Annotated in this window: 48 protein-coding genes (1 of these 48 running past the window's edge); 36 read left to right on the top strand and 12 right to left on the bottom strand. The window is 65.9% G+C overall.

Annotated features, from left to right (window positions below):
* The 4 genes from ppsA to KW835_RS23695 all read left to right on the top strand — a co-directional run.
* Positions 1 to 1251, top strand: the 3' portion of a protein-coding gene (gene ppsA, locus KW835_RS23710) for a phosphoenolpyruvate synthase (RefSeq protein WP_218386964.1). It extends 1143 nt beyond the left edge of the window; only the last 1251 of its 2394 coding nucleotides appear in the window; its start codon lies beyond the left edge, outside the window; the stop codon is at positions 1249 to 1251.
* A 93-nt stretch (positions 1252 to 1344) separates the two neighbouring features.
* The gene (locus KW835_RS23705; RefSeq protein ID WP_218386959.1) at positions 1345 to 1713 is read left to right on the top strand and encodes a DUF4212 domain-containing protein; all 369 of its coding nucleotides are present in this window, start codon (positions 1345 to 1347) and stop codon (positions 1711 to 1713) included.
* Complete coding sequence (locus tag KW835_RS23700) at positions 1706 to 3829, top strand: VC_2705 family sodium/solute symporter (RefSeq protein WP_255593877.1); 2124 nt, start codon at positions 1706 to 1708, stop codon at positions 3827 to 3829. The genes KW835_RS23705 and KW835_RS23700 overlap by 8 nt, the downstream gene beginning before the upstream one ends.
* Before the next feature lie 270 nt (positions 3830 to 4099).
* Positions 4100 to 4609 (top strand): hypothetical protein, encoded by a 510-nt coding sequence (locus KW835_RS23695; RefSeq protein ID WP_218386958.1) that lies wholly within the window; start codon positions 4100 to 4102, stop codon positions 4607 to 4609.
* 182 nt (positions 4610 to 4791) lie between these two features.
* Here KW835_RS23695 and KW835_RS23690 read toward each other — a convergent pair whose 3' ends face one another.
* The 3 genes from KW835_RS23690 to KW835_RS23680 all read right to left on the bottom strand — a co-directional run bounded on the left by KW835_RS23690 (position 4792) and on the right by KW835_RS23680 (position 6729).
* The gene (locus tag KW835_RS23690) at positions 4792 to 5151 is read right to left on the bottom strand and encodes an FKBP-type peptidyl-prolyl cis-trans isomerase (protein WP_218386956.1); all 360 of its coding nucleotides are present in this window, start codon (positions 5149 to 5151) and stop codon (positions 4792 to 4794) included.
* A gap of 155 nt (positions 5152 to 5306) precedes the next feature.
* Complete coding sequence (locus KW835_RS23685; RefSeq protein WP_056173851.1) at positions 5307 to 5621, bottom strand: helix-turn-helix domain-containing protein; 315 nt, start codon at positions 5619 to 5621, stop codon at positions 5307 to 5309.
* A gap of 160 nt (positions 5622 to 5781) precedes the next feature.
* Positions 5782 to 6729 carry a LysR family transcriptional regulator gene (locus KW835_RS23680; protein WP_218386954.1) on the bottom strand — a complete coding sequence of 316 codons (948 nt, stop codon included), beginning with the start codon at positions 6727 to 6729 and terminating at the stop codon, positions 5782 to 5784.
* A 112-nt stretch (positions 6730 to 6841) separates the two neighbouring features.
* Between KW835_RS23680 and KW835_RS23675 the strand changes: the two genes are divergently transcribed.
* From KW835_RS23675 to KW835_RS23665, 3 genes are all read left to right on the top strand, one after another.
* Positions 6842 to 7831, top strand: a complete 990-nt coding sequence (locus tag KW835_RS23675; protein ID WP_255593875.1) for a hydroxymethylglutaryl-CoA lyase — start codon at positions 6842 to 6844, stop codon at positions 7829 to 7831.
* Between the two features lie 22 nt (positions 7832 to 7853).
* Positions 7854 to 9068, top strand: coding sequence for a CaiB/BaiF CoA-transferase family protein (locus KW835_RS23670; protein ID WP_218386953.1), 1215 nt, complete (start codon positions 7854 to 7856; stop codon positions 9066 to 9068).
* A gap of 83 nt (positions 9069 to 9151) precedes the next feature.
* Positions 9152 to 10171: a tripartite tricarboxylate transporter substrate binding protein gene (locus tag KW835_RS23665; protein WP_218386951.1), complete on the top strand. Its 1020-nt coding sequence runs from the start codon at positions 9152 to 9154 to the stop codon at positions 10169 to 10171.
* A gap of 372 nt (positions 10172 to 10543) precedes the next feature.
* Here the strand turns inward: KW835_RS23665 and KW835_RS23660 are convergent, their stop codons facing one another.
* The 4 genes from KW835_RS23660 to dnaG form a co-directional block, all read right to left on the bottom strand.
* A complete protein-coding gene (locus tag KW835_RS23660) occupies positions 10544 to 12118 on the bottom strand; it encodes a methyl-accepting chemotaxis protein (RefSeq protein ID WP_218386950.1) in 1575 nt (524 codons plus the stop codon).
* Positions 12119 to 12169: 51 nt separating this feature from the next.
* Entirely contained in the window at positions 12170 to 13195 is a 1026-nt protein-coding gene (locus tag KW835_RS23655) for a tripartite tricarboxylate transporter substrate binding protein (RefSeq protein ID WP_218386948.1), read from the bottom strand.
* 300 nt (positions 13196 to 13495) lie between these two features.
* Positions 13496 to 15868, bottom strand: a complete 2373-nt coding sequence (gene rpoD, locus KW835_RS23650) for an RNA polymerase sigma factor RpoD (protein ID WP_218386946.1) — start codon at positions 15866 to 15868, stop codon at positions 13496 to 13498.
* Positions 15869 to 16136: 268 nt separating this feature from the next.
* Positions 16137 to 18176 (bottom strand): DNA primase, encoded by a 2040-nt coding sequence (dnaG, locus tag KW835_RS23645; RefSeq protein ID WP_218386944.1) that lies wholly within the window; start codon positions 18174 to 18176, stop codon positions 16137 to 16139.
* 87 nt (positions 18177 to 18263) lie between these two features.
* Between dnaG and KW835_RS23640 the strand changes: the two genes are divergently transcribed.
* Together KW835_RS23640 and KW835_RS23635 are read left to right on the top strand one after the other, a co-directional pair.
* Positions 18264 to 19337 carry a PotD/PotF family extracellular solute-binding protein gene (locus KW835_RS23640; RefSeq protein ID WP_255593874.1) on the top strand — a complete coding sequence of 358 codons (1074 nt, stop codon included), beginning with the start codon at positions 18264 to 18266 and terminating at the stop codon, positions 19335 to 19337.
* Positions 19337 to 21010 (top strand): diguanylate cyclase domain-containing protein, encoded by a 1674-nt coding sequence (locus KW835_RS23635; RefSeq protein ID WP_255593872.1) that lies wholly within the window; start codon positions 19337 to 19339, stop codon positions 21008 to 21010. Before KW835_RS23640 ends, KW835_RS23635 begins: the two co-directional genes overlap by 1 nt.
* A 160-nt stretch (positions 21011 to 21170) precedes the next feature.
* On the opposite strand, the gene KW835_RS23630 is transcribed toward KW835_RS23635, so the two are convergent.
* Positions 21171 to 22073 (bottom strand): AraC family transcriptional regulator, encoded by a 903-nt coding sequence (locus tag KW835_RS23630; RefSeq protein WP_218386941.1) that lies wholly within the window; start codon positions 22071 to 22073, stop codon positions 21171 to 21173.
* A gap of 147 nt (positions 22074 to 22220) precedes the next feature.
* Between KW835_RS23630 and KW835_RS23625 the strand changes: the two genes are divergently transcribed.
* The 4 genes from KW835_RS23625 (at position 22221) to KW835_RS23610 (ending at position 25785) form a co-directional block, all read left to right on the top strand.
* Complete coding sequence (locus KW835_RS23625; protein WP_218386939.1) at positions 22221 to 22820, top strand: carboxymuconolactone decarboxylase family protein; 600 nt, start codon at positions 22221 to 22223, stop codon at positions 22818 to 22820.
* Between the two features lie 220 nt (positions 22821 to 23040).
* A complete protein-coding gene (locus tag KW835_RS23620) occupies positions 23041 to 23700 on the top strand; it encodes a pyridoxamine 5'-phosphate oxidase family protein (protein ID WP_218386937.1) in 660 nt (219 codons plus the stop codon).
* Positions 23701 to 23924: 224 nt separating this feature from the next.
* Positions 23925 to 24761 (top strand): aldo/keto reductase, encoded by an 837-nt coding sequence (locus tag KW835_RS23615; protein ID WP_218386935.1) that lies wholly within the window; start codon positions 23925 to 23927, stop codon positions 24759 to 24761.
* A 268-nt stretch (positions 24762 to 25029) separates the two neighbouring features.
* A complete protein-coding gene (locus KW835_RS23610) occupies positions 25030 to 25785 on the top strand; it encodes a sulfite exporter TauE/SafE family protein (protein ID WP_218386933.1) in 756 nt (251 codons plus the stop codon).
* Positions 25786 to 27336: 1551 nt separating this feature from the next.
* Here the strand turns inward: KW835_RS23610 and KW835_RS23605 are convergent.
* The 4 genes from KW835_RS23605 to KW835_RS23590 all read right to left on the bottom strand — a co-directional run bounded on the left by KW835_RS23605 (position 27337) and on the right by KW835_RS23590 (position 33827).
* The gene (locus KW835_RS23605) at positions 27337 to 29181 is read right to left on the bottom strand and encodes a gamma-glutamyltransferase family protein (protein WP_218386931.1); all 1845 of its coding nucleotides are present in this window, start codon (positions 29179 to 29181) and stop codon (positions 27337 to 27339) included.
* 170 nt (positions 29182 to 29351) lie between these two features.
* Entirely contained in the window at positions 29352 to 30920 is a 1569-nt protein-coding gene (locus KW835_RS23600) for an alkaline phosphatase (RefSeq protein WP_218386929.1), read from the bottom strand.
* Between the two features lie 297 nt (positions 30921 to 31217).
* Positions 31218 to 32762, bottom strand: coding sequence for a GGDEF domain-containing protein (locus tag KW835_RS23595; protein ID WP_218386928.1), 1545 nt, complete (start codon positions 32760 to 32762; stop codon positions 31218 to 31220).
* Between the two features lie 90 nt (positions 32763 to 32852).
* The gene (locus KW835_RS23590; RefSeq protein WP_218386927.1) at positions 32853 to 33827 is read right to left on the bottom strand and encodes an NADPH:quinone oxidoreductase family protein; all 975 of its coding nucleotides are present in this window, start codon (positions 33825 to 33827) and stop codon (positions 32853 to 32855) included.
* A 140-nt stretch (positions 33828 to 33967) separates the two neighbouring features.
* Between KW835_RS23590 and surE the strand changes: the two genes are divergently transcribed.
* From surE to KW835_RS23475, 23 genes are all read left to right on the top strand, one after another.
* On the top strand, positions 33968 to 34756 hold the full coding sequence (gene surE, locus KW835_RS23585) for a 5'/3'-nucleotidase SurE (protein WP_218386925.1): 789 nt from the start codon (positions 33968 to 33970) through the stop codon (positions 34754 to 34756).
* A 2-nt stretch (positions 34757 to 34758) separates the two neighbouring features.
* Positions 34759 to 35535: a protein-L-isoaspartate(D-aspartate) O-methyltransferase gene (locus KW835_RS23580; protein ID WP_218386924.1), complete on the top strand. Its 777-nt coding sequence runs from the start codon at positions 34759 to 34761 to the stop codon at positions 35533 to 35535.
* 234 nt (positions 35536 to 35769) lie between these two features.
* Entirely contained in the window at positions 35770 to 36690 is a 921-nt protein-coding gene (locus tag KW835_RS23575; RefSeq protein WP_218386923.1) for a peptidoglycan DD-metalloendopeptidase family protein, read from the top strand.
* Positions 36691 to 36717: 27 nt separating this feature from the next.
* Entirely contained in the window at positions 36718 to 37734 is a 1017-nt protein-coding gene (locus KW835_RS23570) for an RluA family pseudouridine synthase (RefSeq protein ID WP_218386988.1), read from the top strand.
* A 153-nt stretch (positions 37735 to 37887) separates the two neighbouring features.
* Entirely contained in the window at positions 37888 to 38712 is an 825-nt protein-coding gene (gene scpB / locus KW835_RS23565) for an SMC-Scp complex subunit ScpB (RefSeq protein WP_218386921.1), read from the top strand.
* Positions 38712 to 40310 (top strand): pseudouridine synthase, encoded by a 1599-nt coding sequence (locus KW835_RS23560; protein ID WP_218386919.1) that lies wholly within the window; start codon positions 38712 to 38714, stop codon positions 40308 to 40310. Before scpB ends, KW835_RS23560 begins: the two co-directional genes overlap by 1 nt.
* Before the next feature lie 98 nt (positions 40311 to 40408).
* Positions 40409 to 40834 carry a nucleoside-diphosphate kinase gene (gene ndk / locus KW835_RS23555; RefSeq protein ID WP_218386917.1) on the top strand — a complete coding sequence of 142 codons (426 nt, stop codon included), beginning with the start codon at positions 40409 to 40411 and terminating at the stop codon, positions 40832 to 40834.
* 87 nt (positions 40835 to 40921) lie between these two features.
* The gene (gene rlmN / locus KW835_RS23550; RefSeq protein ID WP_218386915.1) at positions 40922 to 42043 is read left to right on the top strand and encodes a 23S rRNA (adenine(2503)-C(2))-methyltransferase RlmN; all 1122 of its coding nucleotides are present in this window, start codon (positions 40922 to 40924) and stop codon (positions 42041 to 42043) included.
* Positions 42044 to 42078: 35 nt separating this feature from the next.
* On the top strand, positions 42079 to 42912 hold the full coding sequence (pilW, locus tag KW835_RS23545; RefSeq protein ID WP_218386913.1) for a type IV pilus biogenesis/stability protein PilW: 834 nt from the start codon (positions 42079 to 42081) through the stop codon (positions 42910 to 42912).
* A complete protein-coding gene (locus KW835_RS23540; protein WP_218386906.1) occupies positions 42905 to 43855 on the top strand; it encodes a RodZ domain-containing protein in 951 nt (316 codons plus the stop codon). The genes pilW and KW835_RS23540 overlap by 8 nt, the downstream gene beginning before the upstream one ends.
* The gene (gene ispG / locus KW835_RS23535; protein ID WP_218386904.1) at positions 43855 to 45135 is read left to right on the top strand and encodes a flavodoxin-dependent (E)-4-hydroxy-3-methylbut-2-enyl-diphosphate synthase; all 1281 of its coding nucleotides are present in this window, start codon (positions 43855 to 43857) and stop codon (positions 45133 to 45135) included. Before KW835_RS23540 ends, ispG begins: the two co-directional genes overlap by 1 nt.
* A 155-nt stretch (positions 45136 to 45290) precedes the next feature.
* Positions 45291 to 46559: a histidine--tRNA ligase gene (gene hisS, locus KW835_RS23530; protein WP_218386986.1), complete on the top strand. Its 1269-nt coding sequence runs from the start codon at positions 45291 to 45293 to the stop codon at positions 46557 to 46559.
* Between the two features lie 14 nt (positions 46560 to 46573).
* Positions 46574 to 47263, top strand: coding sequence for a tetratricopeptide repeat protein (locus tag KW835_RS23525; RefSeq protein ID WP_218386903.1), 690 nt, complete (start codon positions 46574 to 46576; stop codon positions 47261 to 47263).
* Positions 47264 to 47265: 2 nt separating this feature from the next.
* On the top strand, positions 47266 to 48438 hold the full coding sequence (bamB, locus tag KW835_RS23520) for an outer membrane protein assembly factor BamB (protein WP_218386984.1): 1173 nt from the start codon (positions 47266 to 47268) through the stop codon (positions 48436 to 48438).
* A 17-nt stretch (positions 48439 to 48455) separates the two neighbouring features.
* Positions 48456 to 49799: a ribosome biogenesis GTPase Der gene (gene der / locus KW835_RS23515; RefSeq protein ID WP_218386901.1), complete on the top strand. Its 1344-nt coding sequence runs from the start codon at positions 48456 to 48458 to the stop codon at positions 49797 to 49799.
* A gap of 105 nt (positions 49800 to 49904) precedes the next feature.
* Positions 49905 to 50159: an RNA chaperone Hfq gene (gene hfq / locus KW835_RS23510; RefSeq protein ID WP_218386898.1), complete on the top strand. Its 255-nt coding sequence runs from the start codon at positions 49905 to 49907 to the stop codon at positions 50157 to 50159.
* A 60-nt stretch (positions 50160 to 50219) separates the two neighbouring features.
* Entirely contained in the window at positions 50220 to 51398 is a 1179-nt protein-coding gene (hflX, locus tag KW835_RS23505; protein WP_218386897.1) for a GTPase HflX, read from the top strand.
* Positions 51399 to 51451: 53 nt separating this feature from the next.
* Positions 51452 to 52822 carry an FtsH protease activity modulator HflK gene (gene hflK, locus KW835_RS23500; protein WP_218386896.1) on the top strand — a complete coding sequence of 457 codons (1371 nt, stop codon included), beginning with the start codon at positions 51452 to 51454 and terminating at the stop codon, positions 52820 to 52822.
* A gap of 9 nt (positions 52823 to 52831) precedes the next feature.
* Complete coding sequence (gene hflC, locus KW835_RS23495) at positions 52832 to 53740, top strand: protease modulator HflC (protein WP_218386895.1); 909 nt, start codon at positions 52832 to 52834, stop codon at positions 53738 to 53740.
* 51 nt (positions 53741 to 53791) lie between these two features.
* Positions 53792 to 53974 carry a DUF2065 domain-containing protein gene (locus tag KW835_RS23490; RefSeq protein WP_218386894.1) on the top strand — a complete coding sequence of 61 codons (183 nt, stop codon included), beginning with the start codon at positions 53792 to 53794 and terminating at the stop codon, positions 53972 to 53974.
* An 87-nt stretch (positions 53975 to 54061) separates the two neighbouring features.
* Positions 54062 to 55210: an ATP phosphoribosyltransferase regulatory subunit gene (locus tag KW835_RS23485; protein ID WP_218386892.1), complete on the top strand. Its 1149-nt coding sequence runs from the start codon at positions 54062 to 54064 to the stop codon at positions 55208 to 55210.
* 27 nt (positions 55211 to 55237) lie between these two features.
* Positions 55238 to 56614 (top strand): adenylosuccinate synthase, encoded by a 1377-nt coding sequence (locus KW835_RS23480; protein WP_218386890.1) that lies wholly within the window; start codon positions 55238 to 55240, stop codon positions 56612 to 56614.
* A gap of 59 nt (positions 56615 to 56673) precedes the next feature.
* Positions 56674 to 57198 (top strand): phosphoribosyltransferase, encoded by a 525-nt coding sequence (locus KW835_RS23475; protein WP_218386888.1) that lies wholly within the window; start codon positions 56674 to 56676, stop codon positions 57196 to 57198.
* Positions 57199 to 57488 lie beyond the last annotated feature (290 nt).

The raw sequence follows: 57488 nt of genomic DNA, 5'->3' as shown, positions 1-57488 counted from the left end.
GTGCACAGCATCAGCGAGATGGACAAGGTCCAGGCCGGCGATGTGCTTGTGACCGACATGACCGACCCGAATTGGGAGCCCGTGATGAAGCGCGCCAGCGCCATCGTCACAAACCGGGGCGGGCGCACCTGCCACGCCGCCATCATTGCGCGCGAGCTGGGCATTCCGGCCGTGGTGGGTTGCGGTGATGCCACCGAACTGCTGAAGGACGGCACGCTGGTCACCGTGAGCTGCGCCGAGGGCGATACCGGCCGTATCTACGACGGCCTCCTCGAGACCGAGGTCACCGAGGTGCAGCGCGGCGAGATGCCCCCCATCAAGACCAAGATCATGATGAATGTGGGCAACCCCCAGTTGGCCTTCGATTTCTGCCAACTGCCCAACGAAGGCGTGGGCTTGGCGCGCCTGGAGTTCATCATCAACAACAACATCGGCGTGCACCCCAAGGCCATCCTGGACTATCCCCAGATCGATGCCGACCTGAAGAAGGCGGTGGAGTCGGTGGCTCGTGGCCATGCCAGCCCGCGCGCCTTCTATGTGGACAAGGTGGCCGAAGGCGTGGCCACCATTGCCGCCGCGTTCTACCCCAAGCCCGTCATCGTGCGTCTGTCGGACTTCAAGTCCAATGAGTACCGCAAGCTCATCGGCGGCAGCCGCTACGAGCCCGAGGAAGAAAACCCGATGCTCGGCTTCCGGGGTGCGGCACGCTACATCAGCGAAGACTTCGGCGAAGCCTTCGCGATGGAGTGCGAGGCTTTGAAGCGCGTGCGCAACGACATGGGCCTGACCAACGTGCAGGTGATGGTCCCCTTTGTCCGCACGCTGGGCCAGGCCGAGCGTGTGACCAAGCTGCTGGCCACCCACGGCCTGCAGCGCGGCAAGGACGACCTCAAGGTCATCATGATGTGCGAGGTGCCGAGCAACGCCGTCCTGGCCGAGCGCTTCCTCGAGTTCTTCGACGGTTTCTCCATCGGCTCCAACGACCTGACCCAGCTCACCCTGGGCCTGGACCGCGATTCGGGGCTGGAGCTCTTGGCGCAGGACTTCGACGAGCGCGACCCCGCTGTGCTGGCGCTGGTGGAGAAGGCCATCAAGGCCTGCCTGGCCCAGGGCAAGTACATCGGCATCTGCGGCCAGGGCCCCAGCGACCACCCCGACTTCGCGCAGTGGCTGTCCAACGAAGGCATCTCGTCGATCTCGCTCAACCCCGACAGCGTGATCGCCACCTGGCAGCAACTGGCCGCTGGCTGACGGGCCGGGCTTCTTCCTGAGAGACTGCCGCATGCGCCGCGAATGGTCCGCACCGCCACCTGACGCCGGGCCTGTTGCGCTGCGGCTCCTGGGATGACGGTGACGCCGTTCTCGCCCCAGCCAGCGCGGCCTGCGGAGGCCGAGATGGCGGGCCCCTTCCCGCCCGACCTGCACGACGTGCGCCACCTGAAGCTCAAGGCGGGCCTGCTGCTGCTGTGGGCGCTGGTGTCCTTCGTGGCCACGTACTTCGCACGCGACCTGCAATCGCTGGTGGTGGGTGCCTGGCCGCTCGGCTACTGGATTGCCGCGCAGGGCGCGGTGGTGGTGTTCATCGGCATCGTGGTGGTGTACTGCTGGGCCATGAATCGATTCGAGCGGCAGGACGCCGAGCGCCTGCTGGCAGCAGCGCCGGACCAGCCGGCGGCGGCGGACTCTGCGCGATCCGACGGACTCCATGGCTGACAAGGCTTCTGGTCCCCACAGCACCGACAGCCGCGGGCGGCCGACCTCAGGCTCTGCCTACCTCTGGCGGCTGCACCGCATCCTGGCGCTGTATGTCTTCGGTGTGCTGGCCTTTTTGGCGCTGATGACCTGGGCCGAGCACCAGGGCCTGTCACGCCACTGGATCGGCCCGATCTTCCTTTTCATCACCGTCATGGCCTATGCGGGCATCGGCGTGTATGGACGCACCAGCGACCCCGAGGAGTATTACGTGGCGGGGCGGCGCATTCCGCCGATGTACAACGGCATGGCTGCCGCCGCAGACTGGATGAGCGCGGCGTCGTTCATCAGTCTCTCGGGGGCGCTGTACCTTCAAGGATTCTCGGGTACGCCAGGGCAGGCTGGAGGGTTGGCCTACCTGCTGGGGTGGACGGGGGGCTTTTGCCTGGTGGCGATGCTGATTGCACCGCACCTGCGGGCCATGGGCCTGTATACGGTGCCCGACTTCTTCCATGTGCGTTTCGGGGGGCGCTGGCCACGCGTCATTGCCGCGCTGGCGGCCGTATTGTGCTCGTTCACCTATGTGGTGGCACAGATCTATGGCGTGGGGCTGATCGCCTCGCGCCTTACGGGCGTGCAGTTCGAGATCGGCATCATGCTGGGCCTGGGCGGTGTGCTGCTGTGCTCTTTCCTGGGTGGCATGCGCGCCATCACCTGGACGCAGGTGGCGCAGTACGTGGTCTTGCTGCTGGCCTTCCTGATCCCTGTGTCCTGGCTGGCCTACAAGCAGCTGGGCAGCCCGCTTGCGCCGCTGGTGTACGGCGAGCAGATCAGCAAGATCGCGGACCTGGAGGCGCAACTGCTCGACTCCCCGGCTGAGCACCAGGTGGTGCAGACGTATCTGCAGCGCGCCAAGGACTACGAGGCCCGCCTGAAGGATGTCGAAGGCGCCCTGGAGCGCGAACGCGACAAGGGCCGCGAGCGCATCCGCACTTTGCGGGCCCAGAACGCCGACGTGGGGCTCATCGTCACGGCCAGCCGTGAACTGGCGGCGCTGCCGCGCGATGCGGCGGCGGCGCGTGAGCGCTGGACGCGCGAGATGCGCGAGAACTACGAGCGGGCGCGCCCGCTGGGCGGCCTGCCGCTGCACAGCCAAGCCTACGTGGGAGACCCGCAGGGTACGCCCGAAGAGCAGCGCGACTATGAGCTCACGCGGCGCAACTTCCTGGCCCTGATGTTCTGCCTGATGGTGGGCACGGCCGGGCTGCCGCATCTGCTCACGCGCTACTACACCTCGCCCACGGTGGGCGGGGCGCGCGCGTCGGTGGCATGGTCGCTGTTTTTCATCGCGCTTTTGTACCTGAGCGCACCGGCGCTGGCGGTGCTGGTGAAGTTCGAAGTCATGCAGAACCTGGTGGGCAGCAGCTTCGAGGCGCTGCCCAACTGGATGGCCCAGTGGGCGCGGGTGGACAGCTCGCTGCTGTCGGTGGAGGACGTCAACGGCGACGGCATCGTGCAGTTCGGCGAGATCCGCCTGGGCGCGGATCTCATCATGCTGGCCACGCCCGAATTGGGCGGGCTGCCCTACGTGGTGTCGGGCTTGGTGGCAGCGGGCGGGCTGGCTGCGGCGCTGTCCACCGCCGATGGGCTGCTTCTCACCATCAGCAATGCGCTGGTTCGCGACCTGTATTTCCCGGATGCGCAGCGCAAGGCTTCGCCCGAGCAGCGCGTGATCCTGACCAAGTTCACTTTGCTCGCCGTGGCCCTGTCTGCGGCGTTCGTGGCGGCGCTCAAGCCGTCCGAGATACTGCCCATGGTGTCCGCATCGTTCTCGCTGGCGGCTTCGGCGTTCGTGCCAGCGATGGTGCTGGGCATCTTCTGGCGCGGCACGACCCGCCAGGGAGCCGTGGCTGGCATGCTGGCGGGACTGGGTGTGGCCGTGTACTACATGCTCTCGCACGTGCCGGCCATGCGCGCGGCCCTGCCGCCCTGGCTGCTGGCAGACGGCCTGTGGTTCGGCATCCAGCCGATCTCTGCAGGCGTCTTCGGCGTGCCCGCAGGCGCGGCGGTGGCCGCAATGGTCAGCTGGATCACCCGGCCCGCACCCGAGCTGCCGCGCATCCGCTCCGAGATGTAAGAACCTGCCCAAGATCTTTTCGGAGATCGCTTTGGAGTGCACCCGGAAAGGCCGGATGCCCTGAATCCGCCGCATCCGATCCTGGCGCAGCACTTTGTGCAAACCCGAAAGGATCTTCAACAGCTGCAAGCTTTGCGCGAAGCCGGCCGAGCGCCAGGCAATCACCGTGGTTATGTGTAAACCCGGATATTCAACTGTGTCAAAACGTGAGAGTCTGGACACGATTGGGTGGCCAGTACGTGGCCGCCGTTCGGCAATTCAAGGAGATTCATGGTTCTCGTCAAGACGCAGGCAGGGCAGGACGCACTCAAGGACCGGCATGGCAGCCTCAGTTCACGCCAGCGTTCGGCCTTCATCCTTTTTGATGGCAAGCGCACGACGGGCGAAATCCTTGCAGCGACGGCAGCCATGGGCATCACCCAGGACGACGTGCAGGCCATGATCGCGCAGGGGCTGCTGGAGCCGATGGCGGGCAAGTCCGCCACCGGCGTGACGGCGGCAGGCAAGCCGGTTCTCCTCACATCGCTGGCAGATGCCACGGACCTGGGCACGGTGGCAACTGCCGGAGAGGGCTCGGGGCGTAGCCCCAAGGAGCGCTACCAGGCGGCGTACCCCATCGCCACCGAGCTCACGGCCGGGCTGGGCCTGCGCGGGTTCCGTCTGAACCTGGCGGTGGAAGGCGCCGGAAGCTTCGACGACTTGGCGGCCCTCGCACCCAAGATCCGGGAAGCCGTGGGTGATGCCAAGTTCGAGCGCCTGGACAAGGCACTGTTTGATTGAAAGCCCCCTGAGCCGCTCTGCGGCTTCCCCCGGAGGGGGACGCACCCGGTGGCCTGGCGGAGCCAGATCCACGGGTGCACTGGCGTTGGGGGCGCGCCGGTTTTGGACGGCGGGATCGATAAAAACAAAAGCGGCCCGCAGGCCGCTTTTGTTTTTGCCACAAGGGACAGGAGGGGGCTGGATCAGCGGCCGACCTTGAGCAGTTCGACGTCGAACTTCAGCGTGGCGTTCGGGGGGATCACGCCGCCCGCGCCACGGGCGCCATAGCCCAGGGATGCGGGGATGATCAGCGTGCGCTGGCCGCCGATCTTCATGCCCTGCACGCCTTCGTCCCAGCCCTTGATGACCATGCCGGCGCCCAGCGAGAACTCGAAGGGGTCGTTGCGGTCGCGGCTGGAGTCGAACTTGGCACCTTGCTCGCCGTTGTTGTACAGCCAGCCGGTGTAGTGCACCGACACGTTCTGGCCCTTGGTGGCTTCAGCGCCGTCGCCCACGGTGGTGTCTTCGTACTGCAGGCCCGATGCTGTGGTGGTCAATGCCATGGTGATTCCTTGAATGCTATTAAAAATATAGCTTCTAGCGCTTTGTGGACGGGCGCTAGAAGCTATTCAGACTGCTATTTTACCGGCTGCCCCGACAACGGGCCTGTCAGGACATCCTTGCCCAGCACGGGCGTGGCAGAAATGGGGAGCGTCGCTCAGGGCGTTTGCTTCTTGGCGCGCCCGGCCACCCAGCGGGTGGCGAATGCCTGGACGTCGGACAGGCGCTTGAGCAGGTCGGCGCCGGAGGGGGTGACGGTGTAGCCGTCGCTGCCGTGGTCCACGAAGCCGGCTTCACGCAGTTCCTTGATGCGGGTGTTGAGCGTGTTGGGGGTGATGCCGCCCACGCTGTCCTGCAGCAGGCGGAAAGTCTGCGGGTGCCCGTCCTTCAGTGCCCAGAGCACGCGCAGCGCATAACGGCATTCGAGCCGCTCAAACAACTGGTTGATGGCGGCATTTTCTTTGGAGCTCATGGACGCTTCTCCTCGCGCAAGTGTTGGTTCGAAAGTTCGTTCTGGGTGGATAGAGGCCTGCCCGACGATGTGCGCTGACTATAGCTCGTAACCCAGTTTGCTACAAGTTTGGTAGCTCAGAACGCACAGCACACATGCGCTAAGCACCAAAAATGCGGCGTTACATATCAAACTGTTGCGGAGCGGCCACGGTCGGGAGTTCGCTCCCGCGGCGGCCCATCCGGGCCAGATGGTCCACCAGCAGGCGGGCCGCAGGGGTGAGCGCCTCCGTGCTGCGAAAGCAGATGGCAAAGCGGCGGCGGGCCCAGCTATCGCCGAGCGGCACCACGCGCACGGGGGCGATATCGGCAAAGGGCAGGGCCACTTCCTGGGGGACGACGCTGATGGCCAGGTTGGCGCGCACCACGCGCAGCGCGGCGTCGAAGTTGGAGACCTGCACACGGTGGGCGAGCATCTTCCCCTCCACCGCCGCGGCGCGGGCCAGCAGCACCTGCACTGCACTGAGCGCCGGCATGCTCACGAATTCATGGTCCAGCACGTCGGCAAACCGCACGCTCTGGCGCTGCGCTGCAGGGTGCGACGCGTGGGCCACCACCGCCAGGTGGTCGTGGCGGTAGCCGCACACTTCCAGGCCCGACAGATCGGCCGCGTCCCAGCAAATGCCGATGGAGGCGCTGCCGTCGCGGATGCCCTGCACCACGTCCGGGCTCACCCGCTCTTCCATGCTCACCTGGATGTCGCGGTGCGCCGGGTCCTGCAGAAAGGCCGCCACATCGTCGGCCAGCGATTCGGCCATGACCGAGGCGGTGACCAGCATGCGCACGTGGCCGCGCGTGCCGGTGGCGTAGGCGGCCATGTCGCGCTCGATCTGGCCCACGCTGGCCAGCATGGTGCGCGCGTGCTCCAGCAGCGTCTCGCCCGCCGGGGTGGGAATGACGCCGCGCCGCTTGCGCACCAGCAGCGGCGTGCCCACCGTGTCTTCCAATTGCGCCAACCGCTTGCTGATGGCCGAGCCCACGATGCATTCCTGCTCGGCCGCACGGGCAATGCTGCGGTGGTCGCACACGGCGGCAAACAGCCGCAGGGTCTGGAGGTCAAGGTCGCGCACGGTGGCTCCCGGTGGGTTTGAGATGTTCCAAGTTGGAACGATTTGGATTCCAGAATGTATTTTCTGATTCAAATCGGAATTTCTAGAATTCTCCATCACAGACAAAGAAACGATGGAGACCCTTGTGAACAGCTCGCCCACCCCTGTTGCTTGCGCCAGTGCACCGCAGTCCCCCACCGTGGCCCTGGTGCGCGAAGTCGGCCTGCGCGATGGGCTGCAGAGCATCGCCACCATCGTCTCCACGGCCTGCAAGATCGAATGGGTCAACGCTGCCCATGCAGCCGGGCAGCGCGAGATCGAGGTGGGCTCCTTCGTTCCCGCCCGCCTTCTGCCGCAACTGGCCGACACGGCCGAGGTACTGGCCCACGCCAAGACGCTGCCGGGGATCGTCGCCTCGGTGCTGGTGCCCAACTTGAAGGGGGCCGAGCGCGCCCTGGAGTGCGGCGCCGACCTGATGGTCGTGCCCCTGTCGGCCAGCCACGCGCACAGCCTGGCCAATCTGCGCAGGACACCGGACGAGGTGGTGGCCGAGGTGGCGCGCATCCGGGCGCTGCGCGATGCCAGCGGCAGCCGCGCCCTCATCGAAGGCGGCGTGGGCACAGCGTTCGGCTGCACGCTGCAGGGCGAGGTGGCCGAGAGCGAGGTGCTGCGCCTGATGCAGGCCTTGCTCGACGCGGGCGCCGACCGCGTGAGCCTGGCCGACACCGTGGGCTACGCCGACCCCGCCTCGGTCGACCGGCTGTTCGGCAGGGCCCGCGCACTGGTGGGCGAGCGGCTGGCCTGCGCGCACTTTCATGACACGCGCGGCATGGGCCTGGCCAATGTCTACGCCGCGTGGCAGGCAGGCATCACCCGCTTCGACGCCTGCCTGGCCGGCATCGGCGGCTGCCCGCACGCGCCAGGCGCGAGCGGCAACGTCACCACCGAAGACCTGGTGTTCATGCTGGAACGCATGGGGGTGGAAACCGGCATCGACGTGGCCGCGCTGCTCATGCTGCGCCAGCGTGTCGCCGGCTGGCTGCGCGGTGAGACGCTGCACGGCACCCTGTGGCAGGCCGGGTTGCCCCAGAATGCCGCACCCGCCGCGATGCAAGCGGCCTGAACTTCCTGTTGGACCCTGCGCAATGAACGACACACAGTCCCCCGCCCCATCCCCCCGCCTGCCCCTGGAAGGCCTGCGCGTGGTCGAGTTCACCCACATGGTCATGGGCCCCACCTGCGGCATGGTGCTGGCAGACCTGGGGGCCGAGGTCATCAAGGTCGAGCCGGTGGACGGCGACCGCACGCGCCACCTGCTGGGCGCGGGCGCGGGCTTCTTTCCCATGTTCAACCGCAACAAGAAGAGCATCGCGCTCGACCTGCGCAGCCCCGAGGGGCTGGAAGCGGCGCGCAAGCTCGCAGTCTCGGCCGATGTGGTGGCGCAGAACTTCAAGCCCGGCGTGATGGCCAAGTACGGGCTGGACTACGCGGCGCTGAGCCCGCTGAACCCGCGCCTCATCTACGTCAACCACACGGGCTTTCTGCCCGGCCCGTACGAGCATCGCACGGCGCTCGACGAAGTGGTGCAGATGATGGGCGGCCTGGCCTACATGACAGGCCGCCCGGGCGACCCGCTGCGCGCGGGCACCAGCGTGAACGACATCATGGGCGGCATGTTCGGTGCCATCGGCGCCATGGCTGCGCTGATGCAGCGCGGCATCACCGGGCGCGGGCAGGAGGTGGACTCGGCCCTGTTCGAGAACAACGTCTTCCTGGTGGGCCAGCACATGATGCAGTACGCCGTCACCGGCCAGCCTGCGGCGCCCATGCCCGACCGCATCTCGTCCTGGGCCGTGTACGACGTGTTCAGCGTGAAGGACGGCGGGCAGATCTTCCTGGCCGCCGTGAGCGACGCGCAGTGGCAGACCTTCTGCGACGCCATGGGCTATGCCGACCTCAAGGCCGACCCGCAGCTTGCCACCAACAACGACCGCGTGCGTGCTCGGCCCACGCTGATGCCGGTGCTGCGCGAGCGCCTGGCACGGCACACGGCCGACACGCTGGCCGGGATCTTCGAGCGGCACGGCCTGCCGTTCGCACCCATCCGCCGGCCCGAGGAGCTTTTCGACGACCCGCACCTGCAGGCCACGGGTGGCCTGGCCGACATCACGCTGCCCGACGGTGACCGGGCCGGCCAGACGGCGCAGATCACGCTCATGCCGCTGCGCATGGACGGTCAGCGCCTGGATGTGCGCTGCGACCCACCCCGCCTGGGGCAGCACACGGCCGAGCTGCTGCAGGGCCTGGGCTACACGGCCGATGCAGTGGCCGCGCTGCACGCCACGGGTGCGATTGCCTGAATTTTTCTCGACGGCCGGGGGAAAACCACGCGGCGCAGACCGCAGCCCCCCCGGATTGAATGACAACGACTGGAGACAAACCCATGCCCACCACTGCCCCCGCCATCCCTTCGTCCAACAGCCTCCTCACACGCCGCCAGGCCATCGTCACTGGCGCCGCCACGTTGGGTGCTGCCGCCTGGGGCCTGCCGCGGGCAGCCCGTGCCCAGGGCGACGGCAAGCCGCTGCGCGTGATCCTGCCGCTGTCGGCCGGCTCGGGGGCCGACGGCGCGATCCGCGCCATCAGCAACAGCCTGTCCAAGGCGCTGGGACAGCCGGTGGTCATCGAGAACCTGCCGGGCGCGGGCGGCATCACGGGCACCACGCAGATCGTGCGCGCCCCCAAGGACGGCTCCGTGATCGGCGTGGTGTCCAACAACCACGTGGTCAACCCCAGCGTGTACAAAAGCATTCCGTTCGACTCGCTGGCCGACATCACGCCCATCACCATCCTCGGGGCCACGCCCTTCGTGCTGGTGGCGCACCCCGGCGTGCCGGCCAAGACCGTGCCGGAGCTGATCGCCTATGCCAAAGCCAAGCCCGGCGTGCTGAACTACGGCTCCTCCGGCAACGGAACCATCCTGCACCTGGGGGCCGCGATGTTCGTGGACCAGGCCAGGCTCGACATCAAGCACATCCCGTACCGCGGCATGGGCCCGCTCATGAACGACATCCTGGGCGGCCAGGTGCAGCTGGGCGTGGTGGCGGTGGCGCCTGCGGCGGCGCACATCAAATCAGGCGCGCTGCGCGCGCTGGGCGTGACCACGGCCAGCCGCGTCGCGTCGCTGCCCGGCGTGCCCACGATTGCGGAGCAGGGGCTCGCGGGCTTCGAGCTGGATGGCTGGATCGCCCCGGTGGGCCCGGCCGGGCTGCCCAAGGCCGAACTGGCCCGCCTGTACAACGGCTTCAAGGCTGCGATGGAGATGCCCGAGGCGCACGATGCGCTGATCGCCCAGGGCTACGAGATCAAGCTCACGCCGCCTGACCAGGCTGCGGCGTTCTTCAAGAGCGAGGCCGCGCGCATGGCGCAGGTGGTGAAGAACGCGAATGTGAAGGTGGATTGAAGAGGCTGCGTCCGGCGGGGCAGCCGGCGTGTTTGTCTTCGGGGGTGGGCGGATGTGGGTGTCCCCAGACCGTGCTCCGCCACGAACCGTTCACCCTGAGCTTGTCAAAGGGCTGCGCTGGCGTCGTGCCCCGGCTTCGACAGGCTTAGCCCGAACGGTAGGGGCTTTTAGGCCGCTGTCGCTTGATGGGCAAGCGGGATTTGCTATTGTTTTTATAGCTTATCGTGGTGCCAGCGCCTCGCACCCTTCCACAAGGGTTCGCGTTCAAGCATTCAATATCCCATACCGTTCGGGCTAAGCCTGTCGAAGCCTTGTGGGGCGCTTCGACAGGCTCAGCGTGAACGGGTTTATGTTTTTGAAAGTAATTGGAGATCAGTCACGCGGGGCAGGCAGCGCCGCGTGGTGCTGCCGCACCCGGAACACCGCCACGGCCTCCACCATCTGACGGGCCTGGCCGCTCAGGCTGCCAGCGGCGGCGGCGCTTTCTTCGACCAGCGCGGCGTTCTGCTGCGTCACGTCGTCCATGCGCACGATGGCCTGGGTCACGCGCTGCATGTCCGATGTCTGTGCTGCGCTGGCCTGGCTGATCTCTTCCATCAGGCTGCTCACCTCGCGGATGGAGGACACGACTTCGGCCATGGTAGTGCCGGCATCGCGGGCCAGGTCGGAGCCGGCCTGCACACGGTCCACGCTGGTCTGGATCAGCGCCTTGATCTCGCGCGCCGCGCTGGCGCTGCGCGTGGCGAGGTTGCGCACCTCGCTGGCCACCACCGCAAAGCCCCGGCCCTGCTCGCCGGCGCGTGCGGCCTCCACGGCGGCGTTCAGCGCCAGGATGTTGGTCTGGAAGGCGATGCCATCGATCACACCGATGATGTCCGAGATGCGGCGGGAGCTGTCCTGGATGCCCTGCACCACCTCCACCATCTGCGTGACCACGTCGCCGCCGCGCTGGGCGACAGCAGCTCCGTTGCGGGCCAGTTCGTTCGCGCGTTGCGCGTTCGAGGCGTTCTGCTGCACCGTCGCCTGCAACTGCTGCATGGACGACGAAGTCTCGTCCAGCGATGCTGCCTGCTCTTCCGTGCGCAGGCTCAGGTCGGCATTGCCCTGGGCGATCTCGGCGCTGGCGCTGGCCACGCCTTCGGCATTGCTGCGCACGCCCGCCACCACGTTCTCCAGGTTGTCCTGCATGGCACGCAGCGCCTCCAGCAGCCGGGCTGGTTCGTCGCGGCCCTCCACGCGGATGCTGGTGGTCAGGTCGCCGGCCGCCACCTTGTGGGCCAGCGACACCGCGACGCCCAGCGGGCGCACCACCGATCGCGTGAGCAGCCAGCCCGCACAGGCACCCAGCGCTGTCACCAGGGCCAGCGCCACCAGGCTGCTGACAAGGGCCCGCCGAGCGTCCTGCGCCGCCTGCTGTGCAATGGCCGCGCTGCTGGCAGCCACCTGCTGGCTCAGTGCGGTGAGCAGCTTGGCGGGGCCCTGGTCGATATCGGCCACGTCGGCATCGCCAGCGGACGGCACGAAGCCCAGCGACTGGAACACTTCAAAGCCTTTGCGGTAGCCCTGTGCCATCTGCGTGTGGGCCTGGGTGAACTTCTGCAGCGCGGCCTTTTCCTGGGGGTCGGCCAGTTGGGGCTCCAGCGTCGTGGCGGCATCGGCCACGCGTTTTTCGCTGGCCTGGAAGGCGGCCCAGTGCAGCTCGCGCTTGCGCGAGTCCTCGCCGCGCAGCAGGGTGTTTTTCCACTCCAGCACCTGGGTCTTGAATTCGCTCTCCATGCGGCTCACGGCGCGCTCCTGCGCCACGCGCTCCTGCACCGTGGTGTCGTAGGTGCCCAACGTGCGGTAAAGCGCCGCTATGCCGAACAGGGCGGCGCCGATCATCAGCGCCAGCACCAGGCCGAGCGCGGTGGCCATGCGTGCGCCAATGGAGTGGTTGGACATCTTCATGGGTCAGTTCCGGAGGTCAGCGGGGGGTTTTGCCCTGTGCCGCTCGTGTCATCAGGCCTTCAGCTTGAGCAGGTACACCATCACGCGGGCGGTGGTGAGGTCCAGCTCCATGAACTCCGCCAGGTCCTTGCCGGCCAGCCACGACGGCTCCCATCGGTTGTTCTTGAGGGTGCGCTGCCAGGATTCATGGCCGGTGGCGGCCTCGACGGCGTTGAGCATCTCGGCCGCGCGCGCTGCCGCCACGCCCTTGCCGGTGAACACGCCGCGCCAGTTGGCCATCGCAGCATCCAGCCCTTGCTCGCGAAACGCCGGCAGCCCGAACACGCTGCGGCGGGACGACACGCCGATGGCGCGCAGCTTGCCTGCCGCGATCGCATCGCTGAACTCGCTATAGCCCGACAAGCCCACGGTCGCAGAGCCCGACAGCACGGCATCGACCACCTCGGAGCCGCCGGCAAACGGCTTGTAGACCAGGTTCTCGGGGCTGGCCTTGGCGGCGCGCGCCAGCACGCCCGCGAAGATGTGGTCCACGCCGCCAGCCGAGCCGCCCGCCACGGGCACCGAGCGCAGGTCGGCACGCAGGGCTTCGGCCAGGTCCTTGGTGTTCTGGATGGGGGACTTGGCGGCCACGGCGGCCACCAGGTAGTCGCTGGTCAGGCGCGCCAGGGGCTGGATCTGGGTCAGGTCCACGGCGGGCTTTTGCAGGGCTACCGCGCCCACCATCACCATGCCGCCCATCAGCAGCGTGTTGGCGTCATTGCCGTACTTTTCGGCGTACTTGGCCAGGCCGATGGTGCCTCCCTTGCCGCCGATGTTTTCATACTCGATCTGATCCGCCGCGCCCACCCCTACCAGGGCTGTGCCCAGGGCTCGGCCCGTCTGGTCCCAGCCGCCGCCGGGATTGGCCGGTATGACGATGCGCAGCGTGGAGGCCAGCTTGGTGGCCTTGGCATGCGCGGGACTGCGCGCGGCCTGCTGCGCCCACGCGGATGTCGCCGTCGAGGCGCCCAGTGCACTCAACGCGCTGGCAGCGGCTGCGTGGGTCAGGATCTGGCGGCGATTGAAGGATGTCGTCATGCGGTGTCTCGCAAATAGGTGGCAGGTCGAGGGCAGATCGTTGAACGGCACGCGCTGGATGGATCGGGTCGCAAGGCGCGCCACCGGAGATTGCCGAACTGCATGACAGTCTCCACGAGCGGTGTGCCATCGTGGCGTTACAAGCTGTCATTTTGCTGTCTGGAACGTCGGGGTTAACGCGGGGCGGAGCGCAAAACGGCATAAAAATGCAAAAAGCCCCACACGGCAAGGCGTGTAGGGCTTTTTTCAGGGGGCGCAAGGCACAAAAGCCTTGTGGTACTTCGCCGACGGGGACGCCGCTTACAGCGAGTCGATGAAGCTGCGCAGCTTGTCCGAGCGGCTGGGGTGCTTGAGCTTGCGCAGCGCCTTGGCTTCTATCTGGCGGATCCGTTCGCGGGTCACGTCGAACTGCTTGCCCACTTCTTCCAGCGTGTGGTCGCTGGTCATTTCGATACCAAAGCGCATGCGCAGCACCTTGGCTTCGCGGGGGGTCAGGCCATCCAGGATGTCCTTGACCACGTCGCGCAGGCCGGCCTGCATGGCTGCTTCGATGGGGGCGGTGTTGGCGCCGTCCTCGATGAAGTCGCCCAGGTGGCTGTCGTCGTCGTCGCCGATGGGCGTTTCCATGGAGATCGGCTCCTTGGCGATCTTCATGATCTTGCGGATCTTGTCTTCAGGGATCTCCATCTTCGCGGCCAGGATGGACGCGTCGGGCTCGAAACCAAACTCTTGCAAGTGCTGGCGCGAGATGCGGTTCATCTTGTTGATCGTCTCGATCATGTGCACCGGGATGCGGATGGTGCGCGCCTGGTCGGCGATCGAGCGGGTGATGGCCTGGCGGATCCACCACGTGGCGTATGTCGAGAACTTGTAGCCGCGGCGGTATTCGAACTTGTCCACCGCCTTCATCAGGCCGATATTGCCTTCCTGGATCAGGTCCAGGAACTGCAGGCCGCGGTTCGTGTACTTCTTGGCGATGGAGATCACAAGGCGCAGGTTGGCCTCGATCATTTCCTTCTTGGCATCACGCGAGGTGGCTTCGCCCTCGTTCATGCGCTTGTTGATGTCCTTGAGTTCCGTCAGAGGCACCACCACGCGCGACTGCAGGTCCATCAGCTTTTGCTGCAGTTCCTGCACCGGCGGGATGTTGCGCGCCATCACCGTGCTCCAGGGCTTGCCGGCGGCGGCCTGCTTCTCGACCCACTTCAGGTTCAGCAGGTTGGGCGGGAAGTCCTTGATGAAGGTTTCCTGTGGCATGCCGCACTTGTCCACGATGATGCGGCGCAGCTCGCGCTCCTTCTTGCGCACATCGTCCACCTGGCCGCGCACCATGTCGCACAGCTTCTCGATGGTCTTGGCGGTGAAGCGGATGGTCATCAGTTCGGCCGACAGGGCCTGCTGGGCCTTCACGTACGCAGGGGTGCCGTAGCCTTCCTTGTCGTAGACCTTGTGCACCTTCTCGAACAGCTCGCGCAGCTTGTCAAAGCGCTCCAGCGCCTGCTTCTTGAGCTCTTCAAGCTTCTTGGTCAGCGCCTTGGAGCCACCCTTGCCGTCGTCGTCGTCGGCTTCGTCGAACTCGTCGAAGTCTTCCTCGGCCACATAGTCGTCGGCCTCGTTGGGGTTGGAGAAGCCGTCCACGATGGTGGAGATGACGACCTTGCCTTCGCGGATCTCCTCACCCATGTTCAGGATCTCGGCGATGGTGGCGGGCGATGCGCTGATCGCCTCCATCATGGCCATCAGGCCGCCTTCGATGCGTTTGGCGATTTCGATTTCGCCTTCGCGGGTCAAGAGCTCGACCGTGCCCATTTCGCGCATGTACATGCGCACGGGGTCGGTGGTGCGGCCGAATTCCGAGTCCACGGTGGACAGGGCGGCTTCGGCGGCTTCTTCGGCTTCTTCCTCGGTAGCGCCAGCGGGGGCGTTGTCCGTGATGATCAGGGCTTCGGCGTCGGGCGTCTGCTCGTACACCGCCACGCCCAGGTCGTTCAGGGTGGTGATGACGGCTTCGAGGGTTTCGGCATCGACCAGCTTGTCGGGCAAGTGGTCGTTGATTTCAACGTGCGTGAGGTAGCCTCGCGTCTTGCCCAGCTTGATCAGGGCCTTCAGGCGCTGGCGGCGCTTTTGCATGTCCTCTTCGGACAGGACGGTTTCGTCCAGGCCGAATTCCTTCATCAAGGCGCGTTCCTTGGCCTTGCTGATCTTCATGCGCAGCGGCTTGACCTTCTCGACCGTGGCTGCGGCCTCCGGGGTCTCCTCGACTTCACCTTCCAGGTCCGCTTCGATGTCGGACAGGTCGGTATCGTCGCCGCTTTCCTCGCCGCCTGCAGCGGCCTTGGGTTTGCGGCCGCGCTTGGCGGGGGCCTTGGCCTCGGCGTCGCCAGCGGCCTTCGCGGGGCGGCCAGGGCGCTTCTTGGGGGTATCGTCTTCGTCGGATGCTGCGACTGCCTTGGCACGGGCAGGCTTCTTCTTCAGCAATTCATCGGCAGCTTTGGTCAGCTCGGCAGAACTTTTCACGGGCACTGGTTTGACTTTCTTGGCCGCTGTGGCGGGTGCGGGGGCGGACTTTTTGGCCGCGGCCTTCGCGGGCGCCTTGGCAGCAGGGGTGGGAACAGCCTTTGCGGCGGTAGCTGGAGCAGACTTGGGCGGCTTCGCGGACTTTTGAGCGGGCATGGACACCTCAGAATCAAAAACGGACACAAAGAAAACGCAAACGCCACAGATCCCGGCGCGGGTGGCAAAGCGAGCCCTGGAAGGCATGCGCTTTTTTGAGGGGAAACCCTCAGGGGCAAGATGTCTGGGCGATCATTTGGTGTGCAGTCCTTGCGATAAGTGGGCTGGATCGGCGCAGATATGCGCGTTTGTCACGGTCGCCCGGCTCGGAGGTGCTGCTGTCGCTCTTGCCGCTAACTAACCCTACATTATACCGCCTGAACGGATTTCAAGCGGCTTTGCCGCCCACACCCAACAAAACCCGGCGTCTGTGCTCCAGCTCCCGATAGCGCACCAGGGCGCCCGGGTCCGAGGCGGCTTGCAGCATCAGCAGCTTTTGCTGCTCCTCGATGTCATCGACCTGCATGCGGTTGAGCAGGTCCCGGAGCTCCTCGCGCAGTTCCTGCAGGTCGCCCTCGGTCTGGGCGTGCGATCCGGTCATCACCTTCACCGCCAGGGCTTCGCACTCGTGCTCGCGCAGGCTTTCGCGCAGCACGGCCCAGGCCAGCGGGCCGTGTTCGTGGAACTGCGCCTCCAGCCAGCTGAACAGCGGGCCGTGCGGCGAAGGCAGCGCGCACAGGGTGGCGTGGTCGTCGTGTGTCAGTTCCTCCAGAAACGCCATGTGCGACAGCAGCAGGCGTGCGGCATGGTCGGTGCGGCTGGCCGTGGGGGTGCGCGGCAGGCGGGGCTGGGGCGGCCAGGGGGAATCCTTGTCCCTTTTCTTCCAGTTGCCCTTCCAGTCGCCGCCCTTGCGAAATGGGGGCTTGGCGCCGTAGCTGCCCCCGCCCTGGCTGCCGTAGCCGCTGCCATAGCCACCGGGCGGCTCCCCCTGGGGCGGCCACGAGCCCGGATCGGGCGGTGTGTCCCAGGAGGGCGGTTCCCGTTCGTACATCGGGGGGGCTTGCCGGGGTGGTGGACTTGCGGCGCCAGGGTGGCCGGAGTGCGTCGGCCGGGGGGCGTCGCGCCCTGCGGCCTGGCCCCACAGGTCCGCCAGGTCCTGCGCTTTGAGCTGGGTGAGGTCGGCCAGTTCGCCCAGCACCTGGCGCTTCAGGATGCCGTCGGGCAGTGCCGACCACAGCGGGCGCGCATTGCTGGCCATGTGGGCGCGGCCCTCGGCCGTGGCCAGGTCGCAGCCTTCGCTGGCCGACTCGACGAGAAATCGGCTGAGCGGCACCGCCTCGCTCACATGCCGGGCAAAGGCGTCGGTGCCATGCTCGCGGATGAAGCTGTCGGGGTCGTGCTCGGCGGGCAGGAACAGGAACTTGATGCTGCGCGTGTCCGTGGCGTGGGGCAGGGCCCCGTCGAGCGCCTTGCGCGCCGCGCGGCGGCCGGCGGCGTCGCCGTCGAAGCTGAACACGACCGATTCGGTAAAGCGCAGCAGCTTGTGCACGTGCTCGGGCGTGCAGGCCGTGCCCAGCGTGGCTACTGCGTTCGGGAAGCCCAGCTGCGCCAGGGCCACCACGTCCATGTAGCCTTCGGTGACCAGCGCATAGCCGTGTTCGCGGATGGGGGTACGGGCTTCGAACAGGCCGTACAGCTCGCGCCCCTTGTGGAACACAGGGGTTTCGGGCGAATTGAGGTACTTTGGCTTCTCGTCGCCCAGCACCCGACCGCCAAAGCCGATGCATTCGCCCTTGACGTTGCGGATGGGGAACATCACCCGGTCGCGGAAGCGGTCGTAGCGCTTGTCCTGACCGTCCTCGCCCACGATGACCAGACCGCTCTCCTCCAGCAGCGGGTCGTCGTAGTGGGGGAACACGCTGGCCAGGCTGCGCCAGCCCTCGGGCGCATAGCCCAGACCGTAGCGCTTGGCGATGGCCCCGGACAGGCCGCGCCCCTTGAGGTACCCAATGGCCCGCTGCGACTCGCGCAACTGGCGGCGGTAGGCGTCGCCCGCTTTCTCGAGCACATCGCTCAGCGTGGCCTGCTTCTGGCGCGCGGCGGCGGCGCGCTCCTTCTCCTGGGGGGAGATGTCGTCGTCGGGCACCTGCAAACCCACCTGCTGGGCCAGGTCCTGCACTGCCTCGACGAAGCCCATGCCCGCGTGGTCCATCAGAAAGCTGATGGCGTTGCCGTTCTTGCCGCAGCCAAAGCAGTGATAGAACTGCTTGGCGGGGCTCACGCTGAAGGACGGGGATTTTTCGCCGTGGAAGGGGCACAGCCCCATGAAATTGGCCCCGCCTTTCTTGAGCTGTACGTAGCGGCCCACGATGTCGACCACGTCGACACGGGCGAGCAGCTCCTGAATGAAAGACTGAGGGATCGTCACGCGGGGTATTGTCCGCGTAAACTGTTTGTTACCAGATATTGCGGAAACGGGGCTTTCGGCATGGTGGCGACGGCAAGGTGGCGGGCAATGTACGCATTCGGCGCTTCGGCGCGGCAACTGCGGCGCAGGGATGTGGCTGTGCTGCTGCCCCTGGCCGTGGCGCTTGGGCGCCCCCTGCCGGCGCGGGCCGCCACGGTGCTGCGGGTGCTGTCCTGGCCGGGCTATGCCGATCCCGACATCGTGGCCACCTTCGAGAAGCGCCAGGGCGTGAAGGTGGAGATCACCACGGTGGCGTCCGACGATGTGCTGCGGGCCAAGCTGACGAGCCTGACCACTCCGGGCTTCGACCTGGTGGCCGCCAACACGGCAGAAATCGCCCGCCTGGTGGCCCGGCGGCTGTTGGCGCCGTTGCCGCTGAGCAACATTCCGAACACCCAGCGCCAGTTGCCGCGCTTTCGCAACCTGCAGTCCATCGCCGGCATCGCGCAGGGCACGGATGTGTACGGCATGCCCTACACCTATTCCGAGATGGGGCTCATCTACGACCGCCAGCAGTTCACCGTTGCACCGCAGTCCATCGGGGTACTGTGGGACCCTCGCTGGCGCGGCCGGGTGCTGGCGTTCGACGGCAGCAGCCATGGGTTCTCGCTGGCCGCGATGAATCGGGGGTTGCCACCTTTCAACATCGCCGCCAGCCAGTTCGGACCGCTGGCCCGGGATCTCGTCGCTCTGCGGCGCAATGTGCGCTCTTTCTACAGCCTGCCCGAGGAATCGCTGGAGCTTTTTCGCAAGCACCGCATCGCGGTCATGCATGCCAACTATGGCCAGCAGCAGCTCAAGCAGCTGCGCGATGCAGGGCTGGACGTGGGCTACGTGGTGCCGCGCGAGGGAGCGCTGGCATGGCTTGACTGCTGGGCCATCACCCGCCGCTCCACGCAGGCGGGCCTGGCGGCAGAGTGGATCAACTACATGCTCGAGCCGTCGGTGAGCCGTGAGCTCACGCGGCGCCAGGGCCTGGCCAACACGCTGGAGGAGCCGCCCGCACTGTCCGGCGATGCGCCTGCCGGCGCCATCGTGTGGCTGGAGCCAGTGGAAGACGAGGCCCGCCGCGCACAACTGTGGCAGCGCATCCTGTCGGGCGACCGGCCCGCGAGGTTCTGATGCGGACGTTTGGCCTGAAATGGGGCATGGCGCTGCGCCTGGCGGTGCTGCTCGCTTCGTTCAGCATGTTCGCCGCCGTGCTGGCGGGCTACTACATCTTCGAGTCCAGCCGGGCCCGCCTCCAGGGGCGGGCCGAGCAGGCCCTGCTGGCCACCACCCAGGTGCTGGCGCGGCACATGCAGGCGGGTTTTGGCACGGTGGCGCGCGACGCCGCCTTTCTGGCCAGCGTGGCCGCCATCGAGCAGGACCGCAACGTGCTGGCCGATGTGTTTCGCGCCAGCCTGGTGGCCCACCCCAGCTACCTGCAGATCCGTTACATCGGCGCGCAGGACTTCGGCCTGGAGCAGGTGCGCATCGACCGCAAGGGCGACGCGTGGATGCGCGCGGCCGACGAGGAACTGCAGGAGAAGGCGCACTTTCCCTTCGTGTTCGAAACCCTCGCGCTGGGTGTGGGCGAGGTCTATGTGTCGGAGTTCGGCATCAACCACGAAGGCGCTGCCGATGCCGAGGCTCTGCCGGTGTTCAGCATGGCTTCTCCGGTGGTGCGCGCCGGGCAGGTGCGGGGCGTGGTGGTGGTGCGGGTGGCTGCGCAGCAGTTCCTGCGCAACTTCAATTCCGCGCTCCCGGCGCCCTATGGATTCTTCTTGAGCAACCGCTGGGGCGACTTCCTCGTGCATCCAGATTCCACCCAGGCCTTCGGGTTCGACCGGGGCCAGCGCATCCTCGTTCAGGACGCCTTCGCCCCCGCCGCCGCGCTGGTCAGCGGCGTGCGGGAGGAAGCTGTCTTCAGCCTGCCGGGCACCGACGATCAGGAGGCCCGCGTGTTCTCGTTCGTGCGCATGCCGTTCGGGCGCCAGAGCGAAGAGCGGTTCATGGTGGTGGGCCTTTCGCAGCCGATGGCCGCCGTGCAGGGCGAGGTGCTGGAGCTGGGCCGCAGCATCTTCAAGATCCTGCTGGTGCTCAGCGCCGTGGGCGTGCTGCTGGCTGCCTGGGTGTCGCGCCTGGTCACCGGGCCGCTGCAGGCCATGGTGCGCGCCGCGCAAGCGTTCTCGCAGGGCCGGGCCCACAGCGACCTGCCCTTGAAGCGCGAGGACGAGATTGGCGAGTTGGCGCGCAGCTTTCACGACATGGAGCAGCAGATCGGCCGGCAGATCACCGAGCTCAACGCCAGCCGCGACGCCATGGCCCATCTGGCGCACCACGATGCCCTGACCGGCCTGCCCAACCGGCGCATGTTCGAGCAGCGCCTGGCGCAGGCGCTGGAGCTGTCGCGCCGCAGCGGCCGCGACTGCGCGCTGCTGTACGTGGACCTTGACGACTTCAAGCGCATCAACGATGTGCACGGCCACGCCGTGGGCGACCTCGTGCTGCAGGCCGCAGCCCGCACCATCATGGGCGCGGTGCGCCAGGCCGACACGGTGGCGCGGCTGGCGGGTGATGAGTTCACGGTGCTGTGCGAGAACGTCGACTCCGAAGAGGCGGCCGGGCAGATCGCCTCCAAGCTGGAGCGCGCCTTCCACGTGCCCTTGAGCATCGAGGGGCGTCCGCTGCCCGTTCGCCCCAGCATCGGGGTGAGCCTGTTCCCCCGCGATGCGCAGGATCCGCACACCTTGCTGGCCAATGCCGATGCCGCCATGTACCGGGCCAAGCAAAGCCATCGCCGTCGGCTTTAGCGGCAGGGCAAGGTATCGGGTGTCCCCGCGATGCACTCGTTGTTATTTGCTATATTTTTGATAGCTCTTTGCGCAGGCGCATGAAGCGGTTGGGCCAGTTTTTATATCAAATGACTGGCGGAAAAGGCAGAGCTGGGTGCGGGCAGGCCCTCGGTGCCGCTCAAGCGGCTTCGAGCCCGTCGAGCCAGGCGCGCGGCGGCAGCCCCAGCTTTTGTGCGAACACGCGCGAGAGAGCTGACGGGTTGGCATAACCCAGCTCCTGCGCAATGGATTTGAGCGACCGGCCTGCGCGCAGGTGCGCCTGCGCCAGCGTCAACCGCCAGTGGGCCAGGTAGTCCGCCGGTGTCTCGCCCACCACCGCCTTGAAGCGGGCCGCGAATGCGCTGCGCGACATCCCGGCCTGCGCGGCCATCTGCTCCAGGCTCCATGCCTGGCCCGGCGCATCGTGCAGGGCCGTCAGTGTGCGCGCCAGGCGCGGGTCGGCCAGACCCGTGAGCAGGCCGGGGGGCATGCGCGCTTCGTCGGGGTGGTCCAGCAACCAGCGCAGCAACTGCAGCAGCACCACTTCGAAAAGCCTGTCGGCCAGCACACGGTGGCCACAGCGCAGGCGGTCGGTCTCGGCGAACAGCAGGTCCAGCGCCTGCTGCAGGCCCTGCACGCTGGCCAGGGGCAACAGCACCAAAGGGGGGAGGGCGCGTGCCAGCGGATGGCTGGCGCCGCCCTCGAAGTCCAGCGCGGCGCAGGTGAAGTCCGAGCCATCGACCGGCGCGTTGTGAAAGAAGTGCTCCAGCGGCCGCGCATAGAACAGCAGGCTGGGCTCGCGCACTGCCAGGCGCTCGGGCGGGCCCGCCAATGGCTGGTGCGTCACCAACATCTCGCCGCGCCGCAGCACGTGCAGAAAACCCCGTCCTGGCGCTGCCGCGAAATGCGTCACCCCGCACAGCGGCCCGGTGTGGAAAAGGTGTGCCCGTACCCGAAACCGCTCCAGCAGCGATGACAGCCGGTCAAACGGCGCGGGCGAGCGGGCCGCGTTATCGCCGGGCTGGGTTGGCGTTTTGGGCATGGTTTGGATGAATTGGTATGAATCATGGATTATTGATTCCAAATGGTATTGGTTTGGGGCGGACACTGCAAGGGTGCTGTGTTCAAGCACCCGTGTCGGCAAGTCGCCGGCCTGCCACCCTCTCATCGCCTTCTCAAGGAAAAAACCATGTCCAGCGTTGCCTTCGTCTCCACCTCCACCTCCGCATCCGCTGCATCCGCCGCCGCGCGCGTCCCGCTGGTCGACCGCGCCACGGCCTCGGGCCAGGCCCGCACGCTGCTCGACCAGATCCACGGCGCCTTCGGCACCACGCCCAACATGTTCCGCGCGGTGGCCCATTCGCCAGCTGCGTTGCAGAGCATGTGGAGCGCCTTCGGCGCGCTGGGTGGCGGTGTCATCGGTGCCGCGCTGGGCGAGCAGATCGCCGTGGCCGTGGCCAACCGCAATGCCTGCGACTATTGCCTGGCAGCGCACACGGCGCTCGGCCGCAAGGCCGGCGTGAGCGGCGAGGCCCTGGCTGCCGCGCAGGCGGGCGAGTCGGCCGACCCGCGCACCGCAGCCGTGCTGCGCTTTGCCGTGCAGCTTGTGGACCAGCGCGGCCAGGTTGATGCTGCCGATGTGCAGGCGCTGCGCGACCAGGGCCTGAGCGATGAACACATCGTCGAGACAGTGGCCCATGTGGCGCTGAACCTGTTCACCAACTACCTGAACGTGGCGCTGGCGGTGCCGGTGGATTTTCCGGGCGTGAAGCTGCGCCCGGCACGCTGAGCCAGGCGCTGGCCCGAAGTGCGGATGGAAAATCGGGCGGATGAACTCGGAGTTCTGGCGCTCCGGCTGCTTGCATGGGCATGGGCGCATCCGATCGCCGAAAAGAAATGGACCAGGCGCCCAGGCTGCAAAATCGAGGCCGAGATGCACAGCCCGCAGCGGCATCGACCCCAGCCCGGAGCCTGCGGCCCTGACCGAGCCCGCCCTGACAGAGGATGCCGTGACCGATACCACCCGCCCGAACACCGCCGCGCAGCCGGCAGATGACCCCCACGCCATTGACACCGTGGCGCGCCTGGAAGCGCTGCTCGGGCCGCTCAGCGATGCGTCGCTGCGCAAGGAGGTGCCGTATGTGCACCCTGCCTACCGCGCGATGATCGAGGCTTCGCCGTTTGCGGTGCTGGCCACCATCGGCCCGGGCGGCCTGGATGCGTCTCCGCGCGGAGACCCGCCCGGTTTCGTGCAACTGCTGGACGACCGGACCCTGCTGCTGCCGGAGCGCCGCGGCAACAACCGCGCCGACAGCCTGCGCAACATCCTGACCGATCCGCGCGTGGCGCTGCTGTTCCTGATCCCGGGGGTGGGCGAGACCCTGCGTGTGAACGGCCGGGCACGCATCAGCGCGGCGCCAGAACTGCTGGCGCGCTTCGTGATGGGTGGCCAGCCCCCCCGGTGCGTCGTCGTGGTGGAGGTGGAAACCGTGTATTTCCAGTGCGCGCGCGCGGTGCTGCGCTCTCGCCTGTGGGAGTCGGCGGCGCCCGGCGCTCCACGCACGGTGCCGACGCCTGGCGCCATTCTGGCGTCCATCACGCAGGGCACCTTCGATGGAGCGGCCTATGACCAGGCATTGCCCGAACGGCAGCGCACAACCCTGTATTGACTGGGTGCCGTGGCAACGGCAACGGCAACGGCAACGGTGAAGGCGAAGGCCTGGCGGCCGGGCCGTGCAGGCCGCGGCCCTGGGTGGGCACACCGGCCGTGGGGTCTGGCGGTGCGTGAGAAGATGGCCGGGCAACTGCCGTACCGTGTGCCTCTGCCGGTGCGCGCGGCCCATCTGCAGTGCCCTGCGGCGCTGTCCGCCACCCAACCCGAGGACCCATCCCGATGGCCCAGCCACGACATCCCTTCATCCAGTTCCATGACGGACGCTCCATCCCCCAACTGGGCCTGGGCGTGTGGCAGACGCCCGCGGACGAGACCGCGCAGGCCGTGAAGGCCGCTCTGGCGGCGGGGTACCGGCATGTGGACACCGCTGCCATCTATGGCAACGAGGCGGGCGTGGGCGAGGGCCTGCGCGCCAGCGGCGTGCCGCGTGAAGACGTGTTCGTCACCACCAAGCTCTGGAATGCCGAGCAGGGCTTCGACTCCACCCTGCGTGCCTTCGACGCCAGCATGAAGCTGCTGGGACTGCAGGAGCTCGACCTTTACCTCATCCACTGGCCATGCCCTGCGCGCGGCCTGTTCGTGGACACCTGGCGTGCCTTCGTGCGCCTGCAGGGCGAGGGCCGGGTTCGCTCCATCGGCGTGTCCAACTTCGAGCCCGAGCACCTGGAGCGCCTGGTGCAGGAAACCGGCGTGAAACCCGTGCTCAACCAGGTCGAGCTGCATCCGCGCTTTCAGCAGCAGGTGCTGCGCAGTTACCACGCCGCGCACGGCATCGCCACGCAGGCCTGGAGCCCGCTGGGCCAGGGCCAGTTGCTGAGCGATCCCGCCATTGCCGCGCTGGCGAACAAACACGGCAAGACGCCGGCCCAGGTCATCGTGCGCTGGCACATCGATATGGGCCATGTGGTGATCCCGAAGTCCGTGCAGGCGGGCCGCATCGCCGAGAACGCGGACGTGTTCGACTTTGCTCTCGACGCCGACGACCTGGCGGCGCTGGCACGGCTCGATCAGCCGGATGGGCGCATCGGCCCGAACCCGCTCACGGCGGCGTTCTGATTGGAGTCAGCACTTCGCTGGCCGACGTCATTTACCCAAGACGACCCTGGACGAGCGGCTTTCCACACACGGGCCCGCGGCGGCGCCACGCCTGCCCGAGGCAAGCAATCGGTGATCTGCTCGCGCATGGGGCCTGCCACGCGCTCCGCACCCAGTGCCGGTCCGCCAGTTCGGCGCAGGCTTGAGCGTTGGACTGCGGATGCTTTGCTGATGGGAAGTCTCCACAATGCACAGCTGGAACGGACAACCAGGGCGGGAGTAAATATCGATGGATTCAGTGCTGTGGGTGGTGGCCCTGGGGGCCGTGGCGGCGGGCTTTGTGCAGGGTCTGTCGGGCTTTGGCTTCGGCATGGTGGCCATGTCTTTCTGGGCCTGGGCGCTGGAGCCGCGCCTGGGGGCGGTGCTGACGGTGTGCGGTGCGCTCACCGGCCAGCTGGTGGCGGCGTTCTCGGTGCGCCGGGGTTTCGACAGGGCGCGGCTGCTGCCCTTCGTGCTGGGCGGTCTGGCGGGCATTCCGCTCGGGGTGGCAGTGCTGCCGCGCCTGGACATGGACGCCTTCAAGCTGGTGCTGGGCACGCTGCTGGTGCTGTGGTGCCCGGCGATGCTGATGGCCAAGCAACTGCCCCGCATCACCCGCGGCGGGCGCGTGGCGGACGCGGTGGTGGGCCTGGCGGGTGGAGTGATGGGCGGTATCGGCGGCTTCACCGGCGTGCTGCCCACGCTGTGGTGCACCCTGCGCGGCATGGACAAGGACGTGCAGCGCGCCATCATCCAGAACTTCAACCTGGCAATGCTGCTGGTGACCTTCGGCACCTACGCCGCGACGGGCCTCATCACCCGCGAGGCGCTGCCCATGCTGGCCATCGTGGTGCCGGCCATGCTCGTGCCCACGCTGCTGGGCGCCCGGCTGTACCACGGTATCAGCGATGCGCGGTTCCGGCAGATCGTGCTGGGGATGCTGACGTTGTCGGGCGTGGCGATGCTGGTGGCGAGCGTGCCCAGGGTGCTGGGGCGGCTGGCGTAGCGGCACACCGTCAGAGCCCTGACGGCTTGGCAGCGCGGCCGTTCCGCTTGAGCTTGTCGAAACCTGGGCGCTGCTTGCGGGCTCGCTGATTGGGTGGTGTGCCTGGTTCAAGGGCGGGAGCCGGGAGTTCGCCCCGGCGGGCGAGGTACTTCTTCTTTGCTTCGCCAAAGAAAAGTACCCAAAAGAAAGGCGACCCCCAGTCTGCGACCCCTGCGCTGCGCTGTGGGGCAAACCTGCGTCGTGCCGGTTGCGGGGTGCGCCGCAGAACTCACTGCGCGCCTGGGGCGCTTCGTTCAGACAACTGCGGCGAGTCAGTGCACGAAGCATGCGCGCTAGGGCGCCCATGCCACCCCGCAACCGCCCCGCCGCAGGCGCAGCCAGCAGGGGGTGGACAGCCGAACATCCAAACAGCCACACGGGCCATCGCGTTGCTCGGCCCCCAAGACGCGGGCGCATGCGCCGCGCGCTGCGCAGGCGGGGCTGGGCCTGTCGAAGTTGGGGCGCCTTGCCCCTCGCCCGTTTGGGTTGAGCTTGTCGAAACCTGGGTGCTGCTCGCGGGCTCGCTGATTGGGTGGTGTGCTTGTGTGGAGTGCGGGAGCCGGGGTGCGCGCCCGGCGGCGCGGTAACTTTCTCTTGCTTCGCCAAGAGAAAGTCACCAAAGAGAAGGCGACCCCCAGTCTGCGACCCCTGCGCTGCGCTACGGGGCAACCTGCGTCGGGGCGGTTGCGGGGTGCGCCGCAGAACTCACTGCGCGCCTTGGGGCGCTCCGTTCAGACAACTGCGGCGAGTCAGTACACGAAGCATGCGCGCTAGGGCGCCCATGCCACCCCGCAACCGCCCCGCCTCAGGCGCAGCCAGCAGGGGGTGGACAGCCGAACATCCAAACAGCCACACGGGCCATCGCGTTGCTCGGCCCCCAAGACGCGGGCGCAAGCGCCACGCGCTGCGCGGGCGGGGCCGAGCGCAGCAATGGCCCGTGTGGCTGTTCGGCCCTCCATCCCTTCTGGATGCGCCTGGGGCGCGCAGGGGGCGGGGTGGGCGTGTGCCGCAGGACACACGCCTTCGTGCTCTGACTTGCCGCAGTTGTCTGAACGGAGCGCGCAGCGCGCAGTGAGTTCTGCGGCACACCCCGCGCCCGAGCACCTCAGGTTGCCCCGCAGCGCAGCGAAGGGGTCGCAGACAGCAGGGTCGCCTTTTCTTTGGTGCCTTTCTTTTGGCGAAGCAAAAGAAAGACACTCGCCGCCGGGCGACTCCCGGCCTCCGCCCTTGAACCAGGCATGCTGCCCCTCAGCGAGCCCGCGAGCGCGCCCCGGTTTCGACAAGCTCAACCCGAACGGGCGGGGGTGAGGCGCCCCGGTTTCGACAAGCTCAACCCGAACGGGCGGGGGTGAGGCGCCCCGGTTTCGACAAGCTCAACCCGAACGGGCGGGAGTGAGGCGCCCAGGTTTCGACAAGCTCAACCCTGACGGGTGGGATAGCAACAGCAGCACGAAGCTTCGACAGGCTCAGCCCGAACGGCACGGAATCACGCAGAACGCGAACCCGTATCGATCAATCCCCCATCACCACGCCCTCGCGCCGTGGGTCGGCGCCGCCCATCCACAGTTTCTTGCCATGGGCATTGCCCAGTGTGATGGCCTGCAGGCCGCTGGTCATGTTCATCTCGCGCACCTCGGCGCCACGGGCGCGCAGGGCTTCCACCGTGGAGGGCGGAAAGCGCTTTTCCTCCAGCAGCGTGGGGCCGTTCAGGGAGCCGAAGTTGGGCAGGTTGATGGCCTGCTGGGGCATCAGTCCCCAGTTGAAGACGCCGTACAGCGTCTTGGCCGTGTAGTGGATGATGGCCGCCCCGCCGGGGCTGCCGCCGCTCATCAAGAGCTCGCCCGTGGCCTTGTCGAACACCAGCGTGGGCGCCATGGACGAGCGCGGGCGCTTACCGGGCTGCACGCGGTTGGCGATGGGCTGGCCTTGCGCGTCGGTGGGCGCGAAGCTGAAGTCGGTGAGCTCGTTGTTGAGCAAGAATCCCTTCACCATTTGCCGCGCGCCGAACTGGTCTTCGATGGTGGTGGTCATGGCCACCGCGTTGCCGAAGGCATCGACGATGCTGATGTGGCTGGTGCCGTACTCGGGCTGATCGGGCATGGGCGCGTAGCCCGTCTTGACGGCGCCGGGGTTGCCGGGCTGCGCCACCTTCATGCTCTGCGCCCCGATGAGTTTGGCGCGGTCGGCCAGGTAGGCGGGGGCGAGCAGGCTGCTCCAGCCGCCGGCGGGGGGCTGCACGAAGTCCGGGTCGGCCACGTACTGCGCGCGGTCTGCAAAGGCCAGGCGCGCGGCCTCGGTGTACAGGTGCAGCCAGTCGGCCGAGGGGATGCCGTCCTGCAAGGGCATGGCGGCGGCGTCGGTGTTCTTGAGGATGCCCAGGATCTGCGCGATGGCGATCGCGCCCGAGCTGGGCGGCGGAAAGCCGCAGACGCGGAAGTCCTTGGCCTGCACCTGGTAGTCGTGGCACAGCGCCTCGCGTTTCTTGGGCTGGTAACCGGCCAGGTCGGACAGGCTGAGCTTTCCGGGGTTGGTGGGGTGCTTTTGCACCTTGTCCACTATGGCCTGGGCGATCTCGCCCTCGTGCAGCGCCTTGCTGCCTTCCGCGGCGATGCGGCGCAGCACGGTGGCCAGTTCTGGGTTGCGCAGGTTCACGCCCACGTCGCGTGCGTCGCCATCGGCCTTGTAGAAGTAGGCGGCGGCCACGGGGTCCTTCTTGAGGTGGGCGTCGGCCTTCACCAGGGTGTTGAGCCGCGCGCTGACCTTGAAGCCGCCCTCGGCCAGCGTGATGGCGGGCTGGAACAGCGTGGCCCAGGGCAGCTTGCCGTGCTGCTTGTGCGCCATCTCCAGCATGCGCACGGTGCCGGGCACGCCGACCGAGCGGCCACCCACCACACCGTCGTAGAACGGAACGGGCTTGCCGTCGGCACCCAGGAAGAGTTTTTCGTCGGCCGCAGCGGGCGCGGTTTCGCGGCCGTCATAGGCCTCCACCGCCTTGCCGCTGCTGTGCAGCAGGAAGGCGCCGCCGCCGATGCCGCTGGACTGGGGCTCAACCAGGGTCAGCACCATCTGCACGGCGATGGCGGCGTCCACCGCCGAGCCACCGGCCTTGAGGACCTGATAGCCCGCATCGGTAGCCAGCGGGTTGGCGGCCGCCACGGCGAACTTCTCGGTGGCCCAGCCCGGTTTTTCTGTGTAGCCCGACGAGCCTTCGGGCTGTACCGGCACGGTATAGGCGAACTGTGACGGGCTGGTGGTGCCTGCGCAGCCAGCCAGCAGCGCCGCGAGCGCGGCGGTAGCTGCCAGGGCGGGGCGTAGTCTGCGGCTAGACGCCACGGCGGGCGGGACGATGGTGGGCATGGAGCTTCTCCTTCGTGGCAGGAAGCGGCCATCGTACGGTGCACGGCGTGCACAGGGGAGCGACGTTACATCACGCTACAGCCGCCAGGGTGCAAGTAATTTTGGCGTCTGGACTTTGCTGGATAAGCGCGGATAGCTTCCAAAATGATAGCAAAAGAGGGCGGCGGCGATCACGCCTGCACCGGCCCCGCGCGGCCGTCTTCCACCACGAAGCGGGCGAGGGTGCTTGCGCCGCTGTCGGCGCGCATCGGGTCATCCACCACGCGCAGGGTGGTAGTCCAGCGCGCTGGGGTGATGTGCGCCAGTCCGTAGCCACGCTGGTCGCAGCGCGCCAGCAGCACGTGGGGGTTGTGCCGCGCGACGGCGTCGACCTTGTCCTGGGTGGTGCCCGAGCGCGAGCTGATGGAGGTGCCGCAGAACTCGCTGGCGATGACGGCTGAGTCGGGGCGGTCCATGTCGGCGTGCACGCGGCACACGTAGTTCTGGTGGATGTCGCCGCCCAGCAGAACGGTGTTGCGCGGGGCGTGGCGGGTCACCGACTGGAGCAGGCGGGCGCGGGCGGCGGGGTATCCGGCCCAGCTGTCGGTGCCGACCGTGCCGGAGGGGTAGTGCCGCTGCGCGAACAGCGTCTGCTGCGCGATGACGCTCCAGCGGGTGGCGTCCTGGGCTGCCGCGTCGGCGGCCAGTCCGGCGTCGATCCACTGCTCCTGCGCCGCGCCCAGGAAGGTGCGCGCAGGATCGGCCAACTCGGCGCAGCTGCCGCCGCGCACGGCGCCCGCGCTGCCGGAGTCCGGCGCACGGCAGGCCTGCCAGCTGCGGTACTGGCGTGCATCCAGCAGGTGGATGTGGGCCAGGCGTCCCCAGCGCAGCAGGCGGTAGACCTGCAGCGCATCCCAGCGGGTGTCGGGAAACGGCCGGGTCAGGCTGGTGGCGCGCAGCGGCATGTTCTCGTAGAACGCCTGCCATGCGGCGCCGCGCTGGGCCAGGAAGCTGCCTGTGTCGCCACCCCGGCCCGCGCTGGCGGCGTAGTCGTTCTGCACCTCGTGGTCGTCCCAGGTCACGGCCCAGGGGCAGGCGGCGTGCGCGGCCTGCAGGGCGGGGTCGCTCTTGTGCAGCGCGTAGCGGTCGCGGTAGTCGGCCAGCGTGGTGGCCAGCTTGAGGCTGTGGGTGCGCGCCAGGTCCGCCGCATTTTTGGGCGTGGCGTATTCGTAGATGTAGTCGCCGAGGAACAGCACCAGGTCAGGCTGGTCCGCCGCCAGATGGCGCCATGCCGCATAGTGGCCGTGCTCCCACCGCTGGCACGAGGCAAAGGCTACCCGCAGCGCATCCGGCAGGTCGCCCGCCGCCGGCGCCGTGCGCGTGCGGCCCACGGTGCTGACCGCATCGCCCAGCATGAAGCGGTAGTGGTACCAGCGCCCAGGCTGCAGGCCGCGCAGCTCCACGTGCACGCTGTGCCCGAGCTGCGGCAGGGCAGGGGCCTGGCCCTTCTGGACGATCTGCGCGAAGCGCGCATCGTGCGCCACCTCCCACCGCACGGTGTGGGCCGTCTGCAGCTGCGCCGCATCAGCAAGCGCCAGCCGCGTCCACAGCACTACCCCGTCAGGCGCCGGATCGCCACTGGCCACGCCCAGCGCGAACGGGTGGGTGGACAGTGAAGGCGCGTTGCTCCACGCCCAGTGGGGCAGGGCGGAAGCCGTGGCCGCACTGGCGGCGAGTTGTAGAAATGCGCGGCGGTCCATGGTCGATGACGTTTCAGGTGATGCGCAACAGCAGCCCGAGCAGGCGCTGCTGTGAGCAGCATCCTAATCAAGCGGACGTCGATACTGGCGCGCCCCCAGGCCAGTGCCACCGTGGAACTGGCTTTGCCAGGCCACGGGTGGCGTCCCCCTGGGGGGAGGGCGCCACAGGCGACTCAGGGGGATTCCAAACTCTGCGTCCCCCTGGGGGGAAGGCGCTGCAGGCGACTCAGGGGGGATTCCAAGCTCTGCGTCCCCCTGGGGGGAAGGCGCTGCAGGCGACTCAGGGGGGATTCCTTGTCAAGCCGGCATCACCCGATTCTTGCCCGCGCGCTTGGCCAGGTACATGCCCTGGTCCGCGCGGCGGATGGCGTCGGCACTGTCTTCACTGTCCGTCAGCTGGGCCACGCCGGCGCTGAAGGTGATGAGCACCTTTTCGGTGCCCTGCAGGAAGAAGCGGGTGGTCAGCTCGCGCTGCAGCCGCGTCATGGCGGCCACGCCGCTCTCGACGGTGGTGTCGGGCAGCACCAGCACGAACTCTTCGCCGCCATAGCGCGCCAGCAAGTCCTGCGGCCGCATGACCTCGCGCGTGACCTGCGCCAGGTGCACCAGGGCGGCGTCGCCGCCGGCGTGCCCCAGCCGGTCGTTCAGGGTCTTGAAGTTGTCAACGTCGAGCAGCGCCAGGCACAGCGGCGAGCCCAGGCGGCGTGACCGGGCTATCTCTCGCTCCATGGCCTCGTCCAGGCCCTTGCGGTTGAGCGAGCCCGTCAGCGGGTCGTGCCGGGCCTGGGCGCTGGCGCGGTCGAGCTCTTCCTGCAGCTTGGCCACTTCGGCGCGCTTGGCTTCGGTGCGCTCGCGCAGGTCCTGCAGTTCGTCGTGGGTCACGCGGCTGTCCAGGGCCATGGAGCGGGTGGCGCTCATCACTTCCTGGAGCACGGGGGCAATTTCCTCGATCGTGTTGGCCTTGCCGATCAGGTCGGCGCAGCGCTCCATGGTGCCCTGGTAGGTGGTGCTGGACGCGGTGATCCGCGCCAGTCTCTCGATGAAGGTCGTGAGCATCTCCTTCATCTGTTCCTGCGCTTCGACCGTGCGGGCCTTGGCCTCGGTCTGCTTGAAGATCACGTCCTTGAGCCGGCGCTGCACATCGTCCAGGCGGCGCAGGGTGAGCGGCGGGGTGGACGCGGCCATCAGCGCCTGGGCCTGGCCCTGCAGCCAGCGGTCTTCGGCGCTGAGCACGGCGATGTTCTCGAACACCATGTGCAGCAGCTCCAGCAGGCCGGTGCGTATGGCGCTTTGCTCTTCGGTGGCGAACGACAGCCGGTAGGTGAAGTTGCCCAGCATGAGCTGGACGGTGGAGATGGGAGGGGCCGGTTCCTTGAGGAACGTGACCAGTTGCTGCGCCATCTCGATCACGCGCGCATCGTCGTCCCCCAGCGCGGGCAGCACGTTGTCGAGCAGGCGTGACAGGATCTGCGCGAATTCGTCGGGCAGGACGTGGGCGGTGGCCACCGGCGCCTGGTCTGCCGTCTCCACCGGCGCGGCGGCTGCCGACGCGGGGTTCAGGCCCAGGTTGGCATAGCCGACCATCACGCTTTGCAGCGACGACCAGTCTTTCTGGATGATGGCCCGCTCGAACTGGCCCAGCAGGCGCTTTTGCGCGGGGGTCTGCCCGGGGAGCACCCGCTGGATCTGGCTCAGCGGCCCCTCAGGAAAAGGCTGCGGGCTGCGGGTTTCGGCGATCTCGTCGTACAGCGCCAGGTAGTTGTCGGGCGTGGGCTGCAGCCGGCGGATGGCCAGTTGCTTGAGTGTCTCGCGCGCTATTTCTGAAGGTGGACGGTCGGCCATGTGCGGACACCAGGGTCTGAGAGGGCGGAATGCCCAAGTGTGACACAGAGGCGGCCCGCGCGCGCCGCCATCGCGAGCGTCCTCTGGTTGTCAGTTGACCATCACCAGCTTGCCCATCACGCCCCGCGAACCCATGTGCGCGTAGGCCGCGGGCAGCTCGGCCATGGGCATGGTGCGGTCGATCACCGGCTTGATCCTGCCCTGGGCATACCACTGCGCCAGCTCGCCCATCATGGCGGCGTTGGCCTTGGGTTCGCGCTTGGCGAAGTCGCCCCAGAAAACGCCCACGATGGACGCGCCCTTGAGCAGTGCCAGGTTGAAGGGCAGTGCGGGTATGGGGCCGGACGCAAACCCCACCACCAGGTAGCGGCCGCGCCAGGCGATGGAGCGGAACGCGGGCTCGGCGAAATCGCCGCCCACAGGGTCGTAGATCACGTCCGGACCCTTGCCGTCGGTCAGTGCCTTGATGGACTCGCGCAGGTTGTCCTTGCTGTAGTTGATGGTGGCGTCGGCCCCGATGGAGGTGCAAAGCGCGCATTTCTCGTCGCTCGAAGCCGCGGCGATCACGCGCGCGCCCATGGCCTTGGCGATCTGGATGGCCGAGGTGCCCACGCCGCCGGCAGCGCCCAGCACCAGCACCGTCTCCCCGGCTTTGAGCGCGGCGCGGTCCACCAGCGCGTGGTAGGACGTGGCATAGATCATGATGAAGGCAGCGGCATCCACATGCGAGAAGCCGTCGGGCAAGGGCATGCACAGCGCAGCAGGCGCGATGGTGTGCGTGCCGAAACCCCCCGTGCCGGACAGGCAGGCGACGTTCTGGCCGACCTTCAGGTGCGTCACGCCGTCGCCCACGGCGGCCACCACCCCCGCGTATTCGGATCCGGGCACGAACGGCAGCGGTGGCTTCATCTGGTACTTGTTCTGCACGATGAGCAGGTCGGGGAAGTTCAGGCTGGCCGCCTTGATCTCGATGAGCACCTCGCCGGCCTTGGGCGAGGGCGTGGGCAGTTCGGTCCAGGCCAGGGCGTCTACGCCGACAGGGTTGGTGCAAAGCCAAGCGTGCATGGAAGGGTCTCCGGTCAATTTTGTGGAACGCATGATAGGCGGGGGCTCTGCCGGCGCGATGTCCCACGAGCGACGGCCTGCAAGACGCGCGAGGGCCGGGCACGCGACCTACAATCGGTTGCAACCCCCTGCTGCAACCCATGAAAATTCTGATCTCCAACGACGACGGCTACCAGGCCCCGGGCATCGTGGCGCTGCACGATGCGCTCAAGACCCTCGACGGGGTCGAGGTGGAGGTGGTAGCGCCCGAGCACAACAACAGTGCCAAGTCCAACGCCCTGACCCTGCATTCGCCGCTGACCGTCACCCAGGCCCACAACGGCTTTCGGTACGTGAACGGCACGCCGGCCGACTGCGTGCACATCGCACTCACCGGGCTGCTGGGCTACCGGCCCGACCTTGTGGTCTCCGGCATCAACAACGGCGCCAACATGGGCGACGACACCATCTACTCGGGCACGGTGGGCGCGGCGATGGAAGGCTATTTGTTCGGCATTCCGGCCATCGCGTTCTCCCAGGTCGACAAAGGCTGGGGCGAAATCGAGGCAGCTGCGGCCAAGGCCCGGGAGATCGTGGAGCAAATGCGTGCGCAGCAACTGGTGAATGACACTCCCTGGCTGCTGAACGTGAACATCCCCAACCTGCCTTTTGAGGTCATCAAACCCATCAAGCTGTGCCGTTTGGGCCGCCGCCATGCGGCCGAGCGCGTCATCGTGCAGGAAAGCCCGCGGGGCGAGGCGATGTACTGGATCGGCGGCGCAGGAGCCGCCAAGGACGACGCAGAGGGCACCGACTTCCACGCCACGGTGCAGGGCCATGTGTCGATCACCCCACTGAAGGTGGACCTGACCGACCACGACAATCTGGGTTACTGGGCGCAGACCGCGTCGCGGCTGGCGGCGGGCGCAGCCCACGCCCCGAAAGCGTGACGATGCAGCAGCGCCGCCCCGGATTCCCGGCCCGGCTTCCGGGCGCGGCGGCCCCAACACCTGCGAGGCCGGCCCCTGCAGCGCCGCCCGCACGGCACGCTGCAGCGCCCTCGCCCGTGGGCGTGGGACTCGATTCCGCAGCCGTGCGCGCGCGCATGGTGCAAAAGCTGGCAGCGGGCGGCATCACATCGCCCGCCGTCCTGCAGGCCATGGGAGCGGTGGAGCGCCACCGGTTCGTGGACAGCGCGCTGGTCAACCAGGCGTACGAGGACACCAGCCTGCCCATCGGGCTCGGCCAGACCATCTCGAAGCCCAACGTGGTGGCCCGCATGTGCGAGTTGCTGCTGGGCTCCGAAGGCGCGCGCTCCGGCGGACTGGGCCGGGTGCTGGAGATCGGCACGGGCTGCGGCTATCAGGCAGCCGTGTTGAGCCACCTGGCCCGCGAGGTCTATACCCTGGAGCGGCTGCGCGGGCTGCACGACAAGGCCCGTGGCAACCTGCGGCCATTTCGCCTGGCCAATGTCCATCTGCTGTTCGGGGATGGGATGCTTGGCTATGCCAAAGGCGCGCCGTATGCAGCCATCATTGCGGCAGCGGGCGGCGATGCCGTGCCGCAGGCGTGGTGCGATCAGTTGGCCGTGGGCGGGCGGCTTGTGGCGCCCATGGCCGTGGCGGGCGGCCAGCAGATGTTGCTCGTGATCGACAAAACCCCGCACGGATTGAAACAAAACGTGCTGGAGCCCGTACATTTTGTCCCCCTAAAATCGGGGGTTGCCTAGGGGGCCAGCAGTCTTTGCACCCCCTTCGTCGGACCATGAGGTCAGCGATTGTTCCCGCGCAAACGTTGACCTCATGGCCCAACGCATTGGGAAAGCCGGGAAAAGGTCCGGCTGCTGCGTCTTTGCAGCCCGTTTGCGGTATTCATCTCTCGGCGCGTCGTGCGCCTTGTCGCCGGGCCTTTTACCGGCTTTCGTGAGCACATGAGTGCACAACACGGTCCAAAGGGAATGCTTATGTTCGTATCGCGTGGTCTTGTGGTCGGGTTTACCGTGGCGCTGGCGGGGCTTGCACTCACCGGTTGCGGCACCCGGCTGAACAGGGCTCCTGTGGAAGACCGGGGCACGTCCTCGCAGTCCTCCTCGCCTGCGCCGGCCGCGCAGCCTGGCGTGGTGGTGGGCACGCCCATCAAGCCGCTGCCTGGTGCGGAAAACGCCGGAAAACCCGGCTACTACACCGTCAAGCCGGGGGATACCCTCATTCGCATCGGCCTCGAATCGGGCCAGAGCTGGAAAGATATCGCCCGCTGGAACAATCTGGAGAACGCCAACCTGATCGAAGTGGGCCAGGTGCTGCGCGTGGCACCGCCCGCTGCTGCATCGCAGGCAGTGGCATCCGATACGGGGGTGGTCACCCGACCTGTGGCGTCGTCCTCGGTCACGCCCGCCGCGCCTGCCAGCGGCCCCGTGCCACCTGCCAGCGCCGCTAAACCTGGCGCATCGGCCGCCGCAGGCCCCGTGGCCGCCGCACCGGCTCCCGCGCCAGCACCTGCCGCTGCGGGGGGCGACGATGACATGGCCTTTATCTGGCCAGCTCCGGGGACGTTGATTGCAGGTTTCGACGAGGCGCGCAACAAGGGCTACGACATTGCTGGCAAGGCGGGCGACCCGGTGCTGGCCGCCGCCGATGGCCGCGTGGTGTACGCCGGGGCAGGCCTGCGCGGCTACGGCAACCTGGTGATCCTCAAACACAACAACACCTTCCTGACGGCGTACGCCCACAACCAGACGCTCCTGGTCAAGGAAGACCAGGCTGTGCGCAAGGGACAGAAGATTGCCGAGATGGGCAGCACCGACGCCGACCGCGTCAAGCTGCACTTTGAGATCCGCCGGCAGGGCAAGCCGGTCGACCCCTCGCGCTACCTGCCCGCGCGCTGAACCGTGGCCACGTCTCCGCTCAGCGGCATGGATACCGCTGCGCAGCTGGCGGGGACCAACGATGGTGATCTGCTGCCCGAGGAGTCCGACAGCCTTTCGGAGGAGTCCGCCGGCGAACTCCGCACCATGACCGTGGGTAGCGCGCAGCATGGGGTGCGGATCGACCGGGCGCTGGTGGAACTGGTGCCCGAGTTGTCCCGCAGCTATCTGCAACAGCTGCTTGGCCAGGGTCTTGTCAGCCACCAGGGAAAACCGGCGCTCAAGGCCTCCGCCAAGGTGAAAGCAGGCGACCAGCTCCTGCTGGAAATACGGCCTACGCTGCAGAGCCAGGCGTTCCGGCCCGAGCCCATGGCTATCGATGTGGTCTATGAAGACGCGCACCTGCTGGTGGTGAACAAGCCCGCCGGCCTCGTGGTGCATCCGGCGCCGGGCAACTGGAGCGGCACCCTGCTCAACGGCCTGCTGGCCCGCGACGACAAGGCGCTGACGGTGCCACGCGCTGGCATCGTTCATCGGCTCGACAAGGACACGAGCGGCCTGATGGTGGTGGCCCGCGACCGTGCAACGATGGATGCCCTGGTCGCGCTGATCGCCGACCGCCAGGTCAAGCGCCAGTATGTCGCATTGGCGCACGGCGCCTGGAGCGGACCCGCGACACGCTCGGTGAACGCACCGATCGGCAGGGACCCGCGCAACCGCCTGCGCATGGCGGTGGTGGATCTGGCGGTGCACCCCGGCAAGGCGGCGCGTACGGATGTGCGGTGGCTGGAAGGCAGTGGCCAGGGGTGCTGGGTGCAGTGCACCTTGCACACAGGACGTACCCACCAGATCCGCGTGCACATGGCTTCGCTCAAGCACCCGTTGGTGGGCGACACGCTGTATGGCGGCGCGCCGTTGGAGGCGATGCAGCGGCAGGCGTTGCACGCCTACCGGCTGGCATTCGCTCACCCGATGACGGGGCAGGCGCTGGAGTTCCATGCCCCCGTGCCCGAGGATATGCGCCAGGCCCTCGCCGTGTGGGGCCTGGGCTACAATGCGCCCTGACGGCCAGACTGGCCACCAGCCCGAAGACGGAATCCCGCCGGGCCCTTGCGTCGCGCCGGCGCCTTGCACAGTGCGCCATTGCTATTGATTGCCCCCTGCTGTTGATGTGCCACCCGTCGCGACGCGTGCCACTTTTCCAGGAATCGCCAAACCATGAACACGGTGGATGCCAAACGGGTCCTCGAAACTGCGTTGATCTGCGCGCAGCAGCCTGTGCCCTTGCGCGAGTTGCGGGTGCTTTTCAATGACGCGCTGGGTTCCGACACCCTCAAGGCTATGCTGCAGGAACTGCAACTGGAATGGACGCAGAGGGGCGTGGAGCTGGTGCAGGTGGCCACGGGATGGCGTTTTCAGAGCCGCCCCGAGATGCGCGAGTACCTGGACAGGCTGCACCCCGAGAAGCCGCCACGCTACACCCGGGCCACCATGGAAACCCTGGCGATCATTGCATACCGCCAGCCGGTGACGCGGGGCGACATCGAGGACATCCGCGGCGTAACGGTCAACAGCCTGATCATCAAGCAACTGGAGGACCGGGGCTGGGTGGAGGTCATCGGCCACCGTGAGACGGTAGGCCGTCCTTCGCTGTTCGCGACCACCCGGCAGTTTCTGGACGACATGGGTCTGCAGTCGCTGGACCAACTGCCTGTGCTGGACGACCCATCCGGCAATGCCAATGTGCTGGAGGCCATGGCGGCTGCCGCACAGGGCGTGATTGAGCCGGAGGCCGAGCCCGAAGCGCCCCAGGCGCCAGCACTGGAGCCGGAGCCCGAACTCGCGGTGGCGGTGGCGGAACCCGTGGTGGCGGACGCGGAGCAGGCCTTGGAGGCGGTGCAGCAGCAGAGCGATGAGCTGCAGCCAGATCCAACACCCCAGCCTGAGCCTTTGCCGCAGACGGACGATTTTTTTGACAATGTGGAGACAGGTCTCCGCGATGACGATGCCGATACCCAGCGTGGTATCCAGGGAAATACTTGATGAACGATTCGATCCCAGACCAACCGGCAGCCGAGCCATCGGCAGACCCTGCAGCGCCCGCCAAGAAGCCGGCCGCCAAGCGCGCTCCGCGCAAGAAGGCCGCAACTGCCGCTGGGGTTGCGGACACGGGCGCAGGCGCGCCGGCCGAAGTCGAGCCCTCTGTCGGGCCCCAGGCTGCTGAGGAGACTGTCGTGCAGCCTTCCGTGGTCGCATCCTTGGGTTCAGAGCCCGGTGCCGCAGTCGATGCCGTCGAAGATGCTGGCGAGACGGCCAAAGAGGCTCAAGCGGTTCGAATGCAGCCGGAGGGCGGGGGGCGGCAGTCCCAGGGTCAGCCCCGTGGCCAGCGTCCCGTGCGCTCCGAGGGCGATGGTCGCGGCCCGCGGCGCAACCCCGCCGCGCCGGCGGTCGATGGCTACCAGTTTGCCGACGTGGTGTCGGGGCGCTTCGACGAAGAGGACGCCTCTGTGGATGCCTTGCCCGCCAAGCGCGTGCTGCTGCCACAGGTCGAGACCCCCAAGCTGCACAAGGTCCTGGCGCAGGCGGGGCTGGGTTCTCGGCTGGAGATGGAGCAGCTCATCCTGGAGGGGCGCATCTCCGTCAACAATGAGCCGGCCCACATCGGCCAGCGCATCCAGTACGGCGACCAAGTCAAGGTCAACGGCAAGCCCATCCGCTACCGCATCGACCCGCCGCCTGCCCGCGTGATCGCCTACCACAAGCCGGTGGGCGAAGTGGTCACGCATGACGACCCGCAGAACCGGCCGACCGTGTTTCGCAAGTTGCCGCGTCTGGTACAGGGCAAGTGGCAATCCGTGGGGCGTCTGGACCTGAACACCGAAGGCCTGCTGCTGTTCACCAGTTCCGGTGAGCTGGCCAACAAACTGATGCACCCCCGCTTCGGCCTGGAGCGAGAGTACGCTGTGCGCGTGCTGGGTGCGCTCAGCAATGAAGAAAAACAAAAGCTGCTGGACGGCGTGCGCCTGGACGATGGCATGGCTGCCTTCGGCTCCATCGAAGACGGCGGCGGCGAGGGCTCCAACTGCTGGTATCGCGTCACGATCTCCGAAGGCCGTAACCGCGAAGTGCGCCGCATGCTCGAGTCGGTGGGGCACGCGGTCAGCCGCCTCATCCGCATCCGCTATGGCGCCATGGTTCTGCCGCGCGGCCTCAAGCGCGGGGCTTGGCTGGAGCTCGATGAGAGCGATATCCGTGCCCTGGTGCGCGCAGCCGGCGCCGGAGCGCCGGAGGGCGCCCAGGCCCGTGTGGATGCGCCAGCAGGGGCCGGTGCCCGCAACGGTGACAAGCGTCAGCGCGGCGGTCGCAACGCATCCCGCGGCAATGGAAGCGGCAGCGGCAATGGGCAGCGCCGAGACGGATTCCCCGGCGCTTCGGGGGGGCAAGGCCCAGTGCGTGGGCAAAAGCCTCGCCGCGATGGCGGCGGCCAGGGGCAGGGCGCGCGTGGGGCTGGTTCGGGGGGGGGCGCGCAGCCCGACCCGATGAAAACGTCGGTGGGCTACATCGGAACCGACAGCCTGTCACGCCACCGCCAGGAAAAGCGCCGCCCCTCCGGCGGTGGGCCTCGGCGCGGCGGGCGCTGACGGACCGACCGAGCGGCCGCCCCGGTTAGAATCGAGGGCTTTGTCCGCTGGGCAAACGAATCACGGCAAACTCATTATCAATCGTTCAGGAAATCAACATGGCAATCGAACGCACCCTCTCCATCATCAAGCCCGACGCAGTGGCCAAGAATGTCATCGGCCAAATCTACGCCCGCTTTGAAGCCGCCGGCCTCAAGGTCGTGGCTGCCCGCATGGTGCACCTGTCGCGCCTGGAAGCCGAGCAGTTCTACGGCGTGCACAAGGAGCGTCCTTTCTTCAAGGACCTGGTGGACTTCATGATCTCCGGCCCCGTGATGATCCAGGCCCTGGAAGGCGAGAACGCCATCCTCAAGAACCGTGAACTGATGGGCGCCACCGACCCCAAGAAGGCAGAAGCCGGCACCATCCGCGCTGACTTCGCCGACAGCATCGACGCCAACGCGGTGCACGGCTCGGACGCTGCCGAAACGGCTGCCGTGGAAGTGGCTTTCTTCTTCCCCGGCCTGAACGTCTACTCGCGTTGATATGGTGATCCCCATGCCTGTTCCCGCCGCTGTGGGATGCCAGCGCCATGGGGACCACTGCGCCTGGCCTCACCGGAGGCTGGTGCCATGACCACGAACCTTCTGGAGTTCGATCTCGACGGTCTCGCTGCGTTTTGCGAGCAACTCGGTGAGAAGCGGTTTCGCGCCACCCAGCTGTTCCGCTGGATCCACCAGCGTGGCGCAAGGCAGTTCGACGACATGAGCGACCTGGCCAAGGCTTTGCGTGACAAGCTCAAGGGCTGCGCACGGGTAGAGGCCTTGCCTGTCATTTCCGAGCACGTCTCGGCGGACGGCACGGTGAAGTGGCTGTTTGATGTGGGCGACGGCAATGCTGTAGAGGCCGTGTTCATCCCTGAGGACGATCGCGGAACGCTGTGTGTTTCATCCCAGGCGGGCTGTGCCGTGGGATGCCGCTTCTGCTCCACCGGTCACCAGGGATTCAGTCGGAACCTGACCACGGGCGAGATCATCGCCCAGTTGTGGTTCGCGGAGCATTCGCTGCGCAAGCGCCTCAATATGGAAGAGCGCGTCATCTCTAATGTCGTGATGATGGGGATGGGCGAGCCGCTGCAAAATTATTCGGCGCTGGTGCCTGCCTTGCGTACCATGCTGGATGACCATGGCTATGGCCTGTCGCGCAGACGGGTCACGGTGTCCACCTCGGGCGTGGTGCCGATGATGGACCGCCTTTCCCAGGATTGCCCCGTGGCGCTGGCTGTGTCGCTGCACGCGCCCAACGATCCGCTGCGCGACAACCTCGTGCCGCTCAACCGCAAGTATCCGATCAAGGAGTTGCTGGAGGCTTGTAACCGCTATCTGGCGCATGCGCCGCGCGACTTCATCACGTTCGAGTACTGCATGCTCGATGGCGTCAATGATCAGCTGGAACACGCGCATCAGCTCATCGAGCTGGTCAGGCCGGCGCGGGGAGCGGGTGTGCGCTGCAAGTTCAACCTGATTCCCTTCAATCCGTTTCCCGCATCAGGGCTGTTGCGTTCGCCGCAGAATCAGGTCTTGGCATTTGCCAAAGTCCTGAGCGATGCAGGTATTGTCACGACAGTGCGCAAGACCCGAGGGGATGATATCGACGCCGCTTGTGGACAGCTGGCAGGGGATGTCAAGGACCGTACGCGCGCTGCTGAACGCATGGCGAAACAGCGCACAATCGTTCTCAAACCGGTGGCTTGATCTACGCACATCGGGTTACTTCAAGGAGGCGCTACATGGTGGGATTGGTTGGACGCTGGCAGCAATGGGGCCGCTGGACACTGATGGCGTGCGGGGCGACCGCCTGCATCGCGATGCTGCAGGGCTGCGCAACCAATCCCGACGTTGGTGCCAGTGACCCCGGTCCTGGCATCGTGACCCCCTCCGACGAGCCCGAGGCGCGACGCCGCGCGCGCATACGCCTGGAGCTGGCGTCCAACTATTTCGAGAACGGCCAGACGACCGTGGCGCTGGACGAGGTCAAGCAGGCGCTGGTTTCCGATCCCAGTTATGCGGACGCCTTCAATCTTCGCGGCCTCATCTACATGCGACTGAACGACCTGGCGCAAGCGGACGACAGCTTCCGCCGTGCGCTGGCTTTGCGTGCAGGCGACCCCAATTTGCAGCACAACTATGGCTGGCTGTTGTGCCAGCAGCAGAAGTACGCGGACGCTGACCAGCATTTCGCGCGGGCGCTGGCAAGTCCTACGTATGCCGCCCGGGCAAAGACCTTCATGGCGCGTGGCCTTTGCCAATCGGGTGCCGGACAATTCGCAGAGGCTGAGCAGTCGATGCTCAAGGCCTACGAGTTGGACGCGGCGAATCCGGTTGTGGGGTACCACCTGGCGTCGCTGCTCCTGCGGCGCAACGAGCTGACCCGTGCCCAGTTCTACATTCGCCGACTGAATAATGGGCAGTTCGCCAACGCTGAATCGTTGTGGCTGGGGATCAAGGTGGAGCGTGCCCTGGGAGACACGGTGGCGATGCGGCAATTGGGAGATCAGTTGCGCAAGCGTTTCCCGGAGTCGCGGGAGTCGGGTGCTTACGAACGCGGGGCTTTCAATGAGTGAGGTCGTGGAGGGTGGCGCCGTGACAACAACGGCAGGTGCATTGTTGCGTGAGGCGCGCGAGGCCTCGGGGGTTCACATTGCAGCTTTGGCTGTGGCCTTGAAGGTGCCAGTGGGCAAGCTGGAGGCACTGGAGGCTGACAACCATGCGGCGTTGCCGGACACGGTCTTCGTGCGAGCGCTGGCATCGAGTGTGTGCAGGACGCTGAAGGTGGATTCGGGTCCGATCCTTTCGCTTCTGCCGCAAAGCCAAAGCCCGCGTTTGGCTGCGGACAGTGCGGGCTTGAACGCCCCGGTGAAGGCCAGCGTCGGCAAATCGGCGTCGTCGGCGGCATCGTTCTCGTCGAGCTCCAATGCCCGTTCGCGTTCGGTGTCGTTGGTGGTTCTGGCATTGCTTGTCGGGGCTGTCGTCGTGTTCTTCTTCCCTCGCCAGCCTGTCAGCCTGTCATTCCTTCACCCATCTCCGCCGCCGACTTCGGAGGAGTCGGCGCAGTCGGTCCGTGGGGAGGCCGTGCCAATGCCCACGACACCGACGCCAATGCCGGCGGCTTCGGTGGTCGAGAATGTGCCGGTCAATGTCGAAACGCCGTCGGTGGACAGGAGCACCGTAGCGCCAGCCGCGAGGCCTGCGGCTTCAACGGCCGATGCTGTAGCTGCAGTGCCTGCTGCGGCCGCGGCCAGCCTGCCAGCCAGTGCCGCGGCGTCGGCATCGGGCACTCTGGTGCTTCGGGCGCGCAGCCAGTCATGGGTGCAGGTGAAGGACAGCGCCGGGGCCGTGGTGCTGCAGCGCAATCTGGCCGCCGACGAATCCGTCTCGGTCAGTGCGCCTGCTCCCTTGGCCGTGGTGATCGGCCGCGCTGACGCCACAGAAGTCTTTGTGCGTGGCAAACCTTTTGATTTGGCGGGCGTATCGCGTGAGAACGTTGCCCGTTTCGAGGTGAAATAGTGCAAGAGATCCCTGGTGAATTCGGGCCCATCGCGGTGGCGTCCCCGTTGCCCCGTCGATCCCGGCAGGCCCGGGTGGTGTGGGGCTCCCGTGTCGTTACGGTGGGTGGCGATGCTCCGGTGCGGGTGCAGTCCATGACCAACACCGATACGGTGGATGCGATCGGCACGGCCATACAGGTCAAGGAGCTGGCTCAGGCGGGCTCCGAATTCGTCCGTATTACCGTGAATACGCCCGAAGCGGCTGCGGCTGTGCCTTATATCCGCGAGCAACTGGACCGCATGGGTGAGAGCGTTCCGTTGGTGGGGGACTTCCACTACAACGGGCACCGTCTTTTGACGGAATTTCCGGATTGCGCCCAGGCGTTGTCCAAGTACCGGATCAATCCCGGCAATGTTGGCAAGGGTGACAAGCGCGACAAGCAGTTCGGCCAGATGATCGAGGCTGCCATGCGCTGGGACAAGGCCGTTCGCATCGGTGTGAACTGGGGTAGCCTGGATCAGGAGTTGCTCGCGGATCTCATGGATGCCAACAGCCGGCGGACAAGGCCGTGGGAAGCGCGGCAGGTCATGTACGAGGCATTGATCACGTCTGCCATCGAGTCGGCGCGGCGCGCTGAGGAAATGGGCCTGGATGGCAACCAGATCATCCTGTCGTGCAAGGTGAGTGGTGTGCAGGATCTCATTTCCGTGTATCGCGAACTGGCGCGCCGTTGCGACTACGCTTTGCACCTCGGGCTGACGGAGGCGGGCATGGGCACCAAAGGCACTGTGGCATCCGCCACTGCGCTGTCTGTGCTGCTGCAGGAGGGCATCGGCGATACCATCCGTGTGTCCCTGACGCCGCAGCCCGGGGAGGCGCGTACGCAAGAAGTGGTGGTCGCCTCCGAGATCCTGCAGGCGCTGGGCTTGCGGGTCTTCGTACCCAGCGTTACCGCCTGTCCGGGGTGTGGCCGGACGACCAGCACCACATTCCAGGAGCTCGCCAAGCAGATCGACGATTTTCTGCGGGCCCAGATGCCGGTCTGGCGGGCTCGGTACCCTGGCGTCGAGGGGTTGCGGGTCGCCGTCATGGGTTGCATCGTCAACGGACCGGGCGAGAGCAAGCATGCCGACATCGGCATCAGCCTGCCCGGCACCGGGGAGGCGCCTGCCGCTCCGGTGTTCATCGACGGCGAGAAGGCGATGACCCTGCGGGGTGAGAACATCGCCGCTGAATTCCACCAGATCGTCGAGCAGTACATCGACAAGCGCTTTGGCGCTGCGGTGGCTGCGAACTGACGGCGTTTGCATCGCTGCCCCGCACAGGTTGGTGCGGGCTGTGCGATACGGCGTTTCCTTTTCTCCATTGCAAGACCCGGAAAAGAAGAACAATTGTGAGCAACGAAAAAACCACCGCACCGTCCAAGGCTGAGAAGCTGGTGGCCGTGAAGGGTATGAACGACATCCTCCCGCCGGACTCAGCCCGATGGGAGTGGCTGGAAGATAAGGTGCGCCGACTGATGGCGCGTTATGCCTACCGCAATATGCGAACCCCCATCGTCGAGCCCACGCCGTTGTTTGTGCGCGGCCTGGGCGAGGTGACGGACATCGTCGAGAAGGAGATGTACTCCTTCGTCGATCAGCTCAACGGCGAACGCCTGACGCTGCGCCCGGAGGCGACGGCAGGCGTGGTTCGTGCAGTGGTCGAGCACAACATGCTGTACGAGGGCGGCAAGCGCCTGTACTACATGGGCCCCATGTTCCGCCATGAGAAGCCACAGCGCGGCCGCTACCGCCAGTTTCACCAGGTCGGCGCCGAGGCACTGGGCTTCGGTGGCCCCGAGGTCGATGCCGAACTGATCCTGCTGGCGAATGCTCTGTGGCGCGATATCGGACTCACCAATGTGCGCCTGGAACTCAACAGCCTGGGACAGCCCGAAGAGCGCAAGGCCCACCGCGCAGCGCTGATCGCCTATTTTGAGCAAAATGCCGAGCAGCTCGATGAGGAGGCGCGCCGCCGCCTGCATGCCAATCCGCTGCGTATCCTGGACACCAAGAATCCCGCCATGCAGGCGCTGGTGAATGCGGCCCCGCGGCTCATCGACTTCCTGGGGGCGGAGTCACTGGCCCACTTCGATGCAGTCAAATCCATCCTGGACGCCAACGGTGTTGCCTGGTCCGTGAATCCTCGCCTGGTGCGCGGGATGGATTACTACAACCTCACGGTCTTCGAATTCATCACCGAGCAGTTGGGGTCGCAAGGCACCATCTGCGGCGGCGGGCGCTATGACTATCTGATCGAGCAGATCGGAGGCAAGCCAGCGCCAGCGGTGGGATGGGCGCTTGGCGTGGAGCGGGTGCTGGAGCTGCTGAAGGAGCAGTCCAGCGATGCTCCGGCGCTGGCTCCGGACGCATATGCAGTCATTCCGAGTGCCGCCGCGTTGCCGGTGGCCGTGACGACCCTGGAGCGACTGCGGGCATCGGGTATCAGTGTTCAGATGCACGCCTCGCCTGCGTGGGGGGCTGGCATGGGCAGCATGAAATCGCAGTTCAAGAAGGCCGACGCGAGCGGCGCCCGCTACGCGCTCATCTTTGGCGATGACGAACTCGCCAGGGGAACGGTCGTCGTCAAGGCGCTTCGCGACGGTGCGGGCGGTGTTCAGGTCGAGCAGTTGCTCGCCGATGTGTCTGCATGGGCGCCCACCCTACAATCCAATAGCTAAACCGAACAAATTCCATGGCAAAACATCTCGACCTTGAAGAACAAGAACAGCTTGACCAGCTCAAGCACTTCTGGAACACCTGGGGCACGCTGATCAGCTCTGTGGTCATCGTGGTGGCAGGCTCTTTGGCCGCATGGAACGGGTATCAGTACTGGCAAGCCCGCCAGGCCGGTCAGGCGGCCGCATTGTTCGATGCCGTGGATGTGGCCGCGCGCTCAGGTGACCAAGCGCGTGTGACACAGGCTTTCGGAGACCTGAAAAGCAAGTACGCAGGGACTGTGCAGGCGGCGCAGGCGGGGCTGGCTGTGGCCAAGGTGGCCATTGACGCAGGCAATGCAGACTCTGCCAAGGAAGCGCTCGTCTGGGTGGCGGAGCATGCAGGCGATGAGGGCCTCAAGGCGATTGCCAAGCTGCGCCTTGCAAGCGTCCTGATGGACCAGAAGAGCTACGACGAAGCACTCAAGCAGTTGGCCGGCGTTGCTCCCGTGGAGTTTGGCGCGGTTTTCGCTGACCGCCGGGGCGACATCCTGGTGTTGCAAGGCAAGCGCTCCGAGGCGGTCGCTGAGTACACCAAGGCCTACAAGGGGCTGGAAGAAGGGGCGGAATACCGCCGCCTCGTCGAGATCAAGTTGGGTGCTCTGGGCGTGCCGCCACAGGGCCTGGCCGTGGCTGCGGCCGCTGCACCTGCCGAAGGGGCCAAGTGATCATGAACCGTATCCATAGCCTGAACCGGACTCTTCCTGGCCACCTGTCTTTCGTCCGCGGTGTGTCGTCGGTCGTGCTGCTGGCGGCGCTGGGGGGGTGCTCGCTGTGGAACAGCGGCAGCTCCAAGCCGGCCCCTGCGGATCTGGGCGCCAATGTGGCCGTTCTCGGAGTGCGCCAGGCGTGGACTGCACGCATCGGCAATGTCGGTGGTTTGCCCCTTGACGTCCATGCCAATGGCAACGTCATTACGCTCGCATCTGCTGATGGTGTGGTTGCAGCGGTGGATGCTCGAACGGGAGGCGACGTATGGCGCGCAACCCTTGCGGAGCCTTTGTCCGCCGGTGTGGGCAGTGATGGCAGATCTGCTGCAGTAGTGTCTCGCGCCAATGCGTTGATCGTGCTCGATTCGGGGCGTGAGCGGTGGCGCCAGTCGCTGGGTGCTCAGGTGTTCACGCCGCCCCTGGTGGCTGGCGGGCGTGTCTTCGTCCTGTCGGCGGACCGGTCTGTGTCTGCATATGACGGTGCTACGGGTCGCAAGCTGTGGACGCAGCAGCGGCAAGGTGAGGCGCTGGTGCTTCGGCAGGCGGGAGTTTTGCTCGCGGTAGGGGATACCCTGGTGGTCGGCTTTTCTGGCCGGATGGTCGGCTTGAATCCTGACAATGGCAGCGTGCGCTGGGAAGCTCCGGTAGGCAGTTCGCGTGGCACCAACGATGTGGAGCGCTTGGTGGAACTGGTGGGCCGCACCAGCAGGGTTGCAGACAGTGTCTGCGCCCGGGCATTTCAGGCTGCCGTCGGTTGTGTCAACACCGCGCGTGGTGCCACTGTGTGGACACAGGCGGCCAGTGGTGCTGAGGGAGTGCATGGTGATGGAGAGGCTGTCTTCGGCTCGGAAAGCAACGGCTCGGTCGTTGCCTGGCGCCGCAGCGATGGCTCTCGCCTGTGGACCACCGACAGGCTCAAGCACCGCCGTTTGACGGCACCCTTGCTGCTGGGGCGCTCGGTGGTCGTTGGCGACGATTCCGGCCTGGTGCACCTGTTGTCCCGTGCCGATGGTTCGCCGCTCAACCGCGTGCCCACGGATGGATCCGGCATTGCGGCGGCGCCTGTGGTGGCAGCTGACACCCTTGTGGTGGTGACGCGCAACGGCGGGGTCTACGGATTCCGTCCTGATTGATTGATCGGTCGTATCCAATGAAGCCAGTTATCGCCCTCGTGGGGCGTCCGAATGTCGGCAAATCCACGCTTTTCAACCGTCTGACGAAGTCCCGCGACGCCATCGTTGCGGACTTTGCCGGGCTGACGCGTGACCGGCATTACGGCAATGGCAAGCAGGGCAAGCACGAGTACATCGTCATCGATACGGGAGGTTTCGAGCCCGACGCGTCCAGCGGGATCTACCGCGAGATGGCCAAGCAGACTCAGCAGGCCGTGGCAGAAGCCGACGTGGTCGTCTTCGTGCTGGACGCACGTGCGGGTCTGTCCGCGCAGGATCACGACATCGGCAAGTACCTGCGGCGGCTGAGCAAGCCGTGCATTCTGGTCGCCAATAAGGCCGAAGGCATGCTTGAAGGCGTGCAGCTGGCCGAGTTCTACGAACTGGGTCTTGGCGAGGTCTATCCCGTATCAGCAGCGCATGGGCAGGGGATTCGCGGTCTGGTGGATAAGGCATTGGAGCCCTTGAATCTGCCCGATCCGGACGATGCTGATGCCACTGAAGACAAAAGCCTCATCAAGCTTGCCGTGGCGGGCCGTCCCAATGTGGGCAAGTCGACGCTGATCAATACCTGGCTGGGCGAGGAGCGGCTTGTTGCGTTCGATATGCCAGGCACTACCCGTGACGCCATTTCCGTGCCTTTCGAGCGCAACGGACAGCGCTTCGAATTGGTGGACACCGCAGGTTTGCGGCGCAAAGGCAAGGTTTTTGAAGCCATCGAGAAGTTCTCGGTGGTCAAGACACTGCAGGCGATCGAGTCTGCCAACGTGGTGTTGCTGCTGCTCGATGCCACGCAGGGCGTGACGGATCAGGATGCGCACATTGCGGGCTACATCCTTGAAAGCGGGAGGGCCGTGGTCGTTGCCGTCAACAAATGGGATGCTGTGGATGACTACCAGCGCCAGTTGTTGGAGCGGTCTATTGAAACCCGCCTCGCCTTCCTGAAGTTCGCGTCCCTGCACTTCATTTCGGCCAAAAAGCGCCAGGGGCTAGGCCCCCTGTGGACTTCCATCGTGCAGGCGCATAAAGCCGCTACCTGCAAGATGTCTACGCCCGTACTAACGCGTCTGCTGTTGGAAGCCGTGCAGTTCCAGAGTCCCAAGCGGGCAGGGATGTTCAGGCCCAAGATGCGATACGCGCACCAGGGCGGCATGAACCCGCCGGTCATCGTGATCCATGGGAATTCCCTAGAGCATGTGACGGATGCTTACAAGCGATTCCTGGAGGGGCGGTTCCGCAAGGAGTTCGATCTGGTCGGTACGCCGCTGCGCATCGAGATGAAGACGTCGCATAACCCGTTTGCCGACAAGGACGAGGCCTGAACCAAAGGCCGGGCCTGCGAAGGGCCTTGCGCTTGCGCGCGGGCGCGGCCTTCGGCGTGTGGTAAGGTGCTGGTTTACAACAACAGTTTGAACACGGAGAATATCGTGAGCAACAAAGGCCAACTCCTTCAAGACCCCTTCCTGAACGCACTGCGTCGGGAGCATGTTCCGGTTTCCATCTATCTGGTGAACGGGATCAAACTGCAGGGGCAGATTGAATCCTTCGACCAATACGTGGTGCTACTGCGCAATACGGTCACCCAGATGGTCTACAAGCACGCCATTTCGACCATCGTGCCAGGCCGTGCGGTCAACTTCTCCACTGCCGACACCGCGGATGCAGACAGCAGCAACGCCTGAGTTGCTGCATCCGGCTGAGCCGTCGCTTCTTGCCCGCATGGTGCGAGAGGATCCACTGTCTTGAGTTCGACGACGTCTTCTTCTCCAGGCAGCGCCCCTGTGCTGCTGGTGGGGGTCGACTTCGGTCTGCCTCACTTCGACAGCGATCTTGAGGAGCTGGGCTTGCTGTCGCAGACGGCGGGCATGAATCCCGTGGCCAGGCTTACCTGCAAGCGCAAGGCGCCCGATGCAGCGCTGTTTGTGGGTAGTGGCAAGGCCGACGAAATCCGCACCCTGGCGCAGATGCATGGCGCCGTGGAGGTGCTTTTCGATCAGTCGCTCAGCCCGGCGCAGCAGCGCAATCTCGAGCGGCATCTTCAGTTGCCCGTCAACGACCGTACGTTGCTGATCCTGGAAATCTTCGCCCAGCGCGCCCGCAGCCATGAGGGCAAGCTTCAGGTCGAGCTCGCCAAACTCCAATACGTCAGCACCCGATTGGTCCGCCGGTGGTCCCACCTGGAGCGGCAGACCGGCGGCATCGGCGCGCGCGGCGGCCCCGGCGAAAAGCAAATCGAGCTGGACCGCCGGATGATCAGCGACGCCATCAAGCGCACCCGCGAGCGCCTGGTGAAAGTCAAGCGCCAGCGTTCCACCCAGCGCAGGCAGCGAGAGCGGCGCGACACTTTCAACATATCGCTGGTTGGCTACACCAATGCCGGCAAGTCCACGCTCTTCAATGCGTTGGTGAAGGCCCGTGCCTATGCGGCCGACCAGCTTTTTGCGACCCTGGACACTACGACGCGTCAACTGTACCTGGGCGATGCGGGCAGGTCGGTCTCGTTGTCCGACACGGTAGGGTTCATCCGGGACTTGCCCCACGGGCTGGTGGATGCTTTCCAGGCTACGCTGCAGGAAGCCGTGGATGCCGACCTGCTGCTGCATGTGGTGGATGCATCCAATCCGGGTTTTCCGGAGCAGATGGCCCAGGTGCAGAAAGTGCTGCTTGAGATCGGAGCTGCAGACATTCCGCAGATATTGGTTTTCAACAAGCTCGATTCATTGCAGACTGAGCAGCGGCCCCCTGTGTTACTGGATCACTATGACGTTGATGGCAGCATGCTCGCACGCATCTTTGTCAGTGCGCGGTCCGGCGAAGGGCTGGATGCGCTTCGCAGTGCTCTGGCGTCCAAAGTGATCGATGCGGCGCGGCAGGACATGACCCCTGATGCCGCCGTTGAATTGCCAGGGGCTTTGCCCTGATTGGGCACAATGCCTGCATTACCAATGCCATCAGAGAACCAGAGACTTTGCGCATGACTTTCCAAAACCGCACCCTACGCTGGGCGTCGCTTCCAGAACGTATCCGGGGCATGTTCAATCTGAACGATCCCCGATGGGGCCGTGGCGATGACAACAAGGCTGATGATGGCGGCCGGCCTGATGACCGCCCGACCAATCAGCCCTCGGGCAACCGGGGCGACCAGCGTCCGGCCAACAATGGCCAGCCGCCGGATCTGGATGAGCTTTGGCGCGATCTCAATCGCAAGTTGGGTGGCCTGTTTGGCGGCAAGAATGGCGGTGGCCGGGGGCCAGGCAACGGCGGAGGATCGGGTGGTGGCTTTCAGCCCGACATGAAGAACGCGGGCGTGGGCGTGGGCCTGATCGCCGGCATCGCGTTCGTCATCTGGATGGGCACCGGCTTCTTCATCGTGCAAGAAGGCCAGCAGGCTGTCATTACCCAATTCGGCAAGTACAAAAGCACCGTAGGTGCCGGTTTCAACTGGCGCCTTCCGTACCCCATCGAGCGCCATGAACTGGTCTTCGTGACGCAGATCCGGTCGGCGGACGTTGGGCGGGACACCGTCATCAAGAGCACGGGCCTGCGCGAGTCGGCAATGCTGACTGAAGACGAGAACATCGTTGAAATCAAGTTCGCTGTGCAGTACCGCCTGAGCGATGCGCGTGCCTGGCTGTTCGAAAGCAAGAACCCGACGGACGCCGTGGTGCAGGCTGCAGAAACGGCAGTGCGCGAAGTCGTAGGCAAGATGCGCATGGACACGGCCCTGGCGGAAGAGCGTGACCAGATCGCACCGCGCGTGCGCGCGCTGATGCAGACCATCCTCGACCGCTACAAGGTCGGTGTCGAAGTGGTCGGCATCAACCTGCAGCAGGGCGGCGTGCGCCCGCCGGAGCAGGTGCAGGCATCGTTCGACGATGTGCTCAAGGCCGGACAAGAACGTGAACGCGCCAAGAACGAAGCGCAGGCATATGCCAATGACGTGATCCCGCGGGCCGTCGGTTCCGCATCGCGCCTGAATGAAGAAGCGGCCGCATACAAGGCGCGCATCGTGGCACAGGCACAAGGCGATGCGCAGCGGTTTTCCTCCATCTTGGCCGAGTACCAGAAAGCTCCCCAGGTCACCCGGGACCGCATGTATCTTGAGTCGATGCAGCAGATCTATGGCAACGTGACCAAGGTGCTGGTCGAGTCGCGCCAGGGCTCCAACCTGCTGTATTTGCCGCTCGACAAGATCATGCAGGGCGTGGCGAGCGGCGGTGCGGCCGACGCGGCCGTGACGAATCCTGCTGCGCCAGCGGCGGCGCCGTCGGTGCCATCGACCAACTTTTCGAATGACGCCCGGGCACGCGACAGCAGTCGCACCCGCGATCGTGAATCTCGCTAGGAGCAACTCGTGAACAGAGTCGGATTTATCGCAACCACCCTGCTGGTGGTGCTTGCACTGATGAGCTCCATGCTTTTCGTTGTGGACCAGCGCCAGTTTGGTGTTCTGTACGCCCTGGGTCAGATCAAGGAAGTCATTACGGAGCCGGGGCTGAATTTCAAGCTGCCCCCGCCGTTCCAGAACGTGTCGTATATCGACAAGCGTCTTCTCACGCTGGATAGCAGCGACACGGAGCCCATGCTGACGGCCGAAAAGCAGCGTGTGGTGATCGACTGGTATGTGCGCTGGCGCATTTCGGAGCCCACGGAATACATCCGCAACGTGGGTTTGGATGAAAGTGCTGGCGCGATGCAGCTCAATCGGGTGGTGCGCAATGCCTTCCAGGAAGAGATCAACAAGCGCACGGTGAAGGAGTTGCTGTCTCTCAAGCGTGAAGCCCTGATGGCTGACGTGAAGCGCGAGGTATTGGAAACCGTGCGCGGCGCAAAGCCCTGGGGCGTGGATGTGGTGGATGTGCGCATCACCCGCGTCGACTATGTGGAGGCCATTACCGAGTCCGTCTACCGACGCATGGAGGCAGAGCGTAAGCGCGTGGCCAATGAGCTGCGCTCCACCGGTGCAGCCGAGGGGGAGAAGATCCGTGCCGACGCAGACCGCCAACGTGAGGTGGCCTTGGCCAATGCCTACCGCGACGCCCAGAAGATCAAGGGTGAGGGCGATGCCGAAGCCTCACGTATCTACGCGGAGGCCTTTGGCCGTGACCCGCAGTTCGCGCAGTTCTACCGCAGCCTGGAAGCCTACAAGTCGAGCTTCAACAAGAAGAGCGACGTGATGGTGCTCGACCCCTCATCTTCCGAGTTCTTCAAGACCTTCCGTGGTGGCAATTCCACGGCAGTGCCAGCCGCTGCTCGCAAGTAGTCGGGCGCAGCCGTCCAGTCTTCGCTTGCACTTCACGTCAGTCGCGTGGTCGTGAGTTCCGAGAGCGTCTGGATAGCGCTGGCGCTGGTCCTGGTGATCGAAGGGGCGTTGCCTTTTCTTTCGCCGCAAGGCTGGCGGCGCGCGGTGAGCCATATCGCGCAACTGCGGGATGGCCAGATCCGATTTTTCGCGCTGCTGGTCATCCTGGCCGGTCTGGCGATGCTCTGGTTCTGAACCCTGCCAGAACTCTCTGCGGGATGTCTTTCGGTGCGGTTCCCGGCTCCCGGTAGAATCGCGGTTTTAACAGCCTCCCCTTTTCTCATGTCTGCTTGGGTCCTTCCGGATCACATTGCCGATGTCTTGCCGTCCGAAGCGCGGCACATCGAAGAATTGCGTCGCGGGCTGCTCGATACAGCCCGTTGCTATGGCTATGAGCTGGTCATGCCACCCCTGTTGGAGCACCTTGAGTCGTTGCTCACCGGCACCGGAGAGGCGCTGGATCTGCAGACCTTCAAGTTGGTGGACCAACTCTCTGGCCGCTCCATGGGCTTGCGTGCGGATACGACGCCGCAGGTCGCGCGCATCGACGCGCACCTGCTCAATCGCAAAGGCATCACGCGGCTGTGCTATTGCGGTCCGGTTCTGCACACCCGGCCCGACCGACCGCACGCCACCCGCGAACCCCTGCAGTTCGGTGCGGAGATTTACGGGCATGCCGGATTGGAAGCCGACTTGGAAGCCCTGCAACTGGCACGCGAATGCTTGCGAGTGGCTGATGTCCAGGAGACCACGATCGACCTGGCAGACGTGCGCATCGTGCGCAGTCTGTTGGCCGACGTCTCGCCGAATGCACAGTTGCTCAGTGCCATTCATGCAGCCCTTGCAGCCAAGGACACGGGTGAACTGAGGTCGTTGACCCGGGATTTTCCGAAGGATTCCCGCGAAGGCCTGCTCGCTTTGCCGCACCTGTATGGAGATCATGCGGTGTTGGATGAAGCAGAAAAGACGCTCCATCGCTTTTCAGGCGTGCCTCAGCTGCTATCAAATTTGAAATGGCTGGCTTCCCGTCTGGATGGCGCGCGCGTCACTTTTGACCTGGCTGACCTGCGCGGCTATGCGTACTACAGCGGCGCGCGGTTCGCCATCTATGCCCCGGGCGCCAGCGATGCGCTGGTGCGCGGCGGGCGCTATGACGAGGTGGGTGCTGTTTTCGGGCGCAATCGCCCTGCAGCGGGGTTCAGTCTGGATATCAAGCAGGTGGTAGGTGTCGTAGCGCCCCGAGCCTTGAAGGCAGCGATCCGCGCACCCTGGGGTGAGGCTGCCGACGTGAACGCTGCGATTGCGCAATTGCGCAGAGCAGGGGAGACCGTGGTCTGTGTCCTGCCGGGGCACGAGAGTGAAGTGGATGAGTTCCACTGTGACCGGGAACTGGTGCAGGTTGCGGACCGCTGGGTCGTGCAGACTGTTTGAGCAATTGTCAATTGAAGTGGTTTTGAGATGAAAGCAACCAAAGGTCGCAATGTAGTGGTGGTCGGAACCCAATGGGGCGACGAAGGCAAGGGCAAGCTGGTCGACTGGCTGACGGAAAGTGCCCAGGGCGTCGTTCGCTTCCAAGGCGGGCACAACGCGGGTCACACCTTGGTGATCAACGGCGTGAAGACCGCGCTGCACCTGATCCCCAGTGGCATCATGCGCCCTGGCGTCAAGTGCTACATCGGCAATGGCGTGGTCCTTTCGGCGGCCAAGCTGTTCGAGGAAATCGAAGGCCTTGAAAACGCGGGTGTTGAGGTGCGTTCGCGCCTGCGCATCAGCGAAGCATGCCCGTTGATCCTGCCTTTCCACGCGGCGATCGACGTTGCCCGGGAAGCGGCACGCGAACAAGGCGGTGCTGAAAAGATCGGCACCACGGGCCGCGGTATCGGCCCCGCCTACGAAGACAAGATTGCCCGCCGTGCCCTGCGGGTGCAGGACCTGAAATACCCTGAACGTTTCGCCGCCAAGTTGCGCGAGCTGCTCGACCTGCACAACCATGTCCTCACGACTTATCTGCGCTCTGCCTCCTTCGTTTTCGGAGACGCGTTGAAGCCCTATGTCCAGGATGGTAAGGTTCAGTTTGACGTCGTGTACGCGGAAGCCATGCGGCATGCAGAACTGCTCAAGCCCATGATGGCCGACGTGTCGCGCGAGCTGAACGAAGCCAACCACGCCGGCGCAAATCTTTTGTTCGAAGGCGCACAGGGCACGCTGCTGGATGTGGATCACGGCACCTACCCTTATGTCACCTCGAGCAACTGCGTGGCGGGCAACGCTGCTGCGGGTTCCGGGGTCGGTCCTGGCATGCTGCACTACATCCTGGGCATCACGAAGGCATACTGCACCCGCGTCGGTGGCGGTCCTTTCCCGACTGAGCTGGACTGGGAGCTCCCAGGTACCCCTGGTTACCACATGAGCACAGTGGGCGCGGAGAAGGGTGTCACTACAGGTCGCAGCCGCCGCTGTGGGTGGTTCGACGCCGCGTTGCTCAAGCGCAGTGCCCAGGTCAATGGCCTGTCGGGCTTGTGCATCACCAAACTTGATGTGCTCGATGGTCTCGAGGAGTTGCTGCTTTGCACCGGCTACGAACTTGATGGCGAGCGCATCGACCTGCTGCCCATGGGCGCAGAGGACATTGCCCGCTGTACGCCTGTCTATGAAGCCCTGCCAGGCTGGAGCGAATCCACCGTGGGCGTGACGGACTATGCAAAGCTTCCCCAGAGCGCGCGCAACTATCTGGAGCGTATCGAGCAAGTTACCGGGGTGCCGATCGATCTGATCTCTACCAGCCCTGACCGTGATCACACGATCATGATGCGCCACCCTTACGTGGCAGTTTGAGCCGCGCAGCACGAGTCCTTGTGACTTGCACTAAAGCTATACAAGCAGGAGCCATTTCCATGTTGACCGAAGACGGCAAGCACCTTTACGTCAGTTACGACGAGTACCACAGCCTGATAGAAAAGCTGGCGCTCAAGGTGCATCAGTCTGGATGGGAATTCGACACCATCCTGTGCCTTGCCCGGGGCGGCCTTCGCCCAGGTGACATCCTGAGCCGGATATTCGACAAGCCCCTGGCCATCATGTCGACCAGTTCCTACCGCGCCGAAGCTGGCACGGTTCAGGGTCATCTCGATATTGCACGCTTCATCACCACGCCCAAGGGCGAGATCGCAGGCAAGGTGTTGCTGGTGGACGACCTCGCTGATTCGGGTCATACGCTGCATGCCGTGATCAACATGCTCAAGACCAACTATGCACCTATCTCTGAGTTGCGCAGCGCTGTGATCTGGACCAAAGGCTTGTCGACGTTCACGCCTGACTACTCGGTGGAGTTCCTGCCGACCAACCCCTGGATTCACCAGCCGTTCGAGGGCTATGACAGCCTGAGTCCCGACAAGCTGCTGGAGAAGTGGCGGGTCTGACAAGAGGAGGGAGAAGAAGTGGCCAATCTTCTTCAAAATCTTCTCCCAGGACGGAAAACGGTGCTATAGTCGAGGGCTTCGCTACTGAGACAGTTGCTGCAGATTGCAGGGGTTGTCGAGGTCTGGGTGGTGGTTGGGGCGGATGCTCTGGTTGCTGGTTGGGTCTGAAGGTTGCGGGGAAAAAAGTTTGGTTTTGAGTTGATTGCGGTGTAAAAACCGGTATATAATTCAAGGCTTCGCTGATCGGAGGTTGTGTCGAGAGATGCAGAATTTGATCGGTGATGAAAACA

It is taken from the genome of Acidovorax sp. sic0104 (assembly GCF_019219095.1).
Taxonomy (GTDB): domain Bacteria; phylum Pseudomonadota; class Gammaproteobacteria; order Burkholderiales; family Burkholderiaceae_C; genus Acidovorax.
This window is presented reverse-complemented; position numbering and strand designations above follow the sequence as displayed.

Coding starts and splice junctions, on each gene's coding strand:
- KW835_RS23560 (WP_218386919.1), top strand. CDS start 38,712: ATGAACGATTCGATCCCAGACCAACCGGCAGCCGAGCCATCGGCAGAC.
- scpB (WP_218386921.1), top strand. CDS start 37,888: ATGAACACGGTGGATGCCAAACGGGTCCTCGAAACTGCGTTGATCTGC.
- KW835_RS23635 (WP_255593872.1), top strand. CDS start 19,337: ATGCGGACGTTTGGCCTGAAATGGGGCATGGCGCTGCGCCTGGCGGTG.
- KW835_RS23525 (WP_218386903.1), top strand. CDS start 46,574: ATGGCAAAACATCTCGACCTTGAAGAACAAGAACAGCTTGACCAGCTC.
- KW835_RS23625 (WP_218386939.1), top strand. CDS start 22,221: ATGTCCAGCGTTGCCTTCGTCTCCACCTCCACCTCCGCATCCGCTGCA.
- KW835_RS23610 (WP_218386933.1), top strand. CDS start 25,030: ATGGATTCAGTGCTGTGGGTGGTGGCCCTGGGGGCCGTGGCGGCGGGC.
- KW835_RS23695 (WP_218386958.1), top strand. CDS start 4,100: ATGGTTCTCGTCAAGACGCAGGCAGGGCAGGACGCACTCAAGGACCGG.
- KW835_RS23595 (WP_218386928.1), bottom strand. CDS start 32,762: ATGGCCGACCGTCCACCTTCAGAAATAGCGCGCGAGACACTCAAGCAA.
- rlmN (WP_218386915.1), top strand. CDS start 40,922: ATGACCACGAACCTTCTGGAGTTCGATCTCGACGGTCTCGCTGCGTTT.
- ndk (WP_218386917.1), top strand. CDS start 40,409: ATGGCAATCGAACGCACCCTCTCCATCATCAAGCCCGACGCAGTGGCC.
- KW835_RS23700 (WP_255593877.1), top strand. CDS start 1,706: ATGGCTGACAAGGCTTCTGGTCCCCACAGCACCGACAGCCGCGGGCGG.
- KW835_RS23675 (WP_255593875.1), top strand. CDS start 6,842: ATGGAGACCCTTGTGAACAGCTCGCCCACCCCTGTTGCTTGCGCCAGT.
- KW835_RS23640 (WP_255593874.1), top strand. CDS start 18,264: ATGTACGCATTCGGCGCTTCGGCGCGGCAACTGCGGCGCAGGGATGTG.
- bamB (WP_218386984.1), top strand. CDS start 47,266: ATGAACCGTATCCATAGCCTGAACCGGACTCTTCCTGGCCACCTGTCT.
- KW835_RS23705 (WP_218386959.1), top strand. CDS start 1,345: ATGACGGTGACGCCGTTCTCGCCCCAGCCAGCGCGGCCTGCGGAGGCC.
- KW835_RS23615 (WP_218386935.1), top strand. CDS start 23,925: ATGGCCCAGCCACGACATCCCTTCATCCAGTTCCATGACGGACGCTCC.
- der (WP_218386901.1), top strand. CDS start 48,456: ATGAAGCCAGTTATCGCCCTCGTGGGGCGTCCGAATGTCGGCAAATCC.
- KW835_RS23690 (WP_218386956.1), bottom strand. CDS start 5,151: ATGGCATTGACCACCACAGCATCGGGCCTGCAGTACGAAGACACCACC.
- KW835_RS23575 (WP_218386923.1), top strand. CDS start 35,770: ATGTTCGTATCGCGTGGTCTTGTGGTCGGGTTTACCGTGGCGCTGGCG.
- KW835_RS23630 (WP_218386941.1), bottom strand. CDS start 22,073: ATGCCCAAAACGCCAACCCAGCCCGGCGATAACGCGGCCCGCTCGCCC.
- KW835_RS23475 (WP_218386888.1), top strand. CDS start 56,674: ATGTTGACCGAAGACGGCAAGCACCTTTACGTCAGTTACGACGAGTAC.
- hflK (WP_218386896.1), top strand. CDS start 51,452: ATGACTTTCCAAAACCGCACCCTACGCTGGGCGTCGCTTCCAGAACGT.
- KW835_RS23665 (WP_218386951.1), top strand. CDS start 9,152: ATGCCCACCACTGCCCCCGCCATCCCTTCGTCCAACAGCCTCCTCACA.
- rpoD (WP_218386946.1), bottom strand. CDS start 15,868: ATGCCCGCTCAAAAGTCCGCGAAGCCGCCCAAGTCTGCTCCAGCTACC.
- KW835_RS23540 (WP_218386906.1), top strand. CDS start 42,905: ATGAGTGAGGTCGTGGAGGGTGGCGCCGTGACAACAACGGCAGGTGCA.
- KW835_RS23685 (WP_056173851.1), bottom strand. CDS start 5,621: ATGAGCTCCAAAGAAAATGCCGCCATCAACCAGTTGTTTGAGCGGCTC.
- KW835_RS23480 (WP_218386890.1), top strand. CDS start 55,238: ATGAAAGCAACCAAAGGTCGCAATGTAGTGGTGGTCGGAACCCAATGG.
- KW835_RS23660 (WP_218386950.1), bottom strand. CDS start 12,118: ATGAAGATGTCCAACCACTCCATTGGCGCACGCATGGCCACCGCGCTC.
- hisS (WP_218386986.1), top strand. CDS start 45,291: ATGAACGACATCCTCCCGCCGGACTCAGCCCGATGGGAGTGGCTGGAA.
- KW835_RS23605 (WP_218386931.1), bottom strand. CDS start 29,181: ATGCCCACCATCGTCCCGCCCGCCGTGGCGTCTAGCCGCAGACTACGC.
- KW835_RS23655 (WP_218386948.1), bottom strand. CDS start 13,195: ATGACGACATCCTTCAATCGCCGCCAGATCCTGACCCACGCAGCCGCT.
- surE (WP_218386925.1), top strand. CDS start 33,968: ATGAAAATTCTGATCTCCAACGACGACGGCTACCAGGCCCCGGGCATC.
- KW835_RS23580 (WP_218386924.1), top strand. CDS start 34,759: ATGCAGCAGCGCCGCCCCGGATTCCCGGCCCGGCTTCCGGGCGCGGCG.
- KW835_RS23485 (WP_218386892.1), top strand. CDS start 54,062: ATGTCTGCTTGGGTCCTTCCGGATCACATTGCCGATGTCTTGCCGTCC.
- KW835_RS23600 (WP_218386929.1), bottom strand. CDS start 30,920: ATGGACCGCCGCGCATTTCTACAACTCGCCGCCAGTGCGGCCACGGCT.
- KW835_RS23670 (WP_218386953.1), top strand. CDS start 7,854: ATGAACGACACACAGTCCCCCGCCCCATCCCCCCGCCTGCCCCTGGAA.
- pilW (WP_218386913.1), top strand. CDS start 42,079: ATGGTGGGATTGGTTGGACGCTGGCAGCAATGGGGCCGCTGGACACTG.
- KW835_RS23590 (WP_218386927.1), bottom strand. CDS start 33,827: ATGCACGCTTGGCTTTGCACCAACCCTGTCGGCGTAGACGCCCTGGCC.
- KW835_RS23570 (WP_218386988.1), top strand. CDS start 36,718: ATGGATACCGCTGCGCAGCTGGCGGGGACCAACGATGGTGATCTGCTG.